The following is a 55569-nucleotide window of genomic DNA, read 5'->3' as shown; positions in this document are numbered from 1 at the left end:
CGTGAGCGAGTCACTTGACGAGCCCAGGTCCTGGGACGTCGGATGGACCTGGACCCGGGAGCCGGCCACCGCCGAGCCCAAGTGGCAGCGGGCCCGCACCCTGGCCGTGGTCGTCTCCCGCTACCGCAACGTCACCGACCCGGCCGACAGGTTGTTCGTCAACCCGAACACCACGCTCGACGGGCACCCGGCCCGGTTCAGCAGCGGGGACGGCAACGAGTCGCTGACCGTCTACGACGTCAACGGGGCGAACGTGTCGATCGACGACAGCGGTCTGCTTCCCACCGGTGGGACCCGGGCGCTGTTCCCGGCGGTCAAGCTGGTCGCCGAGCCGGCCTCCTGGCACAGTCACCTGCGCCAATGAGGCCCCCGGGCCCGCGCCGGCGAGCGGCGCGGGCCCGGATGGGTCGGCCCGGACGGCCGGGGACGGGCATGATGAGGGTGTTCCCGACGACGACCGCGAAAGTGAGGCCGGCATGTCGTTGCTGCGACGAGTCATCGGCGGAGTGCTACGCCGACTGCGCCAGAGCCAGGGCCGCACGCTGCGCGAGGTGGCCGCCACCGCCGGAGTCTCGGTGCCCTACCTGTCCGAGGTGGAACGGGGCCGCAAGGAAGCCTCGTCGGAGGTGCTCGCGGCGATCTGCCGGGCGCTCGGCATCCGCCTGTCCGACCTGCTGGAGGAGGCGCGCGACGACCTGCGGCGGGTCGAACCCCGCATCCCTGCCGCACCACGGGCGCACCTCACCCGGACCGAACGGGCCGAGGTCGCCCGACGCGACGCGAGCCAGCACGCCCTACGGACGAGCAGGCCGGTCCTGCACCGGGCGCCCGGGGCGAACGGCCCGACCCTCTGCGTCGGGGCGATGGCCTCCGCTGGTGGCTCCCGCCCCGGTCCGCGTACCGCCGCCCTGCGGGGTTGCGCGTGGACCCCGGCGGGCGCGCGGCGGCTGACCGCCGCGTAGGCCGCCCGGTTCTGCCGTCGGCGGATCTGCCGCCGGCAGAATCACTGGGCCGACGACCGCCGTCGCCCGCACGCTGAAGGGGCCGGTCCATCGGGCGGTCCCACCGCTCGCCGGCGTGGTGGAAGGCGGCAGCATGATCTCCTCCGGGGTACGGATGCTGGACGGCGCGCAGCCGTCCTTCGGCGACCAGGTGTTCGAGCGGCTGCTGCGGGAACGGATCGTCTTCCTCGGCACCGAGGTGACCGAGGAGTCGGCCAACCAGATCTGTGCGCAGATCCTGCTGCTCGCCGCGGAGGACCCCGACCGGGACATCTTCCTCTACATCAACTCGCCGGGTGGGTCGGTGAGCGCGGGCATGGCGGTCTACGACACGATGCGCTACGTCCGCAACGACGTGGCCACGCTGGCGCTCGGGTTCGCCGGCTCGATGGGGCAGTTCCTGCTGTGTGCGGGCGCCGCCGGCAAGCGGTACGCGCTGCCGCACTCGCGGATCATGATGCACCAGCCGTCCGGTGGAATGGGCGGCACCGCCTCGGACATCACCATCCAGGCGGAGAACATGCTGCACGTGAAGCGGACGATGCAGGAGTTGATCGCCCAGCACAGTGGACGGACGCTCGCCGAGATCCAGCAGGACTGGGATCGGGACCGGTGGTTCACCGCCGAGCAGGCCCGAGACTACGGCCTCATCGACCAGGTGATCACCCGAGCCGAGCAGCTGCCGACGGTGGCCTGATCCGCCCTGACCTGCCGGCGCTGCCGCCACCGGCGAAAATCGGGTAGCGGTCGCCTATTAGGGTCACGTCTATGCGTCGACTGATTCCCACCCTATCGATAGCCCTCGCCGTCGCCCTCGTTGGCGGCTGCGGCACCAATTCCGGCGACTCCGCGGCGCCTGGCGCCTCGGCCGCCCCGTCCAAACTCGAGCCGGTCGCCGCCGTCAAGCAGGGCATGGACCGCAGCCTCGCGGGCACGCTCAGCATGCAGGCCTCGGTCAAGGCCGGCCCCCAGTCGATCACCCTCAGCGGAAAGATGGACCCCGTCGCCAAGGCGATCCACATCAGCGGCAAGGCTCCGGAGCCGATCGAGGTCCGGCTGATCGGTGACGCCGCCTACATCAAGTCGGAGTCCATGGAGGGCGAGAAGCCCTGGATGAAGATCGACCTCAGCAAGCTCAAGTCGACGAGCACGCTGCGCCAGTCGTTCGACTTCAAGTCGCAGACCGGCCTCGTCGGCGGCACCGTGTCCGCCCAGGAGGTGGGCGATGGCCGTTACACAGGCATCGCCGATCTCAACAAGGCGGCCGAGGCCGCCAGCACCGAGGCCGGAATGCGGGAGGGCATCGAGTCGTCCGCCAAGCTGGCGAAGGACCCGACGGCGATCCCGTTCGAGGCGACCCTCGACGCCGACGGACGCCTCACCATGCTCTCCTACACGATTGCCACGAAGTCGCTTGGTGACCTCGTCACCGAGATGCGGATGAGCGACTTCGGCAAGCCGGTCACTGTGGACGCCCCACCCGCCGGCGACACCGAGGCGGCCGACGAGGAGATGTACGCGTTCCTCTGAGCGGTCGACACATCGTCGGCGTCACCAGCGTGGGCTGCGGGTTCTTCCCGCAGCCCACGCCGCGTCAGACGGCGCTGTGCGCCAGCTCACAGCACCGCAGGTAACAATCCGCGGCACCGATCCGTCCTTGCGGCAGACAACCACAAGGAGGACACATGTTCGCCGCTTACGTCACCGTCACGATTCTCGCCGCGGTGTTCACCGGCATCGCCGCCGTCACCTACCTGATCGGCCACGACTATCCGAAGGCGCAGGCGGATATGAAGCGGGTGCCGCACTCCTGGCTGCCCCGCCTGGGCCTGGCGCTGGCCGCGGGCTCGCTGGGGCTGCTGGCCGGGTTCGCCGTACCCCTGCTGGGCACCCTCGCCGCCGCCGGCCTCGTGCTCTACTTCGTCGGCGCGCTCATCGCGCACCTGCGGGTGGGTTCCCGCCACCTGGTGGGGTGGGCGGTGTTCTTCTCCACCACGGTGGCCGCGCTGGCGGTGAACCTCAGCTACCACTGGTGATCCCTGCCGGCAGACCGATTCCGGAGGCGTCGGGCCGCAGGGTCAGCCGCCGACGGTCAGCACCGCCGCGGAGTACGAGCCGATCAGAGTGGCGTCGTCGCGGATGGGGCTGACGGCCAGACGCTCGCCGAGGGCGCGTTGGAACTCCTGGAAGGCGGTCAGTTCGGGGAGGCCGTCGCCGTCGACGACGTGGACGAAGGTCACCCCGTCAGCCAGCCGGAAGGAGCTGTACCGCAGGCCGGGCGGCGCCGTGGCCGCCAGTTCGGCGAAGACGTCCTCGATCAGGCGCTGGTTCTCGGCTGCCGCTTCGGGCGTGGTCTGGTAGCGAATCACTGCTGCACTCATCGGGCTCTCCTCGCTGGTCTTCTCGCTGTCACTACTACTGACCACGCGAAACCCGGAAACTCGTCGCCGCGATTACTTCGGCCCTCCGCCGCGGTCAGTACCAGTGACAGCGAACTTCTGGAGGACCCCGTGAGCAGCACGGAACGGACGACCGTCGAGCAGCGCTGGGTGCTGGGCCTGACCTCGATCGGCTCGTTGATGGTGGCGCTCGACGTCCTGGTGGTAGCGGCAGCGCTGACCACCATCAGGCAGGACCTCGGTGCCTCGATCGAACAGTTGGAATGGACGGTGAACGCGTACAGTCTCAGCTTCGCGGTGCTGCTGATCACCGCGGCAGCCATCGGTGACCGGTGGGGCCGGCGCCGGACGTTCGCGGCCGGCCTCGCCTTCTTCACCATCGCCTCGGTCGCCTGCGCGTTGGCGACCTCGGTGCCATGGCTTATCGCCGCCCGTGCCGTCCAGGGCATCGGCGCCGCCGCCGTGATGCCACTCGCGATGGGCCTGCTCGGCGCCGCCTTCCCACCCGAGCGCCGCGGCTGGGCGATCGGCATCTTCAGCGGTCTGACCGGCCTGGCCGTGCTGGGCGGCCCGATGATCGGCGGCGCCGTGACGGAGGGCCTGGCCTGGCAGTGGATCTTCTGGATCAACGTGCCGGTAGGAGCGCTTGCCGTCCCGCTCGCGCTTCGCAAGATCCCCGAGAGCTGGGGGGTGGCTCGTCGGGTGGACCTCCGCGGCGGCGTCCTGATCACCCTGGCCGTTCTCGGCATCGTCTGGGGCGTCGTTCGCGGCGGGATGGCAGGCTGGACCAGCCTCAACGTGATCGGCTCGTTCGTCCTCGGAGCCCTGCTGTTGCTGGCGTTCCTGGCCTGGGAGCGTCGCACCCCGCAGCCGATGGTGCCGCTGGCCTACTTCCGTTCGAGGGCGTTCTCCGCCGGTAATGCGGCAGGCTTCTTCCTCACCGCCGCGCTCTACGGCGCGGTGTTCTTCCTCGCCCAGTTCATGCAGGCCGCTCTCGGCTCCGGCCCGCTGAAGGCCGGGCTGCAGCTTCTGCCCTGGACCGCCACGCTCTTCCTGGTAGCGCCGATCGCGGGTCGCCTGGTGGACCGGATCGGCGAACGCCCGCTGGTCGTGGCGGGACTGGCTCTACAGGCGGTCGGCATGCTCTGGATCAGCGACGTCGCCAACGACTCCGCCCACTACTCCGGGCTGGTGCTGCCCCTGATCGTGGCCGGTTGCGGCGTGTCCATGGCGATGCCCGCGACGCAGAGCGCCAGTGTCGGTGCACTGCCGCGCGAAGCTGTCGGAATCGCCTCCGGCATCTACGCCATGATGCGGCAGCTCGGTGGAGTCGCGGGAGTCGCCGTCGCGGCCGCGGTGTTCGCCGCCGCCGGCGGCTACGAGTCCTTCACGTCGGGATTCACCCGGGCCTTGGCCGTGTGCGGTGTGCTGTCCTTGCTCGGAGCACTCTGCGGACTCGGGATCGTCCTACGGCCCAATCCTGATCCGGGAGCGGTGGTTGCTCGTCAGGAGCCGGTGGAGGAGTTGCGGTGAACCTGGAGGACGAGTTCGCGCAGTACCGGGGTGAGCTGGTCGCGCACTGCTACCGGATGCTCGGCTCACTGCACGACGCAGAGGACGCGGTGCAGGAGACGTACCTGCGAGCGTGGCGGGGGTTCACGCAGTTCGAGCAGCGCTCGTCAGTGCGAACCTGGCTCTACCGGATCGCCACTCGGGTCTGCCTGAGCGCGTTGCAGCACAGCAGCCGCAGAATGGTGCCATCAGCACTAGGTGCCCCTGGCGCCGATCCTGACCACCTGGGGGCGCCTGCCCTGGAGGCGACCTGGCTGGAGCCGTTCCCGGATCTCATGTCGAACGCCGACCCGGCTCAGGTCGTGGGGGCTCGGCAAAGCCTCAGACTGGCCATGGTTGCCGCGCTTCAGCACCTGCCGCCGCGGCAGCGCGCGGTACTGATCCTGCGGGAGGTCCTTGCGTGGCAGGCGTCCGAGGTAGCGGACCTGCTCGAAACGACGACAGCGGCGGTGAACAGTTCGCTCCAGCGGGCACGTGCGGAAATCGCCAAGCTCGCGCCGGTCGAGGACCAGATCAGCGAACCCGACGAACCCGCCCGCCGTGCGCTGCTCGACAAGTACGCCAAAGCCTTCGAGAAAACCGATCTGGTCGCGTTGGAAGGCCTGCTGACTCAGGACACCCGGTGGGAGATGCCGCCGATTCCCACCTGGTTCGACGGTCGCGAGGACGTGCTGCGTCTGCTCAGGGCGAAGCTGCTTCCGGGGGAGAGACGGCGAATCATGGTGGAGACGTCAGCGAACGGGCAGCCCGCGTTCGCCTGCTACAGCCGTGGACGGGACAACGCCTTCCACGCGCACACGCTGCAGGTGCTGACCCTGAGCAAGGACGGCGTCTCCGCCGTGCTGGCGTTCCACCGGGCCGATCTCTTCCCCCTCTTCGGCCTGCCGATCGACCGGCATCCAACGGAGTGAGGGCACGCCGGCCGCATGGGCTCGGATGACGGTCTTCCGAGTGAGTGACCGCGTCCACCAAAACTCTCGGAGACGGACGGCGGGCGCTTTCCCACCCGCGTTGTCCTGTCGGGGCGTACCGCGTGCGGTGCCCTGGTCGGGCGCCTACGACAGTTCCCACCAGGTGACCGACCAGGGCATTCGTACATCAAGTCGAGACGTCTGAGAAGGTGCCCCCGGCAGGATTTCGCACCTGCGACACACGGTTCAGGAAGGGCGACAGCTGCAGTCTCACCACTGCGGCCGGTACGTGCGCGCCTGAGATGCTTTCCGGCTCTCCGGTCAAGATCGTTGCACGCAACCTGCACGAAGCGCTGCGGACGCCCGAGGACGGCCGCAGGCGGCCCGCAGGGCGAGCCGCAAGCGTGACTACCCCTGCGTCGCAAAGATCAAGACGGCTGTCGGTCGGCGTCAGCCACTGCCGCTGACCTGCTCGACTTGTCGGCCGCCATCGCTGGTCACTCCTGCCCGTCAGCCGGCTTGGCTGGACGGATGGCTGTACAGCCACCTGCTGCGACGCATGGACAATGACCTGATGGCGGACGACAACCGCGTGGTGATGGCGATCGGCAAGCACGAGCTGAGGCTGGGCCTTGACCCTGGAGGGCATTGGATCGTCCTCTCGACAAAGGACGGCCGCCGCTGGACACCAGCCGAGAACATCCAGTCGCTGCTACCACTCCTGGAACAGCGCCACGAGGCCGTCACAGCCCTCGGCACCGAAGAGGCCTCCGATCCGCCTCCATGGGATGACCTTGTCCGCTACGCCCTGTCCTGCTGGTCCGACTACTGGGCGGGCCTGGCGCTCGGCTGGCTTGAGGACGGCTACCCAGCCGCTCCGTTCCGGGACACGGTGCGGTCCCTCAAAGATGCGCCTGAACGTACCGAGATCATTCGGCACCGGTCGCTGCGGCTCTGGTGCGAGTTGACCAAGCCCTGAGCGGGATCGTTGCTGAACCGGCCGCACCGCCAGTTTGAGGTCCCGCCTACTGGGGCGAGTTGACGCGATGTCCGAAGAGTCATGAGATCAAGATGGGCGACCCGACGACCTGGCCGAGTGGCCTCCTACCAGCGGAAACACCTCTCGACATCTCACACCACTTCCCTGCCATCCGCCAACCTCTTGCGGACCAGATGCGGACTGCGCGTCCCTGAGCGTTCGTGATCAAATTGCCGGCCATGGGGTGGGATGAGTGCCTGGCGGAGTTGCTGACCCAGCTCGGGGATCGCGGCCTGGTCGCCATGGTCAAGATGGACGGCGAACGCCGACGGGGCCGCTGGACGGTGCTGGTGTCAGGCAGCCCGCTAGGCGGGAACTTCGTGCGGTGGGACGGCGACGACTTGAACGCCGGGCTGTCGCGGGTGATAGCCCAGCTTCAGGAGCGGGTTCCCGGACTGCTCGACTGAGCTACGGCCTCGGGGTCAAAAGAAATCGTAATAGCTGGTCGGGTAACTGCTTCCCTGTCAACCTGGACTTCGCCGACGTCGGGAGCGTGATGAGCGGTGCCCGCAGCGCGTTGATGGGCATCGGCAGCGTCGGATCCAATGGAGCGCGACCCGGCCGGCCTCTGCCTGATTCGTTGGATTGGCCGGCCGGGTGGCGCGCGTTGGTCAGGAGGAGCAGGTGTTGAGCATGCTCTGCAGCGCGGACTTCTCCGAGGACTGCAGGGTGAGGCTCCAGCTGTACTTCACGGTGATCCACATCTTGCTGTAGGTGCACCGGTACGACGACAGGGACGGCTGCCAGGTGGAGGGGTCCTGGTCGCCCTTGGACTGATTGACGTTGTCCGTCACTGCGATCAACTGCGGGTGGCTCAGGTCGTTGGCGAAGCTCTGGCGGCGGCTGGTCGTCCAGGAGTTGGCGCCGGAGCGCCACGCTTCGGCCAGCGGCACGACGTGGTCGATGTCGACGTCGGAGGCGGCAGTCCAGGTTGCGCCGTCGTAGGGGCTGTACCAGCGGCCCGAGGTGGCCGCACAGGAACTGTCGACGACGACTGAGGTGCCGTCACGCTTGAGGACCTGCTCGCGGGTGTTGCAGCTACCACTGACCGTGATCCAGTGCGGAAACAGGTCACGCGAATAGCCGCTGGTCGAGCCTTGGGCCGCCACGGTAAGGGCATTGAGCTGCGACTGCGCCGTCGCCTTCGACGGGATGCCGGGAGGCGTGGCCGAGGCCGGCTGCGAATTCACGACGACCAGGCAGGTCCCCGCGAGAGCGGCCACCGCGATGGCGGCGGCGCGGTGCACGACACGCCGGAAGGGAGTGACAGGAGTTGCGGTTGGCATGAGCAGCAGCCTTTCGTCGGGGGGACAGCAACCGTCTCGGCCGACCATGTCGATCGACGGTCGCGCTCGTAAAGGCCGCCCGTCTAGTCATTGAGCACTTGGCATATTCCGCCGCCTGCGACCGTCGAGGCTCCTGTCCAGCAACGACGGTGTCAACTCCAAGAGGAGATCAGGCGGCCAGACACCATGAGGAACTCGGCCCAGTCTCCGGGGCGCTGCAGTTGGTGCCAGACTCGCTGGACGAGCAGGTGCGACGACTCGTCGACTGACTCAAGGCTCTAGCCCGCGTCAAGGCTCACGCCGCGTCGTTGCCGCCTCGCGTGTCCGCCACAACAGCCGGCAGCGGCCGGCGCGCGCCCCAGCCGCAGCGCGTGCGGCCCGTTGCGGGCCGCCTTGAAGACGTACAGAGGCCGCAAACGGCGGTTGAAGGTACATGTGGCTGCACAGGTCGACCGATCGACGCGGGAGCGTATCCGCTGGCCAGATGGTGTTTTCGCTGATCTTCGAGGTGCCCCCGGCAGGATTCGAACCTGCGACACACGGTTTAGGAAACCGATGCTCTATCCCCTGAGCTACGGGGGCGCGAGTGGTCAGTGTAACGACCTGCGGGTCGACCCGCGTTGGCAGGGAGTGACCCACGTTGACCTGCGTTGCCCCGCCGGTTGGCACTGCCGATGACCACACGCGGACCACAGCGATCGCACCAGCGACCATGATCATTAGCCCCGGCTGACCCGGGCTGGCACCGAGTGACCCGCGACGGCATCCGCTGGAGAGCACACGGCGAGCACATCACCAAGATCAAGTGTGCGGCGAATTGCCTCATACCGGGGATACTCAGGCCCTGCTCCGCTGCTTCACGTCTCAGCCACGCCTTGACACGCCGACCACCGCCCGAACTGAACGGCGTTGGTACTAGGCCACGGATGGGAGGACGTGCTTCAGGACCACATGCCGGCCGCCATGTCATCCAGCACCGCCGGCCAGACGCTGTCCCCGCTGAAGGGCAGCGGATCGCGTTCCTGCACCGAAGCGCGGATCCCATCCAAGGCCTTCGCGAGCCGCTCGAAGTCGTCCTCGTCGTCCTCGCTCCAGTCGAATTCCTTGAGAAGACGATGCAACGCGAAGGTGAGGTAGGCGAGAGAGAAAATATCCGTGTGAAGGTCCTGAACGGGACCACCGTTCTCGGAGAACCCGTGCACCTTGCCAGTCTCTGGGTCGAGCGCCAGGTGCGTCTGTGGGATCCAGCCGAACACCAGCCACGCCTCGCACCCGGGCGGAGCCTGGTACTCCGCGAGACCAGTCTTGTCGTCCACGGTGGGCAGTTGCCCGGAGTCCATCCGCTTCTGCGGCTGGAACACTCCGGCAGGAACGCCGACTGAAAGTAGTGCCTGCGCTGCCGCCGAGTCTTCCGGCATGTGTCGCAGAGAGCCGGGAGGTGCGAGAAAAATGGCTTCTTCGCCGAGCGACGAAACCATCTCTTCCCGGGAAAGTTCAAACAACATGGAAGCCTCGTTATCTCCTCGCCGCACAGCTACCGAAGGTAGCGTGCCCACTGAAGAGCTGGACCGGACGGCGATCTTTCCGGCAAAGTAGCGGTCAGGGTCATTGCGTAGTTGAGTAACTGCTGGTCATGGTGGTGATGAGGTCGTGGGGGCGGCGGTTGGCGCGGCGGGTGGCTCTGGCGATGTTGGTCTGGCCGTTGCTGCGGTGGAATCCGATGGCGGTGTTGCGCAGGACTGCTGCGATGGCGGGTCCGTTGCCGGTGCCGGCTCGGTGGGCGTCTTCGTGGAAGGTCACGTCACGGACCCAGTGCAGCCGGTTCTCGATGTGCCATTCCAGGCGGGCCCATTCCTGCAGGTCAGCGGGTTGGGCGTGGGCGGCGGGCAGAGACGCCACCAGGTAGACGGTCTCCCGGGCACGCTTGCCGGCGATCATGCGGGTGCGGGTGATCCGGACGGCCTGTTGGGCGTGGGGGAAGCCGATGCCGCCGGGAGTCCGGACGGTCAAGGCCTTGACGGTACGGGTCTCACGACGACCGTGGCCGGTGTCGCGGTGTTGGTTCCCGATCGGCACCTGAGCCCAGGGCAGTTGCTTGAGCTGCGCGAACAAGGTCGGCTGGTTGGCCTTGACCGACACGTACAGGTGCCCGCCAGCAGCGGCCACGGCTCGGGCGTGAGCGACCTGGGTGTGCAGCGCGTCCGCGACGATGACCACACCCGCCAGGCTGCCCAGCCGGGCCGTGACCTGCTCCAGCAGCGGGGCGAACGCGGGTATCTCGTTCGACCTCTACAGGTGTCGTGCTTGCCCCACTGCGGACAGCGGGAACTGAGCCGGTTGTGTCCGTTCGACCCGTTGACCGGCCGGTACCGGGTCCCGGACGAGCGGACCCTGCGCGACGCATACGCGAAAGTCGACCCCGCTGACCTGACCGCGGTCGGGTATGGGCATCTGGCCGCGCTGGCGCGGCCCGGGCCGGCACCGCTGACTCCGGACGGTGTCGGTGAGCGGGATCAGCGCCGCGCTCACCGTGCGCCCGCCGGTGATCCAACCCGCCGCGCCGCCATCGCGGTGGACGGCAAGTGTCTACGCGGAGCCCGCCGCCCCGACGGCGGGCAGGTGTTCATCTTGTCCGCGGTGCGTCACGCCGATGCGGTCACTCTCTCCGCCCGGCAGATCGCCGCGAAGACCAACGAGATCGGCGAGTTCGCCCCCCCCTGTTGGACCAGATCGCCGACACCGACCTCACCGACACGGTGGTCACCGCCGATGCCCTGCACGCCCAACGCGCCCACGCGGTCTACCTCGTCGAGCGATTCTCGGCCCAGCAGTCGACCACACGGCCCTGACCACGGGCTTCACCCGGCCAGGATCTCTAGACCAGGCGAATTACGCGGAACGCAGGGGTGTGGCGCTGGCCGTTTGGCTATCGTCGGGCTATCGGTCCGCGACGGGACACGGGCGGCGGTGGCTGAGCGCAATGAGGTCACACGTGCTCAGACGGGTGAGGGGACATCATGCGCGTTCTCGTTCTTGGCGGTGGACCGGCGGGCGTGAGCGCCACACTGCACGCCCGGGAGCTCGGTGCTGAGGTGACGCTCGTGGAAGCCGAGCAGATTGGCGGCACCAGCTTCAACAAGGGACCCGCGCCCGTGCGAACTCTGGCTCGCGCGGCCCGCCTCGTCCGCGACTCGGGCTCGTGGGGCCGGTTCGGGCTTCGAGGCGAGCCCCCTAGAGTCGACGTGCCCGAGATGCTGGCGAACGCGGACCGGGTCGCCCGGCATGCGCACGAACACAAGCGGATGGGCGACTCCCTGCGCGTCCAGGGCGTCGAAGTTGTCGACGAGGCCGGCGCCGCCCGGTTCATCGACGCGCACACGGTGCGGATTCCGGACGGGCGTGCTTTCCAGGGCGAAGCGGTGATCATGGCTGTGGGTGGCCGGCCGGGACGCCTGCCCATCCCCGGCGCGGAGCTGGCCTTGACGTACAACGACATCCGGACTCTGTCAGCGCTGCCGGGCTCCGTGGCGATCATCGGTGGTGCGGACACCGGTTGCCAGCTCGCCTCGATCCTGGCCGACTTCGGTGTCAGGGTGACAGTGGTAGAAGCCTCGCCCCGACTGGTGGCGCGGGCCGATGAAGACGTTTCGAGCGGCCTGGCCGATGTGTTCGAGCGTCGGGGAATCTCCGTTCTGTTCGAGACCTTCGCGGACAGCATCGAGCAACAGCCAACCGGGGTCGCCCTCAACGTTCGTAGCGGCGACAAGACATCTCGGGTCGAGGCGGACGCGGTGTTCTTCGCCGCCGGTTGGCCCAGCAACGCGGACACGCTCGACGCCGAAGCAGCCGGGGTGTCTATTGAGCGCGGCTACGTGAAGGTTGGCGACGACCTCCGCACCGCCGTCTCGCACATCTTCGCGGCCGGCGACATCAATGGTCTGAGCATGTTGGTGCCCAGCGCCTGGCACGAAGGGCGCATCGCTTCGGAAAACGCCGTACTCGGTACGCGGCGGCGCTTCACCCATGACATCGTTCCCACCGGCAGCTACACCGATCCCGAGTACGGGGGCGTCGGTCTCACTGAAGCGGAGGCGCGCGAGAAGTACGACTGCGCGGTCGCGGTCATCCGCTACCAGGACATGCTCCGGCCCGTGGCGGACGGCCGGCCAGAGGGCTTTTGCAAGCTGATCGTCGAGAGTCGGCGCCGTTACGTTCTGGGAGCCCATGTGCTCGGCGAGTACTCCGCAGAGGTGCTGCAGACCGCCGCCACGTGCATTGCCGCGAACCTGCGGGTCGAGCAGATCGCCGAGATGCAGTTCGCGTTCCCGACGTTCACCGAAGCCATCGGCCTGGCCGCACAGGCGATCGTGCGCGACCTCGGCATCGCCCCGCTCCCCCCGTCCTGGAGCGACCTGCGGCCCTTGCACGACCACGCAAATCGCTGACGTGTTGCTGGAGACCCAGGTCAAGGCTGTGCAATTCGCGTAGCGACTCGTCGGAGCGTACGGCCGGGCCGGTCGACCCGGCGGGATGGTGGTTCTGGAGCATGTCCTTGAGCGCGCCGACCCCGTCGTAGTAGTTGGCCCTACCTTCGAACGCGAGCGACTCCTCCCAGACGATCTCGATTTTGGCGATGTGGCCGCTGTTCCAGACGGACTCGAGAATCCGGTTGGAAAGCCGGCTGCCCAGCAGGTTCTGGCCCGTGGTCATGGCCAGGAAATGGGCGACGCGGAAGACGGCCTGCTCCGGCGCCACCTCGGCCAACAAGCGGTTGAGGCGGACCGCGCGGCCAGCAGTTCGTCCCGGGCTGACGCGGAGATGCCGGCGCAATGCCGGTCGAGCTGTCGTGATCCCCATCGCCGGTACTGGTCAGTCTGCCAGTTCTCGCGGCCGGCGCAGGTGAGTGAGCCGGAACCCCTGCGGGAGACACCTTTCAGCACGCAGGGTAGCCAGTGCCGGCAGCAGGAGACGGGCGGTCAGGTCCCCGGTCGCACCGAAGATCGCGAGGTGGTCGATCATGTCGATGCACTCTCCTTGGCCCGGGCGAGGTTCACCCCGCTCGCCACGATTCCGAGATGGCTGAACGCTTGCGGAAAGTTGCCGATGAGGCTTCCGGTCGACGGGTCGATCTGTTCGGACAGCAGACCGAGCGGGCTCGTCTTGGCGCAGAGCTTGTCGTACAGCGACTCTGCTTCGTCGAGGCGTCCCTGCAGGGCCAGGTTGTCGACGAGCCAGAAGCTGCACAGCAGGAACGCTCCCTCGTCTCCCGCGATGCCGTCGGACTGCTCGTCGTGTAGGTAGCGGTAGAGCAGGCCGTCGCCGGCGGACAACCGCTCGCTGACGGCCTTCGTGGTCGCGACCGTCCGGGGATGGTTGGCCGGGATGATGCCGCGCAACGGAAGGGCGAGCAGGCTGGCGTCGAGATTGCCACCGCCGTCGAGGTGGGCGCTGATGGTCTGTGTCTTCTCGTCCCAGGCCTGATGGAGGATCAGCTCTCGCAAGTGGTCCGCGCACCCCCGCCAGGCTGCCACCGGGCCGGGCAGTCCGAGGCGCTCACTCAGTCCAGCCGCCCGGTCGAGGGCCACCTGGCACAGACCGGCGGAGTAGGTGAAGATACGGCCCTCGCTACGCACCTCCCAGATGCCCTGGTCAGGGTTGCGCCATTCGTCTTGAGCGCTGTTGGCGAGCAGGGTGAGGCTGTCCCACAATGCGGGCCGGACCTCGCCGCCCGCGCGGGCCCACTGGTCGGCGCAGTCGAGCACCTCCCCGTACACGTCATGTTGGCGCTGGTCCGCGGCACCGTTGCCCCAGCGGGCCGGGGCCGAGCCCCGGTAGCCGGCCAACGCCACATCATCGAGCTCGTCGGGCACCAACGAACCGTCTACCGTGTACATGATGCGCGGCCGACCGCTACGTTCGAAGGCATCCAAAACCCAACCGAGAAACGCATCCGCCTCGTTGAGGAAACCGATACGCCGCATGGCGAATACGCTGAAAGCGGCATCCCGCACCCACGAGTACCGGTAATCCCAGTTGCGGACTCCGCCGACCGGGGCCGGCAGCGATGAGGTCGGTGCGGCGACGACAGAGCCGTTGACCCAGTCATCGCACATTTTCAGCGTCACCGCCGATCGCCGTACCAACTGCGACTGCGGGCCGGCGTAGTCGAACCGCGTCATCCACCGCTGCCAGGCGGCCACCGTGTGAGCCAGCAGTTCCACGGCGTCGAAGCGGTGGTGCCGGTGGATGCGCCCCCACGACAGGACGAGGTCGAGTCGCTCGCCCGAGCCGAGTTCGTACGTCGCGTGCGGCCCGGACAGCGGCCGGTTGGCGCGCAAGTGCAGCACGAGGTCGGACCGCCGAGCCGGTCGTAGCTCGATCCCGTCGAAGGAGGGTCGCGCCTGCGCGCCGTCGCGCGGCTGGACCTCGACCCGCAGCCTCACGGTGCCCTCAATCACCTCCGCCGAACGCACCAGTTCAGACCGGCCTGAGGGCATGTCGTCGCTGAGGTCCGCGCCCGCCCGCAGCGCCAACGCGTCGGTGACCCGGACTGTCCCCGTAGGACACCTCAATTCCGTGACGAGCACTCCGCTATCGCGCACATAGCGCTGCCGCGCCTCCCGGAGGTCCTCGGGCGCCACCGTGAACTGGCCGCCGTTGGCGTTGTCAAGGAGCCCGCAGAAGACCGGATCGGAGTCGAAGCGCGGCAAGCACAGCCACGGAATGCTGCCATCAAGGCCCACCAGCGCCGTCGTCTGACCGTCTCCCAGCAGACCAAGATCTTCGAGCCGATGGTAGCCGTCTAGGCGAGTGACCGGCCGGAACGCCGGGTCGAGATCGATCATGACCACCTCAGTCCACGTTCCGCATCGGTGTTGAGAGGACGCGCCCCGGTCAGAAGCTGACGAGGACCTTGACGACGTCGTCGAGCTTGTGGTCGGCGACCTCGAACGCCCGGGGCATATCGTCGAAGCCGAACTGGTGTGTCGTCATGTGGGTGGGTCGAGATCCCTGTGTTCGAGCACATTCAACACAGGCGTTGCATGCGCAGCCCGGCCGCCGGGACACAGCCCAGTCGCGAGTCCGAGGTACAGATCAGCGCCTTCGTCGTGCGTAACACCGCATCGTTCGGTCCAGGTTTTGGAACAGACTTGTCCATGAAACCCGTCTCACCGATACCGTGCATCACGAATGCCTTCATGTCCCCGCCCATCATCCGACCGAAGGTGTCGGGGCCGCCACGTTCCGAACGTAACACCGATCAAGTCGGCCCAGGGCTACTTTGGCAAGTCGTCGGTACTAGTACCAACGCCGTTCAGTTAGGGCGGTGGTAGGGGTGTCAAGGGTCGGGGCTGATGACGTCAATGCTGGTGGTGGCTTTGTAGCTGTGCCGGTCGATGGTCGGGCCGCGGGCTTGGTATTTCGAGTTCGAGCGTTTGATCATGCGGGTCTTGGTGCGTAGGCGGCGTTCGGGCAGCAGGTTCGCCAGGACATGGTCGCCGATGACGCCGACGAGGTCGATGACGGTGTCGGCGATGATCCCGGCGGCGTGCACGACTTGGTCGCGGGCGGTGTTGAGGGCGGTGGTGAGGCTGGCTCGGTCGGGGTCGAGGCCGGATTGGCTGTCGGTGGCGTCGGTCATAGCGGTGCGTAGGAGTTGGTAGACGATGAGCAGGGCGTGGATTTCCTGATCGATGCCGTCGGGGGTGCGGGCGCGTACCACGCGGCCGGCGAGGATCGAGGACTTCAGTTCGAGGTAGGCGGTCTCGATTTCCCAGCGTTCGTGGTAGATCCGGATCAGGTCGGTGGCGGGATGGGTGTGTGGGTTGAGCAGGGTGGTGATCAGCCGGTAGTCGCCGGTGTGGGTGCCAGCGGTGGTGGTGATGCTGTGCTCGTCGCGGCAGGACCGCGCAGCAGGTCGAACAGCGCCCGCACCGGTCGCGGGCCGAGGCGTTGCCGGGCCTGACGTAACGCGCTGCCGCTGGGCGCCACGATCGGTAGACCACGCAGGCCGCTGGTGAGTTTCGACCACACCTGCCGGTAGCCGAGTTCGGCGAACAGGCATCCTGCGAGCAACAGATACACCACGACCCGCGCCGGCAGCAGCCGGACCCGCGACTGCGTACGCCCGGTCGCGGTCAGCACATCATCGACCATCTCGAACGGCACCAGCCGGGTCAGCTCGCCCAGATGACCTGGCGCGAACACCCCTGCGGCTACCGTCATCGACCGGGATATGGCAATCTGACCTGCCAGCGGAGCTCCAGGTGTCAGGGCGTCTTAGAGTGACCACCCTCTATACCGGAGCTCCGCTGCTTCACGTCTCAGCCACGCCTTGGCACGCCGACCACCGCCCGAACTGAACGGCGTTGGTACTAGGTCCGGTGGTGCGGGGCTACACGGAACCCGTGACCGGTGTAGCCATGACGACCGCCGGACCAAGCTATCGTCTGCGGCAAGGGACGTCAGCGGTCAGCCTTCACCTCGCATGGCCCTTGGTGAGCCCTCGTTGATCAATCTCGAAGCGCACGCTTCTGCCGCCATTGGTGCGCTGCCGGGTGGTGCAGGTCAGGCGCCGAAGCCTGGTGCGCGATTGAGGTGGGGGCGCGTGTGCCTGCGCTGTCCTGCTGTTGATCTTTATCGCTTTGCGGTGCGGTCGGAGACCAGGCTGGCGATGGCCTGGAAGGTCTCCTCGAAGGAGTCACAGCAACCGATTCAGCGTTGCAGGGGCCGCCACTGCTTGGGTTCGGCGATGGCGTGTTCGACGCAGATTCGCTGCGAGGACTGCCGGTGGCGGGCGTGCTCGTACGCGGCGGCCTGCTCGGCAGTGGCGTCCTTGCTCGGCTTCTTGGGCGGGGTGGTGACCTGCCCGGGGAAGTCACGGGACAGGCCCTGGTACCCCGTGTCAACCCGCGCCTTCACGTCGGTGTGGCGGCGCAGGAGATCCTCGATCCCTTCGGTGCGTAGCGCGGTGACGTCGTGCATCCGCCCCGGCCGGATCGCGCCCGTCCACAGCAGCCGGCCGTCGCCGTCGCTGATCACGGTGGGCTTCATCGTGTTCTGCTTCTTCTTGCCCGACACGAATGCCCGCCGTCCGGGCTTGTGCGCCGCGGGGCGCCTGACCTGCACCTCGGTGCCATCGATGCGCAGCTCGACTCCCTCGGCGTCGGTGTAGGCGAACACATCGGCCAGGGTACGTAGCCGGATACCGGGCCGCCTGGGGACCGCGAAGTCCGGCTGGGCCAGCAGCGGACGGACCTCGTGCACAGCTCGGGTGATCGTCGAACGATCCACCCCGTACAGCACCCCGAGGGCGGCGTGCGGGAGCTGGAACCGCAAGATGACCAGCGTCGCGATCACCCGGTCGACGAACGGCAGCGCGTGATCAGGGCCAGCCCTCTTGGCCCGCAGCCGGTCACGACCGCCACGCCGATCCCGCAGCTGTGACTCCAACTGCGCCAGCCACGGATCAGCTAGTTCCTCGATCAAGCCACCCAGGTGTTCTCTGGAGATCCCGGTCAGGACAGGATGAGACAGGACAGCACAATCGATGACCTTCACAACCAGGCATCGTGCCGCCCACCTACGACGTTTGATCAACACGCCGAAGGGGTCATCCCTGAAGGTGAGCGACGTACTTGCCGTCGCCGCGGCCCTCGGCGAGCAACTGGTGGACCGCGGGCACGTCCGCGAGCGAGCCGACTTCGGTGATCGCGACGTCCAGTCGACCTTCGGCGATCAGATCAAGGACCCTGCGCAGGCCGGCGGCGGCGCGGCGCGGCGCTGTGGCCCACAGGCGGCTGATGCTGAAGCCGCTGATGGCGAGATTGCCGCCGATCAGCCGTCCGGCCGGTGGCAGCGCAGCCTGGTCCCCGCCGCCAGCGTTGCCGAACAGGACGATCCGGCCGCCGGGAGCGGCGACTCCCAGATCAGTCTCGATCATGGTGGTACCCAACGGATCGAGCACAATGTCCACCCCGGCGCCACCGGTCGCTGCCCGCACCGCCTTGGTCAGGTCCTCACTCCGCGCCACCGCCACGTCATACCCGCTCTTGAGCGCCGAGGCGACCTTGTCGGGGCGGCCCACGGTGCCGATGCGCAGCCCTCCGCCGAGCGCCGGCACCAGCTGGGCGACGGCGCCTCCGACGCCTCCGCTGGCCGAATGCACCAGCACGGTTTCGCCCGGACGGAACCGGGCGGCGTCCTCCAGGAGGAGCAGCGCGGTCGTGAGCATGAGCGGGGCCGCCGCCGCAACCGATGACGGGACCTGGTCGGGCACCGGCACCACGAACTCGGCCCGCACTAGCACCACGTCGCCGAGGCCGCCGCCCGCGGTGAACGCGGCCACCCGCTGGCCCACGGCCAGGCCCGTGACATCGGGGCCGATCTCCCGGACCGCTCCGGACACCTCCAGGCCGGGCGCGTACGGCCAGGCACCGACATAGCCGGCGTCACCGCGGCGGGCCATCACGTCGAGGAAATTGATCCCGGCATACACCACGTCGATCGTCACCTCACCCGGCCTCGGTCGGGGCTCCTCGATCTCGCGCACCTCCGTACGGTCCACCCCTTGCGACGGCCCGATCATCATCAACGCGTGCATGACAACTCCTTCGATGTTCGTCGTATGACGAAAACCGTACCTGGTTGTACGATGATTGTCGAATGAAAGGTGTGAGATGCCAAGATCACAGCGCCGCCGCCCGACGCTCATCCATCCGGAGCCGAACGAGTTCGACCTGCTGGACATCCTGCACGCACTGTCCGACCCAACCCGGATGACGATCGTGCAGACATTGCGCGCCGCACCCGAGCGCGCCTGCGGCACCTTCCCCGTGGACGTCGCGCCCTCCACGCTCACCCACCACTTCCGGGTACTACGCGAGGCCGGAGTCATCCGCCAACGGGAGGACGGCAACCGCCGGTGGACCGCGCTGCGTGGCGAAGACCTTGAAACCCGCTTTCCCAGCCTCCTGGACGCGATCGTGACCGCCTATGAAAGCGGGCTCACGCCGCCCCGATGAGCGCAGTCAGAAGCAGCGAGGCATTCACACCCCGTGTGCTCTCCGGCTATCGCGCACCAACTCGTAAGCTGAGTCCCGCAGTCCGAGTGATGAATGAGCTGATCACGGGCGGGTCGGCGGTGCTGGATGACCATGCCGACCGCGTCGAGGATCAGTTCGGTGCGCAGGTGGTCGGCCCTCGCCCAGCCCACGACCCAGCGTGAGTAGGCGTCGACCACGACGGCGAGTTAGAGGAACCCTTCCCAGGTGCGCAGGTAGGAGATGTCGGCGACCCACAACCGGTTCGGGGCGGTCGCGGTGAACTGGCGCTGGACCAGGTCCGGCGCGGTCGCGGTGGACGCGGCCTTGCGGCGCGGTTTACCACGCCGCCGGCGGTGGGCGCCCTCGATGCCGGCCAGGCGCATGAGTCTCGCGACCGCCTTGCCGTTCCAGTGGTGGCCGCGTTCGTGCAGCTCGGCGGTGAGCCGCCTGGCGCCGTAGACGCCGCGGTGCTCTGACCACGCCTGCTGGGTGATCTCGACGCGCTGCTGGTCGTGGCGTTCCCGCTCGGCAGCGCGGTGGCGTCCCTGCCGAAGCCAGTCGTAGAAGGCGCTGTGGCCGGTCGCTGGGCCGGCCGCCGTCGCGTTCCTGCCGCAGTCGGTCGACCCAGTTGCGCAGCGTCTCGAAGCGCTGACGGCGACGCCGTGGCGCAACGGGCGAACCCCGCGAGCACCAGCCCGGCATTGCCGCAACCAAAGACCATCAACGCAGCGAGCATGTGGAGGCTGCTGTGGCGGTCTGCCGGGCAGGCGCCCGCCAGACCCAGTCCGACCGTCCCAAGCAGCATCATCGACTGCCCCGCCAGGATGCAACACAGGCGCGCGATGTACGCCGGCTCCGGCGGTGTGCCGCGGGAAGCTTGGTCGTGTGGACATCATGAGCTACCCGCACTTGCCGAACTGGGCAGTCGGATGACGGACGCCCGGGGCGCCATTGTCGGGAACGCTGTCACCATGACAACCTTCGATCCTGCTATGCACGCTGTCGTCCCGGAACGCACCTTCGAGGACCTGATGATCGGCGAGGTATTCAACGCGCCTAGCCGGACGGTGACCGACGCGCACGCCGCGGCTTTCCAGACGGTGTCCGCCGACAATCATCCGATCCACTACGACGCCGTTTACGCCCGCGCGCATGGGCATGCCGCACCGGTCGTGCATGGCCTGCAGGTTCTCGCGTTCACCGCACCCGGAGCGACGCTGTTCCCGCAGTACATCGGGAGTGTTTTTGTGGCCTTCGCCAGCCTGACGGCCGAATTCCATCGCGAGGTCAACGCCGGCGACACCCTCTACCCAAGCCTTAGGATCATCAGCCTGGAACCACGCGACGGCAAAGGGCTCGTGGCGACCCGGGCCACCGTCCACAACCAGCGTGGCGAGGTCGTGTTGTCCGGCGAACACCGCTACATCTTGAGACTGTCCCCCAATTCGGCGGGCTGAGGCGCCTGGACCCCGTCAGTGAAGCGACTTGTTGTCTTTCATCGCTGCGGTGGCGGGGTCTGCCTTCTACCGGCTTCACCATATGCGGAGCAGGCAGATCCGGATGCCGTGTAGGCGGCCTGGAGGCGGGGCGAAACAAGTCTGAGGCTGAAACCGAACCCGGGGGCGCCGGCCCGACCGCCCCAGTAGGGGCAGAACCTACCGGCCCGAGGATCTTGAGTGTTGCCGGCCGCACACGTCACAGTCGGTCCATTGTCGTGGCTTACCTCCGGGCGTGCGAGGACGATCCGGCGGACTTCCGCGCCGCCGGCGAGCAGGTCCAGGCGAGCCGCCCCTGTTCCGCCTGGACCTGTCAATGCCGGGCCTAGGCTGCGCAGGCCCCGAAATACATGTCGCGCAGCGCTGAGAAGCGGCCGATCAGCTACTCCGCCTTGTCGCAGTTCCTACCTCGCAACTTGCGCCGCCCTCATCAGTCGGTGCTCAATACCGGGAACTCGGCCAATCCGAGGAAGAGCGGACCGCCTGCCCGCCCAACACACCAGCGGGTCTCCGTGCCCCGTTCAGCGAGATCCCGGCGGCGTCCGATCAGATGGCAGGGTGAGAGCCAGCAATCGCTGTGTAGAGACAGCGTCGGCGAGCGCTTCGACGCGATGTCGTACCTGGTGGTCGTAGGGGGTCTGCCGGTGCTGGCTCAGGTCCACGTAGTCCGCCCACGAGGCGAACCGGTAGTGTTCGAGCAGCCATTGGGGGTCGGCGGTGTCGCTGAGCAGTGCCCAATGCGACGCGCCGGTGCGCAGGCGACTTCTACGCAGGTCGGTCATCGCGTCCAGGAAAGCTCCCCGATGATTGGCGGGAACCTGATATCGGACGATCAGCTCCACCGGATCATCGGCCCAGCCGACGAACGTGGCCTCGGGCAGCACCGCGTCGGGGATCGCGGTCCGGTCGCCGAGGTCGGTGCTGCGCAGCGGCAGCCACACACCGGCCACTGCGGTGGCCAGCAGCAGGATGCCGGCGGCGGCGAATACCCGGCTGATCCCGAGCCAGGTGGCAGCAGCTCCCCAAGCGGCGGCACTACCAGCGAAGACGCCGAACAGCACCATTTGGTAGACCGCGAGCGCCCGGGCTCGTACCCAGTCGGGGAGAAATGCCTGGGTGGTGGCGTTCAGGCCGGCGATCACGGTGATCCACGCAACGCCGATGGGTATCAGCACCACCACCGCGACGGTCGCGTCGCGGGTGAATGCCAGGGCGATGAGGCCCGCGCCGTACACAAGGCCCGCGACGGTCAGCTGACCAGAGGCGGAAAGCCTGCCTCGGAGCGCCGGCAGCAGGATCGCGCCGCCGACCGCTCCGGCACCCGCCGCGCCGAGCAGAACGCCGTATCCGGTGGCGCCAAGCCCGAGGCGTGCTTCGGCCAGTGGCGCCAGCAGCGCCCACAGAACATTGGCGGGAACGGCGAACAGCATGAGGCGCAGCAGGATTCGGCGAACTGCCGGAGCGTGCCACACGTATCGGCCGCCGGCTGCCAGGCTCGACCATGAGGCGGCCCGTACCGCGGACGCGGTGGTGTGCCGGGCAGCGGGGGCGGTTAGCAGGGCGACGCCGAACAGCGCGAAGGAGGCTGCGTTCAGGGCGAAGAGCCAGGCCACGCCGAGGTGGGCGAGAAGTAGCCCGGCGATCGCTGGTCCTACCGCCCGGGCCAGGTTGACCCCCAACGAGCTGAGCGCGGCGCCTTGGCCCAGCTCGGCGCGGGGCAGCAGGTCGGAGACCATCGCCTGGTACGCGGGCAGCTGGGCGGCCGCCCCGCACCCGAGTAGGAACGTGAACAACAGCAGGACATGCGGAGTGGTCTGCCCGGCCGCGGTCAGCAGCGCGAGCAGGCCGGCGAGGACCGTCTGCACCACCTGCACGGCCAGCAGCAGCCGCCTGCGGTCCAGGAAGTCGGCGACCACGCCGGCGGGAATGACCAGAAGCAGGACCGGGACGCTGGACGCGCTCTGCACCAGCGAGATCAGCAGGCTGGTGCTGTGGTGTTCGATAAGCAGCCACTGGCCGGCGACCGTCTGCATCCACGTGCCGACGTTCGCGATAAGGGCGGCAAGCCAGATCGTCCGGAACACCGGCCGGCGCAGTGGTGCCCACGCCCCGGTCCCCGGCTCACTGATGGGCGGCTGCATGCCGGTTTCCTTTGGTTGTGCCCCGGGCAGCCGGTGCGTCATTTGTGGTCCGGTTCCACAGCCGCACCGTGGCCGCCGTGGCCGGCAGGAACCAGGCCCGGTCCCGCAGGCGTCGAGTCCGGTGCCGGCCGCGGTAACGCCACCAGCCACTTCGAACAGGCCTTTCCAGCAGGGCCGGATCTCGTCCAGCGCGGCCCGTCTGCCACACGGTCATATCCATTCTCTTTTCGCGATAGCAGTGGTGAGCCGGTCTGGGCCGTGCCGCACCGCACCGCACTGCCCGGACCGGAGACGTCCGGCCCGCTAGGATCGGGCGGCGCGCAGGATCAGGTCGGTCACCGCGTCCGGGTGCGACACCATCGCCGCATGCGAGCTATGGATCTGCACGGTGTGGCCTTTGGCCGGTTCGGGTAGGCGCGGGTGACCAGGTGTGACACCAGCACCGAGTTGTCACCGCTGGCCAGTGCTCCGGCCTGGGCGATCGTCTCACCCTGGTCAGGGGCGTACGCGGCGATGTAGACCAGCGATGTGACGTTCGGGATGCCGGTCGCCGCGTTGGTGATCACGGCGCCGGCGTAGGAGTGGCCGACCAGCACGATCGGGCCGTTGACGGTGGCCAGGAAGCTTTTGAGGTACCCGGAGTCCTCGTCGAGTCCGCGCAGCAGGTTCGGCGGGGCGATGACGCTGTATCCCTTGGCCTGCAACCGGGCGGTCACGCCGTCCCAGCCGGAGGCGTCCGCCCAGGCGCCGTGCACCAGCACGACGGTCGGCTTGGCTTCCGCCGGCCTGGTGACGGCGGTGGTGGCCGGGGAGCTGGCTGACGCGGCGACAGGCAGCAGGGTGAGCACGGACGCGGCGACGACGCCGGCGATGGCCAGTGGCTTCCAGCGCCGGCCGGTGGTGAGGTTTCGCATGGATCGAGCTTGCGGCCCTGTCGAGGCGCTGCCATCGGTCGGTCGACTCACGGATCTCGGACCGGATCACCGGCGGCGTCTTGCACACCAAAACGACCGTGCCCGCCGGTACAGACCGGCGGGCACGGTGTCAGTAGCGGGTCAGCTCTTCCAGAACTCGGGCAGGTCCAGGTCCAGCTCCTGCTGGTACGGGCCGGCGATGCCATGCGGTGCCCCCGGGTAAACCTTCAGCGTCGCGTTCTTGACCAACTCGATTGATTTGAGCGTGGCGTCGGCGATCGGCACGATCTGGTCGTCGGTGAAGTCGGTCTCCGAGAACGCTTTCACGCAGTCGTAGACGGCGGCGAAACCGGCCTGCATGCCGAGGCGCCAGAACTGGTCGCGCTGGCCCTGCGAGATGGTCGAACCTGGCCGGTTCGTACCGAAGAACGGCTCCGACAGGTCCTGGAAGAATTGCGAGCGGCCGGCGAGGACCCCGGCCCGGATGCCGTCGAAGACTTCGATCGGTGTGCCCTGCGGGCTGGTGTCCGATTTGATCATGACAGGCGGGACCGCGTCGACCGTGGCGAGTTTCGCCACCCGGCCGACGCCGTGCCGTGCCGCGAACCGGACCACTTCACCGCCGCCGGTCGAATGGCCGACCAGGATGATGTTTCCAGGTTCAGGGCGCGGACCAGGGCGTCGAGGTCCTCGGCGTAGGTGTCCATGTCGTTGCTGTGCCAGGTCGGCGTCGACCGGCCATGGCCGCGCCGGTCATGCGCGATGGCCCGGAAACCGTTGTCCGCGGCCAGCTTCATCTCGACGTCCCAGGCGTCGCCGCTCAGCGGCCAGCCGTGGCTGAAGATGATAGCTGCCCGGTACCCCCGTCCTTGTAGAAGATGTCGGTGCCGTCGTACGTGGTGATGAATGGCATGGTGGTTTCCTCTTTCAGGCAGCGGTGGGAGTGACGGCGGCCAGGGCTTCACGGATGATGTCCGCGACCTGCTTCGGGTGCGACAGCATCACCAGGTGCGAGGAGTCGATCTCGGTGACCGTCGCGCCGGCCCGCTGATAACCGAACCGCTCCACGTCCGGGTTGATCGTGTGGTCCGAACTGGAGACGACGCCCCAGGACGGCTTGGTCCGCCACGCCGCGACCGGCGCCGGCTCACCGAAAGCGAACCCGGTCAGCGGGCGCTGGGAGACGGCCAGCACCTGGGCCAGCTCCGGGTCGACGTCGTGAGCGAAAATGGCCGGGAACTTCTCGACGTCTACCGATACGTCTGTGCCATCCTCAGCGCCCGGCACCGGGAACTTCGTGTAGACCAGCGCCTGCGCCAAGTCCGAGTCGGGAAACCCGCCCTGCAGTTGGCCAAGGCTCTCGCCCTCGGCCAGGGCGTAGCCGGACAGGTAGACCAGGCCCTTGACGTTCTCCTCGACGCCGGCCACGGTGATCACCGCGCCGCCGTAGGAGTGCCCGACCAGCAGCACCGGCCCGCCGATCTGCCGGATCACGGAGGCGATGTACTGCGCGTCGCCGGTCAGGCTGCGGTTCGGTACGGCCGGGGCGACAACCTTGACGCCGCTGCCCAGCAGTTCCGGGATCAGCTTCGCGAAACTCGACGCGTCCGCGAACGCGCCGTGCACGAGGACGACAGTGGGGGTAGTGGACATGCTGGGTGCTCCTTCGTCGTAGAACAGCTACGAGAGGATCGTTTCCTGAATCCGGCCCGCTGCCGTCCGTCAGTCGACCGCCCGCGTCACCGCGACGTGCCCAACAGCGCCCGCAACTGATGCCGGTTCCCGACACCGAGCTCCGCATAGATCCGGTACAGGTGCGATCCGACGGTCCGCGATGACAGGCGGAAGCGTTCCACGGTCGAGCATCCGGTCGGCCTCGGCCAACCGCCCGCTGCCGATCAGGGCGAGGACCATCAGCGGGTAGAAGGCCAGGGCGGAGCCGGGTGCACCGCCGTCACAGGTGGCGCCTAGGTCGACGGCGGCCTTGGTGGACTTGTCCCGCAGGAAGGCGATGGTGCCGGTGAAAAGCATCCGGGTCGGCCCGGCGGCAGCGGTGCTCGCCCATTCCGGGCAGAGCCCGGTGGACCCGGCCGGGTCGTTGATCGTGCTGACGGCCGCTCGAGCGAGAGCGGTCTGCGGGTACGGGAACATGCTCGCCTCCAGCTCTCCGGCAGCACTCTGCCCGACCAGGTCCAGCAGCCCCGGCAACTGCTTGCGATGAGCGCCCGACCCGGACAGCAGCGTGGCTGCGGCCGCGACCACCACCGCGGTCAGCGTCACCTGCCCGTCGCGTGGGCGGCGCCGGGCGGCTCGGGCGGTCAGCTCGAAGGCCTGCTCGGGACGTGCAGGGTGCAGCAGGGCGAATCCGGTGCTGCAGGCGGCGATCCCGGTCAGGTCCGGGTCGGCGGTCATGGCGGTGACCTTCTCGGCCAGTTCGTCCGCCACCTGCGGTTGACCGCTGCGGTGTGCGGCGAACGACGCCTGGGCGTAACGGCGAGCGGCGTCGTCGGTGGTGGCGCTGTGCTCGGCGGCGGAACGCAGGGCGACCCTGCCGGCCAGATGGTCGCCACGGCCCAGTGCTCCGTCGGCGGCCGCCTCCAGGATGGCGGGGACCGATGCGTCCGGGCTCGGCGTCGCCGCGGCGAGATGCCGTGCCCGGCGGTAGGGATCGGCGGTGGCCGCGGCCAGGCCGTGGTGCACCCGGGCGATGTCCGCCGGGGTTGCGGCCGCCATGCACGCGGTACGCAGCAGTGGGTGCCGGAAGGACACGCAGCACCCACACCTGGGCACGGAACTCCTGTGGCAGCTGCTCGCCGGGATCGCTGAGCACGCGCAGGGCCATATATAGCAGTCCACCATCGGTGCCGGATCCGCACCATGAAGAAAGCACGAAGTTGCGGCGTCGCCGATCAGTCGCCTCGGCCGTGAGTAGGCGTTCGGTTGCTTCGACGCGATCCTGGATCGCGCCGTACGCCCCGAATGTGCTGTCCCCGGCGTGTTCCCGGATCTCGTCCAGGGCGTCGAGGTCGGCGCGGGCTTCCGGCAGCCGGCCGAGCTGGGCGTAGACCGGCGCCCGGCGCGACAGCGTGACGAGTTCGCGGGTGGGGGCGTACGCCAGCGGCTCCGCGGCCCGTACCGACGCGTCGACGTGCCCGAGCGCCGCAGCCCAGTCCCCAGCCTCGATGGAGATATCGGCGAGGATGGCGTGCGGGTCACCTCGACGAACCGGGCGAGGTGCTCGGGTGGAGCCGTCGCCGGGTCGGTCACCAGGACGACGGCGTCGCGGAGCCCGATCGCGGCCTCGTCGTCACGACCCAGGGTGTGCGGCATGATGGCGTGCAGGATGACGGCGTTGGGCAGGCCCTCCGGTCGCCGGCCCGGCGTCCTCGGCGCCATCCAGCTCGGACGCCGCGTAGAGCCGCAGCAGGTCGTGGAACCGCAGCCGGCCGTCCGAGCCCTGCTGCAGCAGGCTCAGATCGACCAGTTCGTCGAGGGCGTCCTCGGTCGCCGGCAGCGGTTGCTGCGCCAGCACCGCCGCCAGACCGGCGCCGGTGACGTGCCGGGAACCAGCGCCAGCCGCCGGAACAGCAGGCGCCCCGCGTCGGACAACTGCTGGTAAGAGAGTGTGAAAGCGGCCTGACCTGCATGTCGTCGGTTGCCAGGGTGTCCAGGCGGCGTTCGTGCGAGGCGAGCCGGGCAATCAGGTCGTCGGCCGTCCAACGCGGGATGCTGACCATCCGGTTGCCGGCGATCCGCAGGGCGGGCGGCACGTTGACGCACAGGTCGGCGATGGCCCGCAGCGCGTCCGACGTGATCGCCCGATCCTCGACGATCGCAGCGAGCAGCGTGACCGCGTCCTGCGGGGGAAGAGCCTCCAGCCGCAGCCGGCGTACATCATCCGGACCTCGATGGGGTGCCGCGTAAGAAGCGGTCGTATAGCAGGGTTGCAGCCACACCGCCGCACAGCGGGCCGAGCAGGTAGGCCCACCAAGCGGTCAGCCGGCCGGCGACGAGCATCGGCCCGAGCGCGCGGGCCGGATTGACGCCGGCGCCGCTGATCGGAGCGCTGACCAGGATGGCGAGGCCGAGGGTGGCCCCGATGACGAGCGCGGCGCGGGCCCGGGGAACCGTGGGATCGGTGGCCACGGCGACGACGACCAGCACGAGTACGAACGTGACGATCGCCTCGACGAGAAGCACCCGCAGGCTGTTCACTCCCGCTGCCGGGGCCGGTGCGCCGAGACCCGCTGACCGGGCCTGTGGGCCCTCGACACCCCAGGTGGCGAACGCGGCAAGCAGGCCACCGGCCAGGTGTGCACCCAGATAGAGCGGGACGTGGCGCCATGGGAACCGTCCGGACATCGCCAGGGCGACGGTGACAGCGGGATTGAGATGAGCGCCGCTGATCGGCCCCAGAACGATGATCATCAGGAGCAGGGCAGCCATCCCGGCGACCGGCACCGTTGCCGGGCCGAAAGTCGTTGCGGCTGGGAGATGCAGCGTCGCCGCTGACGCTGTGGCCGCGATGGCGAACACGAGGACGAAGGCGCCGACGGCTTCCGCGGCCGCAGCCCGTCCCAGTTGAAGGCCGATGCGATGCCCGTGCAAGCCGGTGCGATACGACATGACCGAGGCCTCCTCACGTGCCGCCGGCCGCCGACCCCACGCCGGCGGCCCGCGCGGGGTCGTTTCAGAGCTCGAGCATGCTGCCGGGACGTGGCCACGCCATCCGTTGACGTACTGCACGTCCTCGCGAACTTCGTGCTTTCTTCCTGGCCCGTCTGCACCCGCGGTGATGCACTACTGCTTCATCAGCAGCACAACGGCAGGGAGCGATTCGGTGTCGGACGGGGATGGCACGATGCTGGTCGGCCGGGAGCGAGAGCTGGCGTACATCACCGCAGTTGTCGATGCCGGCGAGCGCCGGGCGTCGTCCGTGCTTCTCTGCGGCGACCCCGGCATCGGCAAATCCGCGCTGCTGTACGTTGCGGCCACGCACGCCCGCCGCCGTGGTTACCGCATCCTCACGCTCACCGGTGCCGAGAACCGACCGTTCGCGCTGCTGGACGAGTTGATTGACTCGGGAAGCGTCGATGTCACCGAGTTGCCCGGGCATCTGCGCCATGCGCTCGCCACCCTCCGGCATCCGGGCACTGCCGGAACCCCGGTTGACGAGCCCGCAGTCGTGACCGCATTGCTGCTGGTTCTCGAACAGCTGGCGCGCGAGCGGCCGACCTTGGTGATCGCCGATGACCTCCACCGGTCGGACAGCGAGTCGGTTCGGTTGCTCGCCGAGGTCCTGCGTCACACCTCGGCGGAGCGGATCGTCCTGCTGCTGGCCGCGCGCGACGAGGCCCTGGAGTTCGACGGCGGCGACCACGGGATCCCGCGCTACCGGATCGAGCCACTGTCCGAGCAGCACGCCGCCCGGCTGCTCGACACTCGATACGCACCGACCGGTGCCCAGCACCGCAGGGACATCCTGCGCAGGGCCGAGGGCAACCCGCTCGCTCTACGTATCTTCGGTGGCCTGAGGGAGCAGCTACCGCCGGAGTTCACCGAGCGGGTACGGGCTCTGCCGGCAGCCACCGGATGGCTGCTGCTGCATGCGGCGCTGGCCGACGGCGCGGAACACGTCGGAACCCTCACCCGGGCAGCCCGCGCATCGCTCGATCTGTCCGACTGGGGACCTGCCGAGCTGGCGGGCCTGATCGCCGTGCGGAACGGGCACGTCCACTTCCGGCACCCGCTCATCCGCGCGGCCTGCGCCGCCGGACGAAGTGCCAATGACGTCGTCCGGGCCCATCGCGCTCTCGCCGCAGCCACCGACGACCTTTACCGCCGCACCTGGCACCTCGCTGAATCCACCATCGGACGCGATGACGCGCTGGCCGCCGTGCTGGAGGAGGCAGCCACGAGCGCGGCGTCGCGGGGCGATCACTTCACCGCGGCGGGTGCCCTGCAGTCCGCGGCGGAGCGCAGCACCGATGACGGAAGCGCCACCCGTCGCTACGCGCGTGCGGTTGGCGCCGCTTACCGCAGTGGGCATCCGGATTGGACGATCGAGCTCTACGAGAAGACCATGGCGTTGCTCCCCGACGCCGACACCGGTGGGGTGGCGGCCTGCGGCGCCGGGCTCGCGCTCATGCAGTCGGCGCAACCGTGGGAGGCGTTCGAGGTCGTCTCCCGGGCCGTCCGCCGCAGGCCGAATGACGGGCAGGTCGCTCTGCTGGCGGTCTTCACCGGCGCGGCAGCCGTTCTGGCCTCTGGTGTCGCCGCCCATCGGGAACAGCTCCCCGCGCTACTGGCCCTCGCCGATGACAGCCCGGCGATGTCCGGGACGGGCATCATCCCGACGCTCGACATCGCGGTCGTCCGGGAAGCGATCCTCGCGATCAGCGATCCCACCCGTTACGCGGCGTCCGCTGCCTGCCCGGAGCCGGCCGGGACCGGGCCCGCCGAGCTGCTGCGCATGGTGCACACGGGCACCATAGCGTTTCTCCTGGACGACTCGTCGAGGGCTGCGAACGACCTGCAAGCCGTCTGCGATACCGGTTCGTTCCTGGTGACGCCGGGTTTCGCGCTCAGTCCGTTCAGCGTGATGATCACGGCTCTGATCGACAGCGGGCGGTGGGCCGAGGCCGATCGGCTGTTGGACCGAGCCGCACATCTGGCGGCGGTACGCCGGGTAAGAATTCTCCGGAATGTGGTGCTGCCACTGCGCGCGATTCTGCGAGCGTTGCGCCATGAAGGTGCGGCCGACGCGCTCGACACCCTTCCCGTGCTGCCGGGAACCGGCTTCACTGACAGCCTCAACCAGCGCGCGGCCGGTCTCGCCGCGCTGGCCGCAGGCGATCACGAGACGGCTTACCTGCATTTCCGCCGGATGTTCGACGAAGACGGTGAGCCGCGACATTACTTCCTCGGGCCGCGGTCTCTTCCCCAGTTCGCTCTCACGGCCGCCAAAGTCGGGCGAGCACCTGAAGCGCTCCGGATCCTGCAACGATGCCGGCAGGCCGTCGGCTCGGTGCCGACATCGCGCATGGCCATGCTGTTGGCGCATGCCACCGCGCTGCTCGACGGGGCCGAGCAGGCTGAGAAACACTTCCTGCGGGCTGTCGAGGAACCAGGGCGTGCCCTGCATTGGCCCCTCGAATATGCCGAAGCGCAGCTGAATTACGGCTTGTGGTTACGGAGCCGGCGTCGCATTCATGACGCCCGGCCGTACCTGCTGTCCGCGCGGGAGACATTCCTGCGTCTGGGCGCACAGGCGCACGCCGAGCAGGCGCGCACGAACCTTCCTGTCGCTCTCCGGCCGAGCGGTGAGACCACTCCGCAATCTGGGGCTTTCACCGCACTGACCGCGCAGAAGCAGATGATCGCCCGGATGGCTGCCGGCGGAATGAGTAACCGGGGAATAGCCGAACGACTCTTCCTTTCACCACGCACCGTCGGCTCTCACCTGTATCGCATCTATGCGGAGCTCGGTGTCGGCAATCGGCATCAGCTGCGCGCTTTGATCGAGGAAGCCACCATGACGCTCGCACTAGGAAGCTGACCGATGCATCCCACGATGTCGTCACCACACACGCACGAGCTGGTTGGGCGCGATGTCGAGCTCGCCCGCCTCGACGGGTTCCTAGAACAGGATTCCAGCAGCTGCGGGATGGTGATCGTCGCCGGTGCCCGCGGCATCGGCAAATCCGCTCTGCTGGCCGCCGGCGCGCGATCCGCACGGCGGACGGGCCACCGCCGGGTCCTCACCCTGCGAGCCGCCGCGGACTCACCCGAGTGGTCGTTCCGCTCTCTTCTCCTGGCGGTGCGCGTCGACCTCGCCGACGTCCCGTCCGAAGTGGGCGTGCCGGCCTTGGCGTTCCTCGGGCTGGAACCCGGGGCACGGCCACCGCATCCGGACGAGTTGCCGTCCGTGGTGCAGGCGGCCGTCGCCGCCGTCGCCGCCGTGTCACCGCTACTCATCGTCGCCGATGATGCCCACGCCTTCGACCGGCAGTCGATCGTGACGCTGATCCGGCTGTCGGCCATGCCTGGGGTTGTCGTCCTGGGCGCGAGTCGGGATCCGCTGCCGGGCACCCTCGATGAAGTGCCGGTGCTTCGTCTAGGGCCGTTGGAGCCCGGTGATGCCGCCCGGCTGTTCACCGAGCGCAGCCAGAGTCTGGCTGCGCAGAGACGCGCGGAGATCCTGCACCAGTCCGCCGGTAATCCCGCAGCACTTGTCGAACTGTCCCGAAACGTGTGTCCGGCTGGAGGCCTGCTCGCCGAGTTCACCGCCAAGCTGGCCGCGTTGCCCGCACCTGCCCGTGACCTCCTGTTGCGTGCCGCTGCCCTGCTTCCGACGAGCCTGGCTCTGCTGTACCCCGCATCCTCGGAACTGGCCGCAGCGTGGAGACCGGCGGAAGCAGCCGGCTTTGTGACCTTCTCGGACGCGGGCCTCACTTTCGCTCATCCGCTGGCTGCCGAGGCGGTGTACCGAGCCGCTCCGGCCCATCTGCGCCTGCGGACCCACCGGCATCTCGCAGTAGCGCTGACCGCCTATCCGGAACATCAGGCTCTCCAGCTGGCTGCCGCTGCTTCCGGCGCGGACGAGGGGATCGCGGCCGCACTGGAAGGCGCGGCTGCGATCTTCCGCAACCGCGGTGAACTGTACGAAGCGACAGTCACCATGCAGATTGCAGCTCAGCGGTCGCCCTCGTCGAGGGACGCGGCGTGTCGTCTCACCAAGGCCATCGCGTACGCCCGCGACCTGCGTGACATCACCTGGGTGAGCGAACTGCACGCGCGGATGTGGCAGTTGACGGACGACCCGGACGTGCTGGCGGAAGCGGCCGTGCCGGCGGCCTCCGCCTTGCTGTGGGCGGGCCGGCACCAGCAGGCGTACGGGATTCTGGTCGCCACCCATCGAGCCGGCAGCATGACCGATCCTCGCAATGCGATGAACCTGGCCGTGCTCGCCGCACTCATCGCCTGGCTCAGCGGCGACGAGGAACACCGGCTTGGCGTGATTCCCATGCTGGAGGCCGCCGGGGCATCGACCGATCACTCGGCCACCATGGTCGTCCGGGCGGTCATCGACCCGGCGGAACACTGGGGCCGTGAACTCTGCGACAACGTCAGCATCCCCCTTCCGGGCACTCCACTGAGCGGGGAGAGCCGATCCCGCCTCGGCCACCTCGGACTGATCGCCTGGGTCGAGGACCGAAGCCGACTCACCGCACAGGCACTCGATCACGTCCTGGCCGGTGAACTGCTCGGCGACCTTGCCGAACGGCGGCCGTTGCCCGGCCTGGGAATGGCGATCTCCCTGGTCGCCTCCCTGATCGACATCGGCGAGTGGAAGTTGGCGCAGCAGTACGCCGGGACACGCCTGGCCGAAGGGCTGCCCATGGTGCAGGCCGGTCTGGCCTCGCTGCGCGCGCACATGCACGCGCTGCGCTCCGAGGACGAACGCGCCATGCGCCTTGCCCAGGAGACGTGGCAGCACCTGGAGGTCCGCGAGAATCTCTCCACCCACGTGCGCCTGCTGCATACCGCGGGTCTGGTCTCCATCAGCAACGGCGACCACGACAACGGCTACCGCTATCTACGGTCGATGTTCGACCTCGAGGGCCGCCCGCTGCACCGGCACGTCTCGTCCCGCTTCGTGGCGGATTTCGTCATCGCCGCGGTCCACTGCGACCGACTCGATGACGCCCGCACGGTGGTCGACGAAGTTCGATACGCCCAGGGCAGCCGGCCGACCGCCCGGATGGACATCCTGCTGCATCTGAGCGAGGCGCTCCTGGAAGCCGGAGAGGAGGCGGAGAGGCATTTCCGGCAGGCGGTTCAGGACGCCGCCGGGCTGGAGTGGCCGTACGAGCATGCGCTCGCGCACTTGCACTACGGCCTCTGGCTGCGCCGCAATCGGAGGCCCCGGGAGGCGAAAACCATGCTCAGCCGCGCTGCGGAGATCTTCACCGAGCTGGGGGCCGTCGGTAACGCCGCGATCGCCGAGCGGGAGCTCGCGATCGGAACGCAGCCGAGTCACAGCGAGCCCCGCCCGGCTCTCAGCGCACTCACGTCGCAGGAGCAACAAGTGGCCGCCCTGGCCGTACGCGGACTGAACAACCGGGCTATCGCCGAGCAGCTCTTCATCTCGCCGCGAACCGTCAGCACGCATCTGTCCCGTATCTATCGCAAAGCCGGAATCAACGGGCGGCACGAGCTGAAAGCGTGAGTCGCCAGGCTCCTCCCGCGCGGTGAGAGCTGTGCCATGAACGCGAAGTCCGAGGACGATCGTGCGGCCCTGTTCGACGCCGCCCGAGCCGGCCGCATCGTTGTCCGCGGGCCATCGGCGATTCTGGCGGCGGCGCAGGCGGCCATGGACTTCGCCGGCCGACAGCGGGATTGGCCCAGATCGCCGCCTGGGTCGACGGCACCACCAGACCTGCTGCGCCTCTATGCGGCCTCGGAGCTGGAACGGGAGGAAAGCGCCGACGATCAGGCCGACACCCGGACCCGCCGCGATGCCTGGCTGCTGGACACCACGATCCTGGCCGGCCGGTTCTTCGAACCCGGTTACGACCCTGCACCGGCGGGAGCCACGGTTCCAGCTCTGATCAATTCGCAGGCGACTGCCGGCGACTGGCTCCGGGCCGAGACGGTCGAGCACGCACTGCGAGCGAACGAGCTCGCCGAACGGACTGCGGATCCCGGGTTGACGGGATGGTCGAACTACTACGTCAGCTGGGCCTTGAACGAGGCCGGCCGTAACGACGAGGCGTTGCCCTATGCCCGCGTCGCCGCTGTACGGATGGAGCAGGCCGGGGATCGTGCGGGCCTCCCCAACGCCATGATCATGCAAGCGATGGTGCTCCGTGCCACCCATCGCGACGGCGAGGCGGCTGAGCTGCTGCGCGGCGCTGTCACTCTCTTGACGGATCCGGCGACAGCTCCGCCCGAGCACATCGCCCTCTTCACGGAGGTGACCGCCCGCGCGTTCCTCGCGGACATCTCCATCGCCGAGGGCGACTTGGTGACCGCGCTCGAAGACGTCAACGCATCAATGGCGATCACGAACCGGATGGAGTACTCGCCGACCCGGGAGATGGTCACGCTGTCACGGCGGGCCCTCATCTACGCCGAGTCACGCCGGCCGAACGAGGCCTGTGCTGATCTCGACGTACTGGCCATGCTCCAGGAGCAGGCGGGCGGCAGCACCTTCACTACTCCGGGCGCCAGCCGGGACTCGATGCAGCGAGCCGAACGCCTGCTCGCCGCTCAGGGCTCGGTCCCGTCTGAGCAGGGCGAAGCCGGGTAGTTCCTCGTTCGGTGAGGAACCACCCGGCTTCATCGCAGCGGAACGGTTGTCAGGAACGCGCCGCCTGCAGGATGAGGTCGGTGACCGCCGTGGGGTGGGCGACCATCGCGGCGTGCGAACTGTGGATCTCGACGGTGTGCCCCTTGGCGGCGCGGGCAGCCATGGCCTTCTCCGCGACCGGCGGGATGGTCTGGTCGTCGAGCGACACCATGTAGTACGCCGGGAGGGTCTTCCAGGCCGGAACGCCTGTCTTACCGGTGAAGGCGAGGGTCGACAGCGGGCGCTGCTGAGTGGCCATCAGCTTCGTCTTGCTGAGCGGGGCGTCCGCGGCGAACAGCTTGGGGAACCAGGCCGGGTCGATGGTGCTGTCGAGATAGCCGCCGGTGTTCGGGTAGGGGCGGGTAACCAGGTGGGACACCAGCACCGAGTTGTCGCCACCGGCGAGGGCGCCGGCATCGGCGATGGTCTCACCCTGATCCGGGGCGTAGGCGGCGATGTAGACGAGCGACTTGACGTTGGCGTTGCCGGTGGCGGCATCGGTGATCACGGCACCGCCGTACGAGTGGCCGACCAGCACGACCGGGCCCTTGATCGTCGACAGGAAGCTCTTGAGGTAATCGGAGTCCTCGTCGAGACCGCGCAGTGGCACGGCGGGGGCGATGACCGGGTAGCCCTTGGCCTGCAGCCGGGCGGTCACGTCGGTCCAGCCGGAGGCGTCCGCCCAGGCGCCGTGGACCAGTACGACGGTTGGCTTGGCCGCAGTGGCCTTGGCGGTGACGGGCGCGCCGGCGAGAGCGCCGGTGGGGAGCAGAGCGAGCAGGGACGCGGCAACAACGCCCACGAGAGCGACGCGAGCTTTACGAACGGACATGGGAAGACCTCCGGTGAAAGTAAGGAGAAGTGGGCGGGTGCTGCATCAGCTCTTCCAGAACTCGAGCAGGTCTTTGTCGAGTTCCTGCTGGTAGGAGCCGGCGATGCCGTGCGGCGCACCCGGGTAGACCTTGAGGGTGCCGTTCTTGACGAGGTTGATCGCCTTCTCGGCGGCATCGGCGATCGGCACAATCTGGTCGTCGTCGCCCTGCGCGATGAAGATCGGAACGTCGAGCGCCTTGAGGTCTCCGGTGAAGTCGGTCTCCGAGAACGCCTTCACGCAGTCGTAGACGGAGGTGAAGCCGGCCTGCATGCCGAGGCGCCAGAACTGGTCGCGCTGGCCCTGGGAGATCGTGGAGCCGGGTCGGTTCGTGCCGAAGAACTGCGCTGACAGGTCCTTGAAGAACTGGGAACGGTCGGCGAGCACCGCGTCCCGGATGCTGTCGAACACCTCGATCGGCGTGCCGTCGGGGTTGGTGTCGGACTTGACCATGACCGGTGGGACGGCGCCGACGGTGGCCACCTTGACGACCCGGCCGACGCCGTGGCGGGCCGCGAACCGTACGGCCTCGCCGCCGCCGGTGGAGTGGCCGACCAGGATGATGTCGCGCAGGTCCAGGGCGCGTACCAGGGCGTCCAGGTCGGCGGCGTAGGTGTCCATGTCGTTGCCGTAGAAGGTCTGCGACGACCGGCCATGGCCGCGGCGGTCGTGGGCGATGGCCCGGAACCCGTTGTCGGCAGCGAGCTTCATCTCGACGTCCCAGGCGTCGCTGCTCAGCGGCCACCCGTGGCTGAAGACGATCGGCTGGCCGGTGCCCCAGTCCTTGTAGAAGATCTCGGTGCCGTCGTCCGTGGTGATGTAAGGCATGGCTGTTCCTCCGCCCGGTGTGCGGTGCGGGACGATCCCGCACTCGCTTCGGGTTGAACGTTGCCGCCGGCGACGGACGGTGCCATCCGTCGGACTACTGCTGTGCCGCCGCGTCGTGGTCGGCCAGCAGTTGCTCCGCCTCGGCTATCCGGTCATGCATCAAACCGAGCGACGGTGCCGAGGTCCCGGTGCTGTCCACGCTGGGAGAGCCCGGAGAACAGCGGATATATCCAGTCCTCCAGCCGATCGGCGACCGCGATCAGCTCGCGGCGCAGAGCCGACGGCCACCGCAGCGCGCCGATCTCGATCTTGGAGAGAGACGTACGGGCCACCGCTTCGACGGCTCGCTCAATACGAGGGATGCCGTCATCGGCATAGCCAACTGCTTCCAGAGATCGTGCCCAGAGCATCAGGCCGTACGGCCGCCCAACACGATCACCGGTCATCCGGAAGGCGAGGACCGCGGCCCGTGCATACGTCAGGGCATCGGTCGAGCGCCCCAGGCCGATCGACGCCCATCCGAGGTACAGGCCCGCCCAGGACATCTGCAGCCAGTCGCCGCAGCGTTCCGCGCATGCGTGGACCTCTTGAGCCTGCTCGAGAGCGATGTCGTACTGGTTGAGGCAGGCGATGTTGACCCAGGCGAGGTTACCCAGGTGGATGGCCCGGAGCCGGTCGTCACCGAGCGCTTGGGCCGCGCGGGCGGAGAGGGTGAAGACGTCCGTCCAGTACAGCCACAGCTGCCACCCGACGGAGAACCACTTCAGGGACCCGGCGACCTCGATCACCCAGTGATGATCGCCGGCGGCCGCGGGTCGGCTGCCGGGCTCGGGCTCGAAGAGCCGGCCGGCCCGAGCGGCGGTGTCGAGCAGCCAGGTGGCGCGGCGGCACGCCAGTGTGGCCCGGTTCGCGTCGCTTTCCTGCTCACGCAGTTCCGCTTCGGCGTAGAGGCGAAACAGGTCGTGGAACTTCAGGCGGCCGTCGGGGCGTTGCTGCAGCAGCTCAGCTCGACCAGTTCGTCGACTGCGGTCCGTGGCACACGACTCACTCTCAGCTGGGGAAATGACCGATGACTGCCATGGTTGCCGCTTGCCGCTGTCCGCTCGACGGCCTGAACTGGCAGTCGCCCGGCGGATGGCCCCGCCAGGGACGGGCGACACGCTCGGGCAATGCCGAAATCTACGTTGCTGTCCCGGACGAACATGACTCTTGCCAGGCCTGCGGACCAGGCCCTGCGCCGCACCCGGCAACTACTGCAGGCGAGCGAGCAGTTGGGTACCACCGTGACCACGGCGGATGTGCTGGCCGTCGTGCCGGCGCTGCTGCGGGACGCGTTCGGGGTGGCACATGCCGAAGTACTGACCGCCGGCTCGTCACCCATTGCGGAGCACGGGCTGGCCTCAGCAGTTGCGGCGGCTCTCACGGCACCGGTGCGACGCGACGGCGTGACGCGGTTCTACCCGGGCAGGTCGGAGCTGATGGACGCACGGCCGACGCTGGCCGGCGACGTCGAGCTCCTCGGCTGGCAGGCTGCGGTGTGCGCTCCACTCGCCGGTGTACCGGGTGGGCTGTTGCTGGCCTGGACACAGCCGCGCGTCTTCGCCCCGGAGGACCGTGCCCACCTCGCCACGATGATCGGTTACATCACGCGGGCCGTGCAGCGAGCACGGTGGCACGATGCACGCAGTGCGGTCACCGAGGCCCTGCAGCGCGCGGTCGGGTCCAGCCTTCCGCCGGTCAAAGGCTACGAGCTCGCCGCCCGTTGCCTGTCCGCAGATGAGCACGCGACAATCGGGGGTGACTGGTACGACGTCATCCCCGGCTCACCTGGCCGTCTCGCCCTGGTCATCGGCGACGTGGTCGGCCACGGTCTGATGGCGGCCGCCAGGATGGGGCAACTGCGCAGCATGCTTCGGGCGTACGTGATGGATCGCAGGGATCCACCGGCGATGCTCCTGCGCCGGCTGGAAGCCGCGAACCATGCACTCGGTGATCCCACCATGGCCACCGCCATCGTCGCGTTCGTCGAGCCGACCGCGGCGGGTGGTCATCGGCTGCGCTGGTCGAACGCCGGACACCCACCGCCGGTGGTCATCCACCCCGACGGAGAGGTCCGGGTTCTGACCGGTCACGACCTGCTCCTCGGCATCCGCTGCGGCGCGCCCCGGCATACGTACACCTACTCATTGCCGGCTGGGTCGACCGTGCTGTTGCACACCGACGGGCTGGTCGAGAGTCGCGGGGAAAACCTCGACGACGGCTTGGGCCGCCTCTATCGTTGCCTTCGAACCACCGGTGGGCCGGAGGAACTGCTGGCCGCGGCGTGCGGCGCCCAGTCCGAGCCGCGTTCTGACGATATCGCCATCCTCGCCGTGCGAATTCCAGGGTGAGGCGGCCGGTCCGGCTACCCGATCTCACTCCGGTCAGCGGGACGAGGATCCGCAATGGCGTGCCCGCTTCGTCGCCGGCACGAGCCACCGCGACGCGGTGCACCTCTCTCGCCGCCGTTCGGCTGGCCGTTATCCCGAAGATCCTAATCAGAAGCGCACATCTGTACGGGATGAGCAGTCACATTTGCATCCTGCGTAGCGGTTGGTGCCGACGTGGTGCAGGACGAGGATGGCTTGGACGATCGCGGTGGCTCGGCGTGGGCAGCAGCGCAGCTTGACCAGTATCTTCCAGGTCTTGGACGTGGTCGGGAATCACCTATCCCTCGATGTGGGGAAGCGCGGCCTCGATCACGTGTCGCCCTTCGGTGCGAAACACCGCGTGCGGCCGCCGTCCGGCTCGCCACACGCCGCCCGGTACTGACGGCGAAGGGCGATGCCGCGTACGCCGCCTCCGTTGCCGGCACCGACACCCTGCGCTGGTCCTACCCCGGGCTCGACTGACCCGCCCGACGCCCGCTCGCGGCCCTCAGGCGTGAGTCGCGAGCAGATCTCGCACGGCCCCGGCGTCCGGGTGCCGCATGTCGGTCATCAGCGCGAGCGCCGTACGCCAGGTGTTCCGGGCGGCGTCCCGGTCTCCGGCGTCGACCTGCGCGTGACCGAGCCGTATCAGCGTCTGCGCCTGCTGATGGCGATCTCCCACCCGCTCGCGCAGTTCGGCCGCCCGCCGGTACGCGGCGATCGCCAGCGTCGGCTGGCCGAATGCACACCGGATCGAGCCGAGGGTGTCCCGGGCGGCAGCCTCGCTCCGGCTGTCGCCCAGCTCCGAGAGTAGGGCGATGGCCTGCTCGACGACGGGCAGCGCGGCGGCGGGCTGGCCGATCTCGGTGCGGTACATGGCGACCAGGTTCAGCGCCAGTCCCTCCCCGCTGGGGTTCCCTGCCGCACGGTAGAGCTCCAGCGCCAGCTCGGCGTGGTGCAGCGCCAGGTCCGGTCGGCCCTGCTGGTGGTGGGCGTACGACAGACCGCGCTGGGCGAGCGCCTGCCCCGCCACGTCACCCAGCCGTTCGAATAACGGAAGGGCCGCGCCGAAGTGCGCGTACGGGTCGTCGGCGCGGACGACAAGGGCGCGCAGGCCGAGCCCACGGTGAGCGTGGGCCAGCGCACACGGCTCGTCGAGCCGACGCGCGGCCCGCATGGCGGTGCGGAGGACCGCCGCCCAGTCGGCCCAGTGTCCCCATCGCTCCAGGTACTGCTCCAGCGTCCAGGCCAGCTGCCAGGCCGGGCCGTCGAAGCCGGTGGCGTGCGCCGCCTCGACGGCGGCGAGTAGCGCTGGCCGTCGCGCGGTGAACCAGTCTGTGGCCTCGGATTCGTCCGAAAATCGCAGCACCGTCGTGTCAGGCGCCGGTTCCAGCAGCGCGATGGGGGACCGGTGCGCACTGATCCACCGGTCGGCGGCGTATGCCGAGTGCAGGTAGTGGTCGAAGAGCCGACCGAGCGCCCCCTGGCGGTCCGTCTCCGACCCCACGGCGACACACAGTTCGGTGGCGTAGGCGCGCAGCAGGTCGTGGAAGGCGTACCGGCCGGGCTGCGGTTCGGTGATCAGGTGCGCGGCGGTGAGTTCGGCCAGCAGCGGTTGCACCGCCCCGGTCGGCGTGCCGGCCAGGCTGGCGACCGCCGCGACGGCGGCCGGTGGGCTCGGATGCAGGGCCATCAGCCGAAACAGCCGGGCCGCCGCCGGGCCGAGAGCCGTGTACGACCAGGAGAACACCGTCCGCGCGTCGACCATCGCCTCGGGGCCGCTGAATGACGCGAGGCCGTCGGGGGCCCGACGCAGCTCGTCGGCGATCGCCGCGAGCGGGAACCGGCGGTGGCTGGCGGCCCGGGCGGCGACGATCGCCAGCGCCAGGGGCAGTCGGGCGCACTGCTCGATGATCTCGTCGACGGCGGCGGGTTCGGCGGTGACCCGGGTCTCCCCGAGCCGGCTGGCCAGCGCCGCGCGGGCGTCGTCGTGGTCCGGCAGGTCGAGCGGCACGGGCCGGGCACCGTACGTGGCGACCAGACCGGGTAGCCGGCTGCGACTGGTGACGATCACCAGGCTGCCGGCCGAAGCCGGCAGCAGCGGTCGCACCTGGGCGGTGTCGCGCGCGTTGTCCAGCAGGACGAGCACCCGATGCCCGGCGAGCAGGCCCCGGTAGAGAGCGGCCTGCGCGTCGACGCCGTCAGGGATCTGCCGGGGCGGCACCCCGAGAGCGGTCAGGAATCCGCGCAGCGCCTCCTCCGCCGAGGCGACGCCGGCCGGGTCGAAGCCGCGCAGGTTGACGTAGAGCTGGCCGTCCGGGCACCGGGCGGCGAGCCGGTGCGCGCAGTGCACCGCCAGCGTGGTCTTGCCGATGCCTGCCATCCCGGTGACGACGCTGACCAGCGGCGCGCTAGCCTCCGCCGCCAACCCGTCGACCAGCTCCGCAATCTCGTCGCGGCGGCCGGTGAACACCGCGAGGTCCGCCGGGAGCTGTGCCGGCACCGCGATCGCCTGGTGCGCCGGCGCAGTGGCCGCAGTTCCGGTGGGCTCGTTCTGCGCCGGCATCGGCGAGCTGGCGCGACCGACCGGTCGATCGCGGGTGGAGTGAGGCGCGTGGCCGGTCATCGGGTACCTGCCCTGGGCGCCGCGCTGGACGCGGCGGCGGCCAGCCCGGGCGGCCGCGGCCAGCGCCGACCGGCGCTCCGGGTCGAGCCGCAACGCATCGGCGATCGCCGCGACCGTGCGGGCCTGCGGCCCCTGGCTGACCCCGCGTTCCATGTCACTGATCGCCCGGTCGCTGACCCCCGACCGTTCGGCGAGCTGTTCCAGGGTCAGATCGGCGCCGAGGCGTAGCTCACGCAGCAGCGGCCCGAAGGCCTCGTCGTCCGGCATCAGGTTCTCCATGTGCGGCTTTTCCAGGCAATTCTCCCACGTGCCCTCGTCCGGCTGGTCGGTTTGGTGACCGACGCGACGTCCGTGGGCGGGCCGTCGGGCACCGGGCGTCGTGCCGCCGCCAGTTCTGCGTGTCTTCTTCATGGTGGCCGGGCCGGGGGGTCGGAAGACTCGGAGACACGGCGGGGACGGCACCCCCCGACACACCCCCAGCGCTCAGTGGAGTTCCGTCATGCCCTATGTCAAGGTCGGCGAGGAGAACAGCGGCGACATCGAGATCTACTACGAGGACCACGGCAGCGGTCAGCCGGTGGTGCTGATCCACGGCTACCCGCTCAACGGAGCGTCCTGGGAGAAGCAGACCCGGGAACTGCTCGCCGCCGGGCATCGGGTGGTCACCTACGACCGCCGCGGGTTCGGCAAATCGAGCCAGCCGACGACCGGCTACGACTACGACACCTTCACCGCCGACCTGAACACCCTGCTGGAGCGCCTGGACCTGCGCGACATCGTCCTGGTCGGGTTCTCGATGGGCACCGGCGAGGTGACCCGCTACCTCGGCACGTACGGCTCGGCCCGGGTGCGCAAGGCGGTGCTGATGGGTGCCATCCCGCCGTTCCTGCTCAAGACCGACGACAACCCGGAGGGCGTCGACAAGCAGGTGTTCGAGGACATCAAGGCGGCGGTGGTCGCCGATCGGCCGGCGTACTTCAAGAACTTCCTCGACACCTTCTACAACGTCGACACGCTGGGCGGGACCCGGATCAGCGACGAGGCCTGGCAGAACAGCTTCATCACCGCCGTCGGGGCTTCAGCGCACGCGGCGTACGCCTGCGTCGACACCTGGCTGACGGACTTCCGCAGCGACGTCGCCAAGATCGATGTTCCGACGCTGCTGATCCACGGTGACGCCGACCGGATCCTGCCGATCGAGGCGACCGCCAACCGGCTGCCCGAGCTGATCTCCGACCTGCGCTACGAGGTGATCCCCGGCGGGCCGCACAACATCGCCTGGACCCACCCCGAGCTGGTCAACCGGTACCTCCTTGAGTTCATCGCCGCCTGACCCGCCGAAGGGAGCAGATCGTGAACAAATTCGTCCCGCCCACCGTCGTGCTCGTGCACGGCGCGTTCGCCGACGCGTCCAGCTTCGCCCGGGTTGTCCCGGAACTGCTCGCCGACGGCGTCCCGGTGCTCGCGCCGGCGGTGCCCAACCGCAGCCTGACTGGTGACGCGGCGTACCTCGCGTCCATCGTCCGGCGGATCTCCGGACCGGTGCTGCTGGTCGGGCACTCCTACGGCGGCGCCGTCATCACCGTCGCCGGGGCCGAGGAGAACGTGGTCGGCCTGGTCTACCTGGCCGGATACGCCCTCGAACAGGGGGAGAGCCTCGGTGAGTTGCAGGGCCGGTTCCCCGACTCCGACCTCGCCTCCGCGCTCGTCTACTCGCCGTACCCGGCCGGAGATGGCGGCGAAGGTACGGACGTCTCCGTCGACCCGGCGCGGTTCCCGGCGATCTTCGCCGACGACGTGGATCCGGACATGGCCGCCGTGCTCGCGGTCTCCCAGCGCCCGCTGGCGGCGGCCGCCTTCACCGAGGCCGCGCCCGCGGCGGCCTGGAAGACCAGACCGTCCTGGGGCATCGTGGCCAGCGCGGACCGCACCATCAACCCCGACGTCGAGCGGTTCGGCTACCGGCGTGCGGGCATGGCGACGACCGAGCTCGACTCCTCCCACCTGATGATGCTGTCGCGTCCGACGGACGTCGTCGCGGTGATCCTCGAGGCGATCCGGCGAACCGCCGGCTGAACTGTCGACTGCCACCCCAATCACCTTCCCCTGACAGGAGAACAACCATGGCTGTTATCGAGAGCATTCTGGCCTCGGCGGACCGGAAGGTCACCGGTGAGGCGCTGCAGCAGGTGCTGGCCGATCTGATCAACCTGGGCATGCTGGCCAAGCAGGCGCACTGGAACCTGACCGGCCCGCGCTTCCGCAGCCTGCACGTCCAGCTCGACGAACTCGCCGACCTCGCCCGCCAGCACGCCGACCAGGTCGCCGAGCGGGCGGTCACCGTCGGTTTCAACCCGGACGGCCGGGCGGCGACCGTGGCCGACCAGTCGACGCTGCCCGGCCTGGAACACGGCGACGTCGAGGAGGGCGCCGCGGTCGAGATCGTGATCGACGCCCTGTTCGTCCTGATCCGTACGCTACGCCAGGCCGTAACGGACACCGCGACCAGCGACCCGATCTCCCAGGACCTGCTCATCGGGGTCACCGCCGCCGTCGAGCAGCAGCACTGGCTGTTCCGCGCCCAGCGCTAGGTGTTCTGCCCAGAGAGGTTGGGACGCGGCTGGCGGGTGGGCCGCCGAGTGCGGTGTGGTGGCTGTGGTGATTGTAGGCGTGCAGCCAGGCCGGCAGGGCCGCTCGGGCAGGTGCCGGGCTGAGCATCGACGCCGCCCAGCTCACCCCCGCGCGCTGGCGACGTTCAAGCACGCCGCTGCCATGGCCAACCCGAAGTTCTACGAGCTGCAGCGACTACGCAAGTCCACCTGGGACATCCCACGCTTCATCCAGGGCTACGACCTCACCCTCGATGACCGCCTGGCTCTCCCGCGGGGCCTGCGGCACACCATCGCCACGATCGTCGAACGCGCCGGGTCGCGGCTGGCTGTCACGGACGCACGAAACTCCGGGACCGAGATCGACACCGCGTTCACCGCCGAATTCACCGGCAAGCAGGCCAAGGCGGTCGGCGCGCTTCTCGCCCACGACGACGGGATTCTGGTCGCTCCACCGGGCTCCGGCAAGACCGTCATGGCCTGCGCCGTGATCGCCGAACGCAACACCTCCACCCTGGTTCTCGTCGACCGCAAAGCCCTCGCCGACCAGTGGCGCGTCCGCATCGAGCAGTTCCTCGGAATCAAGCCCGGTCAACTCGGCGGCGGCCGACGCAAGCTCACCGGCACGGTGGACATCGCGCTGCTGCCGTCTCTCGCGCGGCGCGACGACGTCGCCTCCCTGACCCAGGGGTATGGGCACGTCATCGTCGACGAATGCCACCACCTCGGCGCCGCGGCGTACGAGCACTCGGTCAAACGGATCACCGCGCAGTTCTGGCTCGGCCTCACCGCCACACCCACCCGCCGCGACGGCCTCGGAGAACTCGTCACCTGGCAACTCGGACCCGTCCGCCACACCCTGACCGACGAGGAACAAGGCACCCTAGCGGCAGCGATGCACGTCGACGCCGGACCGCGTCGAACGCTGTTCATCCACGAGACCGCATTCCGGGCGGGCGATGTGGACCTGGACGCGCCCGGCGCGCTGGCTGAGGTGCACCGGCGACTAGCCATCGACGAGCCTCGCAACAATCAGATCGCCGATGATGTCGCCGTAGCCCTGGCCCGTGGTCGCAACTGTCTCGTGCTCACCCGACGGCTCGCCCAGGTCGAGACACTCACCGCTCTGCTCGCCGCACGCGGACACCAGCCGCTCGTGCTTCAAGGCGCGATGAGCACCAGAGAACGGCGGGCCGTCGTTGACCGGCTCGACGGCGCCAAGGCCGGTGAGGGCCTGCTCGTCATCGGCACCACACCGTTCATCGGTGAAGGCTCCGATGCCCCCGCCCTCGACACCCTCTTCCTCGCCGGCCCGATCCCCTACGACGGCCTACTCGTCCAATGCGCCGGCCGCATTATCCGCGCCGCGCCCGGCAAGGACGTCGCCGAGGTCCACGACTACCACGACCCGGCCACACCCATCCTGGCCGCCTCACTCCCACGGCGCATGCCCGGATACCGGGCACTGGGCTTCGCCAGGACTTGAGGGCCTCCGATCGCGATCATCACTGTCTGGTGGGACGAGGAACAGGGGGCAGTAAGCCGCTGGCTGATCCGCTTCGCTCGGTGCCGATCCCATCCCAACGATGCCCCCCTTCATCGAGTCTTAGAGATCGCCGAGAAGCCAAGCGTGCTGGGCCTAGCGTAGTAGGCTGACGGGCATGGGCCGGTTCTCCGAGGACGAGCTACATGCGGTTGTCTCCCGGTACGAGGCGACGCGGGCGCAGGCGTTGACCGAGCGGGACGAGCAACTGCGGGCGTTTCATGCGGCCGGCTGGCGGCCGGTGGATCTGCAGCGGGTCACCGGGTACAGCCGGGAGACGATCCGTCAGGCGCTACGACCGGAAGTCCGGCGGGCGACCAACATCAGCCGGCGCAGGACATCACCCCAGCCGCCGGCGGACTACCAGACCTACGGCGACCGCAGGCCCTATGTAGTGGCCGAAACCCTTGCCGCACTGCACGGCCCCACCGAAGGCACGGTGGCGCTTCCGCGTCACCTCGACTGGTCCGGGCACGCCGAGTACGACCTGAACCGGACCACACGCCTGTCCAGCATGTACAAGGTGGTGCTCACCGAAGCCAGCACGGTCGAGGACCTGAACACCTGGCTCGATGCCGACCTTCTCCGGCGGCTCTGGCCCACCCTCTGGCTGCCACCCCAGCTCCGCCAGCGCTGGGAGACAGCCTTCCCCGAACTCGCCGCGACCCGCAGCGACGCGGCGTAGCGGTGGACCCCTTCCACGAACGCCTCGCTCGCACCGGGCTCGGGGCGGCTGATCGATACGGCTTCGCTCTGGCCGGCGGTTACGCGGTTCAGGCCGCCGGGCTTGTAGAGCGGTCCAGCGAGGACGTCGACCTGTTCACCGCCTGGGACCGCCGCGAGGAGTTCACCACTGCGGTCGCCGCCGTCGTGCACGCCTACCGAGACGACGGCCTGACCGTCGAGACCGAGCGGCAGTACGACACGTTCGCCCGGCTGGCCGTCACCGACGGTGTGCGCGTTTCCAAGGTCGAACTCGGCGTGGACTGGCGTGCCAACGAACCGATCCTCATGGCGATCGGACCGGTACTCCACCCTGACGACGCGGTCGCGAACAAGATGAGCGCACTCTACGGGCGAGCGTTCGCTCGTGACTTCATCGACATCGACGCCGCGCTCCGATCCGGCCGCTACACCCGCGAAGCCCTCCTCACCCTCGCGCAGCGCGCCGACCGCGGTTTCGACCGGCGCGTCTTCGCTAACGCCCTCGGACAAGCCACCCTGCTCGATCCCGACGACTTCGCCCAGTACGGTGTCACCGGCCGAGCGCTGGACGATCTCCGTAGCCGATTCGCCGAATGGCGCCGCGAGCTGCTTGATGAGGAGGAGCCCGCCGGGGATGACCCGGCTCCCGACTCGCGGCAGCGTTAAGCCTGCACGCTCAGGACCCACAACGTTCCAGCTGATCTTCGGCAAGCGATCGCAGCAAGGCCGCGAAGCGACCGGCACGCGCAGGCAGAAAGCAGAAAGCCGCAGGTTATCGGCCTGCGAACACCGGCGGAGCGTCGGGTTAGGAAACCGATGCTCTATCCCCTGAGCTACGGGGGCGCGAGGGCCTAGTCTAGCGACCTGGGGGTTCACCTGGGGTGGCAGGGAGTGGCCCACAATCACCCACGTCACCCGGACCGCCGTTCTCCAGCACACGAGCACACCCGGAGCACACGAACCCCGGTTTGCGACCGGCGATCGGCCGCAGTGACCCGCGTTGGCACCGGTTCACCCCGGTTGGCATCCGCTGGAGAGCACACACCGCGCACATCATCCAAGATCATGCGGGCTGCCATCTCCCCCCGGCCCGGGCGTCGCCGGCTCGGCAGGAGATGGCTTCGGCAGCGGCCTTCCCGGCTTCGAGTGCCGGCTCAGGGCATGACCCGAGACCCGGGTCAGCGTTCGGTGGGCGATAGCGGGCGAGTCGTTGGCGGGAGACCCGCGGGCTGACCCTGGTGGGATTGCGCCGCCACGCCCCGTCGACCAGGTCGTCGAGGCCGTGCGGCGCGCAGACCCGTCTCGTCATGGGCGTCGAGGCGTACGGCCACGGCGGTGGTGTCCTCAGGCTAGGTAGCGACCACGTCGGCGATGGTCCGCGACGGGGCACCAGGTCGCCGCCGATCCGTCGCCGGACACCAGGCGTGCACGGTGGCGTGCTTCTTCGCCTCCCACGGCGGGTTCGACCAGGCCGCCACCAGCCGCCAAGTGGCCTGGTCGTCGTTGTCGCGGCTCAGGTCCGTCGGGTCGAGGAAAGCGACGTCGACGTCGCGCACCGACGGGTGGAAGCAGCATCGTCGTCAGCGGGTCGCCGCGCGCTGGGCTCCTTCATTGGGTGATGAGGTCGTCTAGGCCGTAGTGGCTCCACCAGGTAGGCCGGTGTCTGCGGAGTTTGCCCCCGACGCGGGCCAGCAGCAGCCAGTTGCCGTTCTGGACCAGAGCCGCGTCCTCCCAGCCGTCCTCGGTCAAAGTCGGCAAGCGACGCCCCGCGACCCACCTCAGCCCGGCAGAGCGTCCTCAAGCTGCGTCAGATCCTCCGTGCTCAGCGTGAGCTCCGCGGCATGCGCCGAGTCGGTAATGGAGGTTGGGCGGCTGGCTCCCGGTACTGGGAGCACTGCCGGGGAGCGGGCGAGCAGCCAGGCCAGCGCGATCTGCTGCGGGCTGACGCCGCGCTCGGCTGCGATGCGGTGAAAGGCTGTGCCCGCCGAGGTCGGGCCGGACGGACCATCGAGGGAACTGCGGGAGATGCCGCCCAGCGGGCTCCAGGGCAGAAAGGTCAGCCCCAACTGCGTGCTCAGCTGCAGCGCGGGCTCGCTGGTGCGCAGGGCAGGCGAGTACTGGTTTTGCACGGAGACGAGTCCGTCGCCGAGGATCGCGTGTGCCTGGTGGATCTGAGCGGTGGTGACGTTGGAGATCCCGGCAGCGCGGATCGTGCCGGCGTCGAGCAACTCGCGCAGGGCGCCGACGGACTCTGCCCAGGGTACGGCCGGGTCCGGCTTGTGCAGCTGATAAAGGCCGATGGTCTCGACGCCCAGGCGCTTGGCGGAAGCCTCGGCGGCCCGCTTGAGGTGGGCAGGAGTGGCGGTGACGGTCCAGCTACCGTCGCCGGGGCGGCTGCGGCCGCCCTTGGTGGCGACCAGGACGCCGGAGGTGTCGCCGCCGTAGCTGGCCAGGGCGCGGGCGATCAGGAGCTCGTTGTGGCCCACCTCGTTGGCGTGCCAGTGGTAGCTGTCGGCAGTGTCGATGAGCGTGACGCCGGCGTCGAGGGCGGCGTGGACGGTGGCGATGGCCCGCGCCTCGTCCGGGCGGTGCTCGATGGACAGCGGCATGGCGCCCAGGCCGATGGCGCTGACGGCAGTGTCTGCGATGGTGCGGTACTGCATGGTGACTTGATCCTCAGGCGGTAGGTGACGGCTCGGTGGTGAGGGCTTCGGCGACGGCGCCGGGCAGCCAGTCGGCGGTGCGGGAGAAGGAAAAGCCCAGCTCCTTCGCGCGGGCGTTGCTCATGGCGTAGTAACGGTCGAAGGAGAACGGCGAAGCCTCCTCGCCCGCCGGGACGGTCCGGTAGACGGGCCCCCGGCCGGCCCGCATGGCGATGATCGCGGCGAGGTCGTGTACGTCGAGCGGGCCGTCGGAGCAGGCGTTGATCGGACCGGTGAAGTCGGCTGTGGTCGCCCACAGCAGCAGGTCCGCCAGCTCCTCGTAGTGGATGAAGACAGTGGGCAGCGCCTTCGTGTGCACAGTGATCGCACGACTCCCGGCGATGCGCTCGACGTAGTGCGCCAGCCGGCCGGTGAACTCCTGCGCACCGCCGCCCAGCACGTGGGCGCTGCGCACTGAGGCGAACTCGACGCCGCCGACGCGGGTGAAGACGGCCTCCGCCTGCCGCTTGCCCTCGGCGTAGTGCGCCTCCACGTACGCGTCGTCGTGCCAGGGCAGGTCCATTGCCACCAGCCAGGTGGCCGGGTCCACGATCTCCTCCGGCACCGGCGTGCCTGCTGGCACAGTCGGCAGCGCGGCGGTCGCGGGGTCGTAGACCTCGATCGTGGAGGTCATGACGTAACGCCGGGTGCGATCGGCAAAGGCGCGGGCGGCGATAGCGGCCTGCACCGGGGTGTAGCAGACCTGGTCCACCACGACGTCGAAGGTGCGGGCGTCGAGCGCGGCCGTCAGGGCGGCCTCGTCGTTTCGGTCGACAACGAGGTGCTCGACGCCGACGGGTGGCGGGGTGGAGCCGCGGTTGATCACAGTGACCTGGTGGCCTGCGGCCTGCAGCCGCTTCACCAGGAGCTTTCCGAAGTACCGACTTCCGCCGATGACGCAGATCTTTTGCATGCCCCCATCCTGGCGACCTATTGTCATCAGCAGAAGGCCCGGCTTACTGGATGCGTATTAAGGAAAACTGTTGATCGATGTGCAGCGGCTCCGCATCCTGCGAGCGGTGGCGGAGCACGGCAGCTTCAACCAGGCGGCCACGGCTCTCCGCCTTACCCCCTCGGCCGTCTCCCAGCACGTGGCCGTCCTGGAGCGCAGCCTCGGCGCCCAGGTCGTCGCCCGCAGCACTCGCGGCGTCACCCTCACACAGGCCGGCCAGATCATGGTCGGCGCCGCCGAATCCGTCGCCGCAGAGCTCGCACACGCACAACGGCAGGTCGCCCAGCTCAGCACCGGCCGTACCCTACTCACCGTCGCTACCTTCACCAGCGGTGGCAGGATCCTGCTGCCCGGTGCCCTCTCCCGGCTCATGGCAGCGCATCCCGGCACCGTGCTCCACATCAGGGAGGGCGAACCCGAGGACACCCTGCCGCTAGTCCGCCAGGGCGCCGTGGACCTCGCCCTCGCCTACCACTTCGACGGCCCGCTACCCGTAGGACCAGGCCTCAGCTCCAGCCTGGAGTGGACGCCGCTCCTGGAAGACCCCCTGCACGTCGTCCTGCCGCAAGGGCATCGACTCGCCAACCGCAACGCGCTCGACCTCGCCGAGCTGGCAGCCGAACCCTGGGTGCTCGGCTGCCTGAAGACCGAGGCATATCTGCGCCGCTACGCCGAGCGCGCCGGCTTCGATGCGGAAGTGCGCGGCACCACCACCGACTACTTCTTCGCCCGCTCTCTCGTCGCCGCAGGCATGGGAATCTCCCTGATCCCCTCTATTGCGCTCGTCCCGGAGATCCTTGGCCTATGCGCCGTCCCGATCAAGTCGCCAGGCCCGATCCGGCACATCGGCGTCGCCGCAATCAGCCGTAGCGATCGGCCCCACGTCACGACGCTCATCCACGCCCTTCGCGAGCAGGCGAAGCAGCAGCACAGGGGCGTTGATGCCGCCACGGGCAGCCCCCGGCCGAACGCCGACCGGACCGGCGTTTCAGAGGTGGTCGCTCGCGAAACACTCGACGGCCCGGCGGCTCACCTTCAGCGATCTGTTTCATGAGTTGTTGCAAACGACTGGACGCCTGAACCGCCTCGACCATTACCCCGGTCGGGCTCAGCGGAGTGCCGAGGAGACCGTTGTCGGTGGTTGGATTGACTCCGGCGGGCCGGTTGGGGCAGAGGGTTCCTCGACGAGTGGTACTGGCCCTGCCGGCAAGATTAGTGCCAGCAATGCGGCCATCAGGTAGAGCCCGATCACAATGATCAGGCCGAGCACCGCCGAGCGCACCAGCCCGTGACCGTTGTCGATTTCACCGAAGTAAACGGTGCCGATCAGTGCTACTCCGGTAGCGACGCCGACCTGGATGGTGGTGTTGATCAGTGAGGATGCCGCGCCCGAGAATCGTGCCGGTATCTTGGCCAGGACGATGGTCATCAGGGTGCCGGCCACCATCGCCATGCCGAGTCCGGCGATGAGCATGCCGGGGATGAGTTGCCAGGGGTGCAGCGTGGTGCCGTAGCGTTGCACCGCGGCGAGTACCAGTGTCATGCCGGCGGCCATGACGAGGCATCCGATGATGACGACCTTACGTCCCATGGGCATGAGTTTCGGCGCGAACGCGGAGCCGATGCCAACACCAACGGTGAACGGAATCATGGCCAGGGCGGTGCGCAACGGTGTGTATCCAGCACCGCTCTGCAGGTGCACGGTCAGAACCAGGGTGTAGGCGGTGCCGGCGAAGAACAGCACCGAAACCAGCAGCCCGCCGATCGCGCCACGGTGGCGCAGCAGGGCCGGGTCGATCAGTGGTGTTTCGCCTCGGGCTGCCGCAGCCCGTTCATAGCGGGTGAACAGCCACAGCAGCAGCGGGCACGCGGCCATGAGTGCGATGGTCCACCATGGCCAGTTCAGTTCGCGGCCCTCGACCAGGGGATAGAGCAGGGCGAGCAGGGCGGCGGTGGCTATCGCCGTGCCAGGCAGGTCGGTAGTTGCCGCGTGTTCGGCGCGGGACTCGCGGGCCAGCACGGCGGTGCTGATGAGGGCGGCGATCCCGATGGGGATGTTGACGAAAAAGATCGGCCGCCAGCCGAGGCCGAACAAGTCGGCGTCGAGGAGTACACCGCCGAGCAGTGGGCCGCCGAGCCCGCCGAGGGCGAAGGTCATCCCGTACATCGCCATCGCTTTGGGGCGTTCCGCTTTCGGGAACTCGACCTGCAGCATCGACAGGACTTGGGGCACCATGAGTGCTGCCGACGTGCCCTGCAGGATTCGTGCGGTGATCAGCATCCCAGGGCCAGAGGCGACACCGGCCAATGCCGAGGTGAGGGTGAAGCTGGCGAGCCCGAGCTGGAAGATGCGGCGGCGGCCGTACCGGTCGCCCAGGCGACCGCCACTGATCATCGCTGTAGCGAAGGCCAGGGTGTAGCCGGCCACTGACCATTCCAGTTGCGTCGAGGACGCATGCAGGTCGTGTTGCAGCGATGGCAGTGCCACGTTGATCACGGTCGAGTCGACCATGTCGATCAGCACGGCGAGTAGCGTCACGCCGAGCGCGGCCCAGCGCCGCGAGCTGTACTGTGCGGCCGACGCGGTTGCTGTCGCGGTCATGCTGCACTTCCGGGGGCCCACTGATGCAGGGCGACGACGGGAATCGGCCGTGATGTCTGGTCTTGGTACGTCGAAGCCGGCGCCAGCGCCAGGGCGGCCCCCTCGAACGGGCCACCCACCCGTCCGCCGGTGGCATCGAACTCCTCGACGATGCGCTGGTTCCAGATCTGTACCGCGGGCTCATTCTCGGCCATGGCACGGTCCTCTGCTCGATGTGCGACCTGGGCGTGCAGGTCGGTGTTGGGGCGGCGACCTGGTAAGTTCAGGATCTAAAGCTATTTTGCTTTGCAAGCAAAGCTAGTTTGAGGTTGGAGTCATGTCAACTGGTCACCGCACGAAGGTCGGCCCGAGCGTCGAGGACGGGATCCGCACGCTGCTGCTGCTGATGCCCCGCATCGTCGCGCGCATCAAACGGTCCAAGATCCCCGACGAGCTCCAGTCGTTCTCGCTGGCTCCCCGCCACCTGTCCCTACTGGCCTACCTGCTCTTCGACGGGCCGATGGGTGTTAATGAACTCGCCGCCCGCCTAGAGGTCGCTCCGGCCACGGTCAGCCTGATGGTCAGCGAGCTGAGCCGCCGAGGGGTCCTCGATCGGCGCGAGGACGATGCCGATCGCCGACGCACGATCGTGAGCATCGCCGAGCAGCACCACCCGGCGGTCGACGCTTGGCTTTCCAAGGGGGCCGAGGCATGGCGCAAAGCCCTACAGCCGCTGACCCCGGCGCAGCGCATAACCGTCATCGACGCCCTTCAGACATATGAGCGCGAGCTTTCCACCCCCGAGAGCAGCGGCACCGCCCGTTGATCGCTGACAGTCCCACCGCCGCCAAACACGGCATGGACGCACTCGACGTGCTCAAACAGCTCTTCACCACCGGACCGTGGATGCCCCCAGCTCACTCAAGCTGAATACGTACCAGCCCTCGCTGGCGAAGAACGCGCGCCGGCCGGGCGACCAGTGGCTGGGGCTGTTCCAGGCCCACACTGCCGGCACTCGTCGCCCTGGCGGCGTTTGTGCCCGCCGTCCGGGCGCACCCCCTTTCGCCCGCCGAGGCGATCAGTGCCGGCAGCTCACCACGGGCCGGGAATGGGACGCGGGATCCAGCGTCGGCTCGCCGGTATCCGACTGCCGCACCCGGTCACCCTCGGGGCTGCGCCTGCCGTTCGCGCGACCGGGTCGGACCGTCTTCACCGTCGTGGCCGTCCTGCTCGGCGTGACACCGTTACGTTCGCGACCGGGCTGGCTGACACGCTGACCCGGATCTCCACGATCGAAGACCGGGTCTCGGGGCAGATCGGGGTCCGGCCGTCCGACGGCCGGACGCGGATCGCCGCCGAAGGTCAGGCTCCGCCCGCGGTGCCGACGGCCACCACCACTCGGACCGACGCGCAGGTCGAGCAGCTGCTGCGCGGGCTGCAGGACGTCGCCCGGGTGACCGCCATCTTCAACCTGCCGGTCCCTACCCTCGGGCAGACCCAGCCGCTGACCGTCAACTTCGTCCGCGGTGACTTCTCGTCGATGGGCTACCAGGACGAGCTCACCGCCGGACGCTGGATGACGCGGGCGGACGAGACCGTCGCGCCGTCGGAGCTCATGCGCGATCGCGGACTGAAGGTCGGGGACAAGCTCACCCTGGAGCTCGGCGGACGGCGGACGGTGCTGACCGTGGTCGGCAAGACGATGGACGGCGTGCCTGGATCGCCCGGATATTCGTGGACTGGCGCGTCCTCACCGATTTCGCGCCGGACCGCGTCGTCAAACCAGACGAGGTGTACTACCAGGTCCAGCTCAACTCCGGTGGCAACGTCGCGGCGTACGTCGCTGCGGTCAAGGCGGCCGACCCGGCAATCGATGCGTGGGACACCTCCCAACTCAGCGACTTCGCGGTGACCGTTATCGGCTTCTCGTCGGTGCCCTCGCTACTGCTGTCCACCGTCGCGGCCCTCGGCGTCTTTAGCACGGTCGTGCTCAACGGCCGGGAACGCCGCCGCGATCTCGGCATGCTCAAGTCAATCGGGATGACGCCACGCCAGGTCGTCACGATGGTGCTGACGTCGATGGCCGTCGTCGGCGTGGCCGGCGGAGTGCTCGGCATCCCCCTGCCACCTGATGATCCCGACGAAAGGCAACCAACCCACCCTGTTCAAGCAGCTCAAGACCCTGCCCTGGCCGGAGATCCCGATCAGGGACCGCCGCCGGCGGCGGACAGCCCGGTCCAGGGTCGACCTCAACCATCCCCAAAGTTCGCGAGGTCACTCAATCTAGCCGTTGACAAGTTGCGTCGCATGAGCCAATCTTGACATTGACAAGATTGGAGACCCCATGTCCTCGGCAACTCTCACCACCGCCGGCATCCTGCTGATCACCGTGGTCACCGTCGCCTTCGGCGGTCTGACCTTGCTTGCCCACCTCGCCCGCCGTAAGGCCGGTTACCTCGACAATCCGGTGCGCCGCGGCCTCTGGACCGCCGGCCACGCGCACGCGGGGGTGCTGGTGCTCTTCGCGCTGGCCGCACTCCCCTACGTGGACCAAGCTGACGCGTCGAACGGCACTCGCACCCTGATC

The 55569-nt window shown here is 68.8% G+C and carries 55 protein-coding genes, 1 tRNA gene and 3 pseudogenes (2 of these 59 cut by a window edge); 28 read left to right on the top strand and 31 right to left on the bottom strand.

All coding sequences use genetic code 11. The features are described from left to right. The 5 genes from ACQPWW_RS03775 to ACQPWW_RS03755 form a co-directional block, all read left to right on the top strand. Window positions 1–364, top strand: partial view of a hypothetical protein gene (locus ACQPWW_RS03775; protein ID WP_433129160.1) — the 3' portion only. 755 nt of this gene lie to the left of the window's left edge; the window shows 364 of its 1119 coding nt (coding positions 756–1119); its start codon lies beyond the left edge, outside the window; its stop codon occupies window positions 362–364. A 112-nt stretch (window positions 365–476) separates the two neighbouring features. Then, window positions 477–962 carry a helix-turn-helix domain-containing protein gene (locus ACQPWW_RS03770; RefSeq protein ID WP_433129158.1) on the top strand — a complete coding sequence of 162 codons (486 nt, stop codon included), beginning with the start codon at window positions 477–479 and terminating at the stop codon, window positions 960–962. Window positions 963–1095: 133 nt separating this feature from the next. After that, window positions 1096–1698: a ClpP family protease gene (locus ACQPWW_RS03765; protein WP_433129156.1), complete on the top strand. Its 603-nt coding sequence runs from the start codon at window positions 1096–1098 to the stop codon at window positions 1696–1698. Window positions 1699–1769: 71 nt separating this feature from the next. Further along, on the top strand, window positions 1770–2531 hold the full coding sequence (locus ACQPWW_RS03760) for a hypothetical protein (protein ID WP_433129154.1): 762 nt from the start codon (window positions 1770–1772) through the stop codon (window positions 2529–2531). Window positions 2532–2686: 155 nt separating this feature from the next. Beyond that, window positions 2687–3037, top strand: a complete 351-nt coding sequence (locus tag ACQPWW_RS03755) for a DoxX family protein (RefSeq protein WP_433129152.1) — start codon at window positions 2687–2689, stop codon at window positions 3035–3037. Between the two features lie 42 nt (window positions 3038–3079). Here the strand turns inward: ACQPWW_RS03755 and ACQPWW_RS03750 are convergent, their stop codons facing one another. Beyond that, on the bottom strand, window positions 3080–3382 hold the full coding sequence (locus ACQPWW_RS03750; protein WP_433129150.1) for a hypothetical protein: 303 nt from the start codon (window positions 3380–3382) through the stop codon (window positions 3080–3082). Between the two features lie 129 nt (window positions 3383–3511). Here ACQPWW_RS03750 and ACQPWW_RS03745 point away from each other — a divergent pair, with 129 nt between their 5' ends. The 4 genes from ACQPWW_RS03745 (at window position 3512) to ACQPWW_RS03730 (ending at window position 7329) form a co-directional block, all read left to right on the top strand. Continuing rightward, window positions 3512–4933, top strand: coding sequence for an MFS transporter (locus tag ACQPWW_RS03745; protein WP_433129148.1), 1422 nt, complete (start codon window positions 3512–3514; stop codon window positions 4931–4933). Next, a complete protein-coding gene (locus ACQPWW_RS03740; RefSeq protein WP_433129146.1) occupies window positions 4930–5883 on the top strand; it encodes a sigma-70 family RNA polymerase sigma factor in 954 nt (317 codons plus the stop codon). The genes ACQPWW_RS03745 and ACQPWW_RS03740 overlap by 4 nt, the downstream gene beginning before the upstream one ends. A gap of 559 nt (window positions 5884–6442) precedes the next feature. Further along, window positions 6443–6862 (top strand): hypothetical protein, encoded by a 420-nt coding sequence (locus ACQPWW_RS03735; RefSeq protein ID WP_433129144.1) that lies wholly within the window; start codon window positions 6443–6445, stop codon window positions 6860–6862. A gap of 239 nt (window positions 6863–7101) precedes the next feature. Next, window positions 7102–7329, top strand: a complete 228-nt coding sequence (locus ACQPWW_RS03730) for a hypothetical protein (RefSeq protein WP_433134780.1) — start codon at window positions 7102–7104, stop codon at window positions 7327–7329. 204 nt (window positions 7330–7533) lie between these two features. On the opposite strand, the gene ACQPWW_RS03725 is transcribed toward ACQPWW_RS03730, so the two are convergent. The 4 genes from ACQPWW_RS03725 to ACQPWW_RS03710 all read right to left on the bottom strand — a co-directional run bounded on the left by ACQPWW_RS03725 (window position 7534) and on the right by ACQPWW_RS03710 (window position 10434). After that, window positions 7534–8208 carry a GmrSD restriction endonuclease domain-containing protein gene (locus ACQPWW_RS03725; RefSeq protein ID WP_433134119.1) on the bottom strand — a complete coding sequence of 225 codons (675 nt, stop codon included), beginning with the start codon at window positions 8206–8208 and terminating at the stop codon, window positions 7534–7536. 509 nt (window positions 8209–8717) lie between these two features. Next, window positions 8718–8790: transfer RNA gene (locus ACQPWW_RS03720), tRNA-Arg, on the bottom strand. 359 nt (window positions 8791–9149) lie between these two features. After that, complete coding sequence (locus ACQPWW_RS03715) at window positions 9150–9713, bottom strand: SUKH-4 family immunity protein (protein WP_433129142.1); 564 nt, start codon at window positions 9711–9713, stop codon at window positions 9150–9152. A gap of 100 nt (window positions 9714–9813) precedes the next feature. Beyond that, window positions 9814–10434 carry an ISAs1 family transposase gene (locus ACQPWW_RS03710; RefSeq protein WP_433134116.1) on the bottom strand — a complete coding sequence of 207 codons (621 nt, stop codon included), beginning with the start codon at window positions 10432–10434 and terminating at the stop codon, window positions 9814–9816. Between the two features lie 117 nt (window positions 10435–10551). Here ACQPWW_RS03710 and ACQPWW_RS03705 point away from each other — a divergent pair. Together ACQPWW_RS03705 and ACQPWW_RS03700 are read left to right on the top strand one after the other, a co-directional pair. Continuing rightward, window positions 10552–11024 (top strand): annotated as a pseudogene (locus ACQPWW_RS03705) (ISAs1 family transposase); the annotation flags it as partial. A 237-nt stretch (window positions 11025–11261) separates the two neighbouring features. Continuing rightward, window positions 11262–12653 carry a dihydrolipoyl dehydrogenase family protein gene (locus tag ACQPWW_RS03700; RefSeq protein WP_433129140.1) on the top strand — a complete coding sequence of 464 codons (1392 nt, stop codon included), beginning with the start codon at window positions 11262–11264 and terminating at the stop codon, window positions 12651–12653. Here the strand turns inward: ACQPWW_RS03700 and ACQPWW_RS03695 are convergent. From ACQPWW_RS03695 to ACQPWW_RS03665, 7 genes and pseudogenes are all read right to left on the bottom strand, one after another. After that, entirely contained in the window at window positions 12541–12918 is a 378-nt protein-coding gene (locus tag ACQPWW_RS03695) for a hypothetical protein (protein ID WP_433134114.1), read from the bottom strand. The genes ACQPWW_RS03700 and ACQPWW_RS03695 overlap by 113 nt on opposite strands. A gap of 159 nt (window positions 12919–13077) precedes the next feature. Then, window positions 13078–13227: a hypothetical protein gene (locus tag ACQPWW_RS03690; RefSeq protein ID WP_433129138.1), complete on the bottom strand. Its 150-nt coding sequence runs from the start codon at window positions 13225–13227 to the stop codon at window positions 13078–13080. Next, a complete protein-coding gene (locus ACQPWW_RS03685; protein ID WP_433129136.1) occupies window positions 13224–15053 on the bottom strand; it encodes a glycoside hydrolase family 15 protein in 1830 nt (609 codons plus the stop codon). The genes ACQPWW_RS03690 and ACQPWW_RS03685 overlap by 4 nt, the downstream gene beginning before the upstream one ends. Window positions 15054–15547: 494 nt before the next feature. Next, window positions 15548–16051 carry a transposase gene (locus tag ACQPWW_RS03680; RefSeq protein WP_433134112.1) on the bottom strand — a complete coding sequence of 168 codons (504 nt, stop codon included), beginning with the start codon at window positions 16049–16051 and terminating at the stop codon, window positions 15548–15550. Between the two features lie 53 nt (window positions 16052–16104). Further along, window positions 16105–16434 (bottom strand): annotated as a pseudogene (locus tag ACQPWW_RS03675) (transposase domain-containing protein); the annotation flags it as partial. A 489-nt stretch (window positions 16435–16923) separates the two neighbouring features. Next, the gene (locus tag ACQPWW_RS03670) at window positions 16924–17697 is read right to left on the bottom strand and encodes a transposase family protein (protein WP_433129134.1); all 774 of its coding nucleotides are present in this window, start codon (window positions 17695–17697) and stop codon (window positions 16924–16926) included. A 124-nt stretch (window positions 17698–17821) separates the two neighbouring features. Beyond that, window positions 17822–18721: a quinone oxidoreductase family protein gene (locus ACQPWW_RS03665; RefSeq protein WP_433129132.1), complete on the bottom strand. Its 900-nt coding sequence runs from the start codon at window positions 18719–18721 to the stop codon at window positions 17822–17824. Between the two features lie 166 nt (window positions 18722–18887). Here ACQPWW_RS03665 and ACQPWW_RS03660 point away from each other — a divergent pair, with 166 nt between their 5' ends. Beyond that, the gene (locus ACQPWW_RS03660) at window positions 18888–19232 is read left to right on the top strand and encodes an ArsR/SmtB family transcription factor (RefSeq protein WP_433129130.1); all 345 of its coding nucleotides are present in this window, start codon (window positions 18888–18890) and stop codon (window positions 19230–19232) included. On the opposite strand, the gene ACQPWW_RS03655 is transcribed toward ACQPWW_RS03660, so the two are convergent. Beyond that, window positions 19202–19423 (bottom strand): hypothetical protein, encoded by a 222-nt coding sequence (locus tag ACQPWW_RS03655; RefSeq protein WP_433134110.1) that lies wholly within the window; start codon window positions 19421–19423, stop codon window positions 19202–19204. The genes ACQPWW_RS03660 and ACQPWW_RS03655 overlap by 31 nt on opposite strands. A gap of 36 nt (window positions 19424–19459) precedes the next feature. Further along, window positions 19460–19924, bottom strand: a complete 465-nt coding sequence (locus ACQPWW_RS03650) for an IS3 family transposase (protein WP_433129128.1) — start codon at window positions 19922–19924, stop codon at window positions 19460–19462. Between the two features lie 300 nt (window positions 19925–20224). Between ACQPWW_RS03650 and ACQPWW_RS03645 the strand changes: the two genes are divergently transcribed. Then, window positions 20225–20710: a MaoC family dehydratase gene (locus ACQPWW_RS03645; RefSeq protein WP_433129126.1), complete on the top strand. Its 486-nt coding sequence runs from the start codon at window positions 20225–20227 to the stop codon at window positions 20708–20710. 560 nt (window positions 20711–21270) lie between these two features. On the opposite strand, the gene ACQPWW_RS03640 is transcribed toward ACQPWW_RS03645, so the two are convergent. The 6 genes from ACQPWW_RS03640 to ACQPWW_RS03615 all read right to left on the bottom strand — a co-directional run bounded on the left by ACQPWW_RS03640 (window position 21271) and on the right by ACQPWW_RS03615 (window position 26573). Further along, window positions 21271–22890: an MFS transporter gene (locus ACQPWW_RS03640; protein WP_433129124.1), complete on the bottom strand. Its 1620-nt coding sequence runs from the start codon at window positions 22888–22890 to the stop codon at window positions 21271–21273. 335 nt (window positions 22891–23225) lie between these two features. After that, window positions 23226–23804 carry an alpha/beta fold hydrolase gene (locus ACQPWW_RS03635; RefSeq protein WP_433129122.1) on the bottom strand — a complete coding sequence of 193 codons (579 nt, stop codon included), beginning with the start codon at window positions 23802–23804 and terminating at the stop codon, window positions 23226–23228. 141 nt (window positions 23805–23945) lie between these two features. Then, the gene (locus tag ACQPWW_RS03630) at window positions 23946–24344 is read right to left on the bottom strand and encodes a hypothetical protein (RefSeq protein WP_433129121.1); all 399 of its coding nucleotides are present in this window, start codon (window positions 24342–24344) and stop codon (window positions 23946–23948) included. Continuing rightward, a complete protein-coding gene (locus ACQPWW_RS03625) occupies window positions 24341–24601 on the bottom strand; it encodes an alpha/beta fold hydrolase (protein WP_433129119.1) in 261 nt (86 codons plus the stop codon). The genes ACQPWW_RS03630 and ACQPWW_RS03625 overlap by 4 nt, the downstream gene beginning before the upstream one ends. 130 nt (window positions 24602–24731) lie before the next feature. Continuing rightward, window positions 24732–25457, bottom strand: coding sequence for an alpha/beta fold hydrolase (locus ACQPWW_RS03620; protein WP_433129117.1), 726 nt, complete (start codon window positions 25455–25457; stop codon window positions 24732–24734). A 69-nt stretch (window positions 25458–25526) separates the two neighbouring features. After that, complete coding sequence (locus ACQPWW_RS03615) at window positions 25527–26573, bottom strand: hypothetical protein (RefSeq protein WP_433129115.1); 1047 nt, start codon at window positions 26571–26573, stop codon at window positions 25527–25529. Window positions 26574–27132: 559 nt separating this feature from the next. On the opposite strand from ACQPWW_RS03615, the gene ACQPWW_RS03610 reads away from it, so the two are divergent. Beyond that, the gene (locus ACQPWW_RS03610) at window positions 27133–27423 is read left to right on the top strand and encodes a hypothetical protein (protein ID WP_433129113.1); all 291 of its coding nucleotides are present in this window, start codon (window positions 27133–27135) and stop codon (window positions 27421–27423) included. Window positions 27424–27698: 275 nt separating this feature from the next. On the opposite strand, the gene ACQPWW_RS03605 is transcribed toward ACQPWW_RS03610, so the two are convergent. Continuing rightward, complete coding sequence (locus ACQPWW_RS03605; protein WP_433129111.1) at window positions 27699–28550, bottom strand: MIP/aquaporin family protein; 852 nt, start codon at window positions 28548–28550, stop codon at window positions 27699–27701. A 94-nt stretch (window positions 28551–28644) separates the two neighbouring features. Here ACQPWW_RS03605 and ACQPWW_RS03600 point away from each other — a divergent pair, with 94 nt between their 5' ends. The 3 genes from ACQPWW_RS03600 to ACQPWW_RS03590 are packed head-to-tail and all read left to right on the top strand — an operon-like array spanning window position 28645 to window position 35118. Next, window positions 28645–31362: an AAA family ATPase gene (locus ACQPWW_RS03600; protein ID WP_433129109.1), complete on the top strand. Its 2718-nt coding sequence runs from the start codon at window positions 28645–28647 to the stop codon at window positions 31360–31362. 3 nt (window positions 31363–31365) lie between these two features. After that, on the top strand, window positions 31366–34035 hold the full coding sequence (locus tag ACQPWW_RS03595) for a LuxR C-terminal-related transcriptional regulator (RefSeq protein WP_433129107.1): 2670 nt from the start codon (window positions 31366–31368) through the stop codon (window positions 34033–34035). A gap of 36 nt (window positions 34036–34071) precedes the next feature. Continuing rightward, window positions 34072–35118 carry a hypothetical protein gene (locus tag ACQPWW_RS03590; RefSeq protein ID WP_433129105.1) on the top strand — a complete coding sequence of 349 codons (1047 nt, stop codon included), beginning with the start codon at window positions 34072–34074 and terminating at the stop codon, window positions 35116–35118. Window positions 35119–35167: 49 nt separating this feature from the next. On the opposite strand, the gene ACQPWW_RS03585 is transcribed toward ACQPWW_RS03590, so the two are convergent. The 3 genes from ACQPWW_RS03585 to ACQPWW_RS03575 all read right to left on the bottom strand — a co-directional run bounded on the left by ACQPWW_RS03585 (window position 35168) and on the right by ACQPWW_RS03575 (window position 38016). Then, complete coding sequence (locus ACQPWW_RS03585) at window positions 35168–35989, bottom strand: lipase family alpha/beta hydrolase (protein ID WP_433129104.1); 822 nt, start codon at window positions 35987–35989, stop codon at window positions 35168–35170. A 45-nt stretch (window positions 35990–36034) separates the two neighbouring features. Further along, window positions 36035–36856 (bottom strand): alpha/beta fold hydrolase, encoded by an 822-nt coding sequence (locus tag ACQPWW_RS03580; protein ID WP_433129102.1) that lies wholly within the window; start codon window positions 36854–36856, stop codon window positions 36035–36037. Window positions 36857–37008: 152 nt separating this feature from the next. Next, on the bottom strand, window positions 37009–38016 hold the full coding sequence (locus ACQPWW_RS03575) for a hypothetical protein (protein ID WP_433129100.1): 1008 nt from the start codon (window positions 38014–38016) through the stop codon (window positions 37009–37011). A 150-nt stretch (window positions 38017–38166) separates the two neighbouring features. Here ACQPWW_RS03575 and ACQPWW_RS03570 point away from each other — a divergent pair, with 150 nt between their 5' ends. After that, entirely contained in the window at window positions 38167–39246 is a 1080-nt protein-coding gene (locus ACQPWW_RS03570) for a PP2C family protein-serine/threonine phosphatase (RefSeq protein ID WP_433129098.1), read from the top strand. 526 nt (window positions 39247–39772) lie between these two features. Here the strand turns inward: ACQPWW_RS03570 and ACQPWW_RS03565 are convergent. Beyond that, window positions 39773–42157 carry an ATP-binding protein gene (locus tag ACQPWW_RS03565; protein ID WP_433129096.1) on the bottom strand — a complete coding sequence of 795 codons (2385 nt, stop codon included), beginning with the start codon at window positions 42155–42157 and terminating at the stop codon, window positions 39773–39775. 232 nt (window positions 42158–42389) lie between these two features. On the opposite strand from ACQPWW_RS03565, the gene ACQPWW_RS03560 reads away from it, so the two are divergent. The 6 genes from ACQPWW_RS03560 (at window position 42390) to ACQPWW_RS03535 (ending at window position 47413) form a co-directional block, all read left to right on the top strand. Beyond that, the gene (locus ACQPWW_RS03560) at window positions 42390–43223 is read left to right on the top strand and encodes an alpha/beta fold hydrolase (protein ID WP_433129094.1); all 834 of its coding nucleotides are present in this window, start codon (window positions 42390–42392) and stop codon (window positions 43221–43223) included. Window positions 43224–43243: 20 nt separating this feature from the next. Then, a complete protein-coding gene (locus ACQPWW_RS03555) occupies window positions 43244–43966 on the top strand; it encodes an alpha/beta fold hydrolase (protein WP_433129092.1) in 723 nt (240 codons plus the stop codon). Window positions 43967–44013: 47 nt separating this feature from the next. Next, complete coding sequence (locus ACQPWW_RS03550) at window positions 44014–44481, top strand: Dps family protein (protein WP_433129090.1); 468 nt, start codon at window positions 44014–44016, stop codon at window positions 44479–44481. 181 nt (window positions 44482–44662) lie between these two features. Continuing rightward, on the top strand, window positions 44663–45985 hold the full coding sequence (locus tag ACQPWW_RS03545; protein ID WP_433129088.1) for a DEAD/DEAH box helicase family protein: 1323 nt from the start codon (window positions 44663–44665) through the stop codon (window positions 45983–45985). Window positions 45986–46160: 175 nt separating this feature from the next. Beyond that, complete coding sequence (locus ACQPWW_RS03540) at window positions 46161–46727, top strand: hypothetical protein (protein ID WP_433129086.1); 567 nt, start codon at window positions 46161–46163, stop codon at window positions 46725–46727. A 2-nt stretch (window positions 46728–46729) separates the two neighbouring features. Further along, on the top strand, window positions 46730–47413 hold the full coding sequence (locus tag ACQPWW_RS03535) for a nucleotidyl transferase AbiEii/AbiGii toxin family protein (RefSeq protein ID WP_433129084.1): 684 nt from the start codon (window positions 46730–46732) through the stop codon (window positions 47411–47413). A 683-nt stretch (window positions 47414–48096) separates the two neighbouring features. Here ACQPWW_RS03535 and ACQPWW_RS03530 read toward each other — a convergent pair. The 4 genes and pseudogenes from ACQPWW_RS03530 to ACQPWW_RS03515 form a co-directional block, all read right to left on the bottom strand. Continuing rightward, window positions 48097–48303: a nucleotidyltransferase family protein gene (locus ACQPWW_RS03530; protein WP_433129082.1), complete on the bottom strand. Its 207-nt coding sequence runs from the start codon at window positions 48301–48303 to the stop codon at window positions 48097–48099. Between the two features lie 52 nt (window positions 48304–48355). Beyond that, window positions 48356–48478 (bottom strand): annotated as a pseudogene (locus ACQPWW_RS03525) (SitI3 family protein); the annotation flags it as partial. 47 nt (window positions 48479–48525) lie between these two features. Then, entirely contained in the window at window positions 48526–49410 is an 885-nt protein-coding gene (locus tag ACQPWW_RS03520; protein WP_433129080.1) for an aldo/keto reductase, read from the bottom strand. 13 nt (window positions 49411–49423) lie between these two features. Then, window positions 49424–50362, bottom strand: coding sequence for an NAD-dependent epimerase/dehydratase family protein (locus tag ACQPWW_RS03515; RefSeq protein ID WP_433129076.1), 939 nt, complete (start codon window positions 50360–50362; stop codon window positions 49424–49426). Window positions 50363–50441: 79 nt separating this feature from the next. On the opposite strand from ACQPWW_RS03515, the gene ACQPWW_RS03510 reads away from it, so the two are divergent. Next, window positions 50442–51455, top strand: a complete 1014-nt coding sequence (locus ACQPWW_RS03510; protein WP_433134108.1) for a LysR family transcriptional regulator — start codon at window positions 50442–50444, stop codon at window positions 51453–51455. Window positions 51456–51509: 54 nt separating this feature from the next. Here the strand turns inward: ACQPWW_RS03510 and ACQPWW_RS03505 are convergent, their stop codons facing one another. Continuing rightward, window positions 51510–53003, bottom strand: coding sequence for an MFS transporter (locus ACQPWW_RS03505; RefSeq protein WP_433129074.1), 1494 nt, complete (start codon window positions 53001–53003; stop codon window positions 51510–51512). Further along, the gene (locus ACQPWW_RS03500; RefSeq protein WP_433129072.1) at window positions 53000–53197 is read right to left on the bottom strand and encodes a hypothetical protein; all 198 of its coding nucleotides are present in this window, start codon (window positions 53195–53197) and stop codon (window positions 53000–53002) included. Before ACQPWW_RS03500 ends, ACQPWW_RS03505 begins: the two co-directional genes overlap by 4 nt. A 122-nt stretch (window positions 53198–53319) precedes the next feature. Between ACQPWW_RS03500 and ACQPWW_RS03495 the strand changes: the two genes are divergently transcribed. The 3 genes from ACQPWW_RS03495 to ACQPWW_RS03485 form a co-directional block, all read left to right on the top strand. After that, complete coding sequence (locus ACQPWW_RS03495; RefSeq protein ID WP_433129069.1) at window positions 53320–53808, top strand: MarR family transcriptional regulator; 489 nt, start codon at window positions 53320–53322, stop codon at window positions 53806–53808. Window positions 53809–54716: 908 nt separating this feature from the next. Then, window positions 54717–55304: an FtsX-like permease family protein gene (locus tag ACQPWW_RS03490; RefSeq protein WP_433129067.1), complete on the top strand. Its 588-nt coding sequence runs from the start codon at window positions 54717–54719 to the stop codon at window positions 55302–55304. Window positions 55305–55326: 22 nt separating this feature from the next. Continuing rightward, window positions 55327–55569 carry the 5' portion of a hypothetical protein gene (locus ACQPWW_RS03485; RefSeq protein WP_433129065.1) on the top strand. 162 nt of this gene lie beyond the right edge of the window, so the window shows 243 of its 405 coding nt (coding positions 1–243); it begins with the start codon at window positions 55327–55329; its stop codon lies off the right edge, out of view.

This window comes from Micromonospora sp. CA-240977, assembly GCF_050942285.1.
Lineage (GTDB): Bacteria > Actinomycetota > Actinomycetes > Mycobacteriales > Micromonosporaceae > Micromonospora.
This window is presented reverse-complemented; position numbering and strand designations above follow the sequence as displayed.

What these genes read in the sequence shown, in the direction of transcription:
- ACQPWW_RS03695 (WP_433134114.1), bottom strand. Translation starts at nt 12,918, where the DNA reads ATGACCACGGGCCAGAACCTGCTGGGCAGCCGGCTTTCCAACCGGATT.
- ACQPWW_RS03585 (WP_433129104.1), bottom strand. Translation starts at nt 35,989, where the DNA reads ATGTCCGTTCGTAAAGCTCGCGTCGCTCTCGTGGGCGTTGTTGCCGCG.
- ACQPWW_RS03690 (WP_433129138.1), bottom strand. Translation starts at nt 13,227, where the DNA reads ATGATCGACCACCTCGCGATCTTCGGTGCGACCGGGGACCTGACCGCC.
- ACQPWW_RS03505 (WP_433129074.1), bottom strand. Translation starts at nt 53,003, where the DNA reads ATGACCGCGACAGCAACCGCGTCGGCCGCACAGTACAGCTCGCGGCGC.
- ACQPWW_RS03630 (WP_433129121.1), bottom strand. Translation starts at nt 24,344, where the DNA reads ATGATCAAATCGGACACCAGCCCGCAGGGCACACCGATCGAAGTCTTC.
- ACQPWW_RS03640 (WP_433129124.1), bottom strand. Translation starts at nt 22,890, where the DNA reads ATGCAGCCGCCCATCAGTGAGCCGGGGACCGGGGCGTGGGCACCACTG.
- ACQPWW_RS03750 (WP_433129150.1), bottom strand. Translation starts at nt 3,382, where the DNA reads ATGAGTGCAGCAGTGATTCGCTACCAGACCACGCCCGAAGCGGCAGCC.
- ACQPWW_RS03735 (WP_433129144.1), top strand. Translation starts at nt 6,443, where the DNA reads ATGGACAATGACCTGATGGCGGACGACAACCGCGTGGTGATGGCGATC.
- ACQPWW_RS03565 (WP_433129096.1), bottom strand. Translation starts at nt 42,157, where the DNA reads ATGCCGGACGACGAGGCCTTCGGGCCGCTGCTGCGTGAGCTACGCCTC.
- ACQPWW_RS03660 (WP_433129130.1), top strand. Translation starts at nt 18,888, where the DNA reads ATGCCAAGATCACAGCGCCGCCGCCCGACGCTCATCCATCCGGAGCCG.
- ACQPWW_RS03755 (WP_433129152.1), top strand. Translation starts at nt 2,687, where the DNA reads ATGTTCGCCGCTTACGTCACCGTCACGATTCTCGCCGCGGTGTTCACC.
- ACQPWW_RS03560 (WP_433129094.1), top strand. Translation starts at nt 42,390, where the DNA reads ATGCCCTATGTCAAGGTCGGCGAGGAGAACAGCGGCGACATCGAGATC.
- ACQPWW_RS03580 (WP_433129102.1), bottom strand. Translation starts at nt 36,856, where the DNA reads ATGCCTTACATCACCACGGACGACGGCACCGAGATCTTCTACAAGGAC.
- ACQPWW_RS03730 (WP_433134780.1), top strand. Translation starts at nt 7,102, where the DNA reads ATGGGGTGGGATGAGTGCCTGGCGGAGTTGCTGACCCAGCTCGGGGAT.
- ACQPWW_RS03645 (WP_433129126.1), top strand. Translation starts at nt 20,225, where the DNA reads ATGACAACCTTCGATCCTGCTATGCACGCTGTCGTCCCGGAACGCACC.
- ACQPWW_RS03635 (WP_433129122.1), bottom strand. Translation starts at nt 23,804, where the DNA reads ATGCGAAACCTCACCACCGGCCGGCGCTGGAAGCCACTGGCCATCGCC.
- ACQPWW_RS03545 (WP_433129088.1), top strand. Translation starts at nt 44,663, where the DNA reads ATGGCCAACCCGAAGTTCTACGAGCTGCAGCGACTACGCAAGTCCACC.
- ACQPWW_RS03620 (WP_433129117.1), bottom strand. Translation starts at nt 25,457, where the DNA reads ATGTCCACTACCCCCACTGTCGTCCTCGTGCACGGCGCGTTCGCGGAC.
- ACQPWW_RS03550 (WP_433129090.1), top strand. Translation starts at nt 44,014, where the DNA reads ATGGCTGTTATCGAGAGCATTCTGGCCTCGGCGGACCGGAAGGTCACC.
- ACQPWW_RS03715 (WP_433129142.1), bottom strand. Translation starts at nt 9,713, where the DNA reads ATGTTGTTTGAACTTTCCCGGGAAGAGATGGTTTCGTCGCTCGGCGAA.
- ACQPWW_RS03625 (WP_433129119.1), bottom strand. Translation starts at nt 24,601, where the DNA reads ATGAAGCTGGCCGCGGACAACGGTTTCCGGGCCATCGCGCATGACCGG.
- ACQPWW_RS03760 (WP_433129154.1), top strand. Translation starts at nt 1,770, where the DNA reads ATGCGTCGACTGATTCCCACCCTATCGATAGCCCTCGCCGTCGCCCTC.
- ACQPWW_RS03610 (WP_433129113.1), top strand. Translation starts at nt 27,133, where the DNA reads ATGATGGCGTGCAGGATGACGGCGTTGGGCAGGCCCTCCGGTCGCCGG.
- ACQPWW_RS03500 (WP_433129072.1), bottom strand. Translation starts at nt 53,197, where the DNA reads ATGGCCGAGAATGAGCCCGCGGTACAGATCTGGAACCAGCGCATCGTC.
- ACQPWW_RS03685 (WP_433129136.1), bottom strand. Translation starts at nt 15,053, where the DNA reads ATGATCGATCTCGACCCGGCGTTCCGGCCGGTCACTCGCCTAGACGGC.
- ACQPWW_RS03770 (WP_433129158.1), top strand. Translation starts at nt 477, where the DNA reads ATGTCGTTGCTGCGACGAGTCATCGGCGGAGTGCTACGCCGACTGCGC.
- ACQPWW_RS03765 (WP_433129156.1), top strand. Translation starts at nt 1,096, where the DNA reads ATGATCTCCTCCGGGGTACGGATGCTGGACGGCGCGCAGCCGTCCTTC.
- ACQPWW_RS03520 (WP_433129080.1), bottom strand. Translation starts at nt 49,410, where the DNA reads ATGCAGTACCGCACCATCGCAGACACTGCCGTCAGCGCCATCGGCCTG.
- ACQPWW_RS03540 (WP_433129086.1), top strand. Translation starts at nt 46,161, where the DNA reads ATGGGCCGGTTCTCCGAGGACGAGCTACATGCGGTTGTCTCCCGGTAC.
- ACQPWW_RS03495 (WP_433129069.1), top strand. Translation starts at nt 53,320, where the DNA reads ATGTCAACTGGTCACCGCACGAAGGTCGGCCCGAGCGTCGAGGACGGG.
- ACQPWW_RS03590 (WP_433129105.1), top strand. Translation starts at nt 34,072, where the DNA reads ATGAACGCGAAGTCCGAGGACGATCGTGCGGCCCTGTTCGACGCCGCC.
- ACQPWW_RS03515 (WP_433129076.1), bottom strand. Translation starts at nt 50,362, where the DNA reads ATGCAAAAGATCTGCGTCATCGGCGGAAGTCGGTACTTCGGAAAGCTC.
- ACQPWW_RS03725 (WP_433134119.1), bottom strand. Translation starts at nt 8,208, where the DNA reads ATGCCAACCGCAACTCCTGTCACTCCCTTCCGGCGTGTCGTGCACCGC.
- ACQPWW_RS03595 (WP_433129107.1), top strand. Translation starts at nt 31,366, where the DNA reads ATGCATCCCACGATGTCGTCACCACACACGCACGAGCTGGTTGGGCGC.